Here is a 57,671-nt window from a genome sequence, read left to right on the forward strand (position 1 = left end):
TAATAATGAACGAATTTCTTTGAAAACAAAAGGCCTATCTCCGGTAGAATACCGAAAACAGGTCTTAACTAGTTAAAACTTATTTAAATGTCTAACTTTTTTGTTGCACTTCAGTGCTTAGGGCTTTTTTATTTTGTGTAAAAATATCTTTGACCTTGAAATTGACCCCGTTATTTAATTGTCAGCTCATATGTGCTCCGATACAAGGAAATGTGGTTAATATTGTTCCAGAAAGTGATCCACGATTTGGTCCGGAATTCAATACGATTTGCAACCATGGATATGGTGAACCAGTAGAGTGTTTTGGTATCAACTGCCAGCACATGCCATATCCTTACATCAAGGGAATTTCGCATAATTTCCAGAAACAGTATGATCCAGATGAAGCAGTTAAGCATGCCAACATTCAAGTTAAACAGTGCTACTACGAGCGCAATGTGCGAGCATTAAAAAAGAAGTTGGGTGTTTGCGACCGTCTTGGTGATGAAGAGCGTTAATTGCAGATTAAAGGCTCGATTCGTTCATATCAGGCTAAATTACGGCAGATTGTTAAAGAAAATGACTTTTTAGCGTGGGACTATTCGCGTGAGAGGGTTTATACTAAGGCTGGTAAGAAAGCGGTACTAAAGCCAAAAATACGTAGTCAAAGTCATGTTGAAGCAATGCTTAAATATGGTGATTGATCTACTAAAATTAACCCAGAAAAGCAGGTAGACCATATGGAGTCTATGAGAAAGCTGGGCAAAAGTTATTTTTATGACAATGTTAATCCACAAGATGTGGTTGATAAGTATGCTGATATGGTTGAATTAATCAAAACTTTTATACTAACAAAGAAAGAATAAAAGCTGATAGAGTAATTGGTGGTGATGTTTCTAAAGATGGAAGCGAAATACTCACACAATGGGCGAAAAAGCATTATTCTAAAAAAAGAACTCATATTGTGTCAATTTCAAAAAGGACTGATAAAAATGGAAAGAAAGATAAAGGATTATAGTAAGTACAATGGAAAGCGGATTAAAGTTATTGCCGTTAATAATCAAGTGTTTCATGGCTTTGTGAGTGGAGTAGATACGCCTGAAGATTCTGAAGATAATCAATTTTGGTTGGACCTTGAAGAAGTTGATAACCCAATGTTTGGTCCAGACGATATAATGACAATTGCAGAGTCAGAAATCAAAGAAATTACAATAATTGACAAGTAGTCTTGGTTACAACAATTAAAGTTTTTTTCTACGAAAATTTCCCTTTAATGCAAAAGTTCTAAAAAATATGGTATCTCAAGAAATGAAATTGAAGAAACTAATAAACAATTAAATGACTATTTGAAACAGTTAGCAAAATGGGAGGAAGCAAATGGTAAGAGATAAAATCATAGACCAATTTAAGATTGATAAATACACAGTATTTTGTCTTGAAAATGATTCTCATGTTTTGAAACTTAGTTATAAAAAATGTAGGATTAAAGATGTAGAGTATACTCCAGTTTCGGTAATGGATGCCCCAAATGCGATTGCTATTGTTGGAGATGTTAATAATTTAATTGGTCAGTTTGTTGAATATGTTTAAATAGTTGTAGCTAACAGCATTGATCATAACGGTTGATGCTTTTTTAGTGTGCCCGACATAGGCAGTAACTAGGCAGTGTAAGTCCGTTGTGAGCCATAGTGATTGGTATCACGAGTCGAACACAAGGGTGTCTATCGAGAGGTAGAATCTGTTACGGCAAATTGTTTAAGAAAACGACTTTTTAGCCCGAGACTATTCGCATGAGAGGATTTATAATAAAGTTAGTAGGAAAATGGCACCAAAGTTAAAAACAGATAGCCAAAAACATGTTAAGACCATGTTTGAAAATGGTGATTGGTCTACTAAAATTAACCCAGAAAAAAGCTATTTTTATGACAATTTTGATGTTCAAAAATTAGTTGATGATTATGTTGGAACTGGTTATTTAGAAAAAACATGTACTAAAAGTACACCAATAAAGAAGTTATTAAAATTGCTGAAAATATTGGAGTTGTTGTTTCAAATAAAAATGGGAAAATAACAGAGAAATAAATTATGCTAAGATTCATTATTCGGCTAAAAGAACGCATGTAGTTCCGCATTACAACAGGAGTGAAAATGATGAGGAAAAGTAATTTGGATTATATCAAGTATGTTGGTAAATGGGCTGAAATTGTGGATATTGATGATCAAGTTTTTCGTGGATATATTTTTGGTGCTGAGTCTGAGGAAGATTCAGAAGATGGGCAAGTATGGCTTGATATGAAAAAAATTGATAGTTTAGTTTTTAATTATGGTGATATATTAACAATTGCAGAATCAGAAATCAAAAAAATTACAATAATTGACAAGTAGCTTTGATTACAATAATTGATGCTTTTTTACTACGCAAATTCGACCGTTTTGTAAGAAAGTTATCATTTCCATCAATATATAAATCACGAATATGCCGATAAAGATGTTCAAATAGCAGTTACTTTGAAGGAAATAGATGTAAAACGGTATTTATTAAAAAATTCAAAAAATATGGTATTCCAAGAAATGAAGTTGAAGAAACTAAAGAAGATTTAGATAGCTATTTGAAGCAATTAGCAGAATGGAAGGAGATAACCCCAATGGATAAAGTAGTAGATCAATTTAATATTGGCAAATATACAATATTATATCTTAAAAAGAATGCTAGTTTAGTTCGAACTAGGTATACAAAATATAAGATTAGGGGTGTGGAATATGATCCAGTGCCAGTAACTGACGTGCAGGATGCTATTGCCATTAATAGAAATGATGAAGATTTAATTGGGGAGTTTGTTGAATATGTTTAAATAAGTTACATAAGTAGCATTGATCACAACAATTGATGCTTTTTTTGTACACAAAATTTGACCTGGATAAGTCATTAAACTGTCTATTTTTCTTGCAAAAAATTCTGGGTTGTCACCCAGTGAATAAATGGATGGAAGTTTTTGCGATGAAAAAAGAATTTTTAACTGAGTTGGGCATTGAAGAAATGGTGTCCAAACAAATCATGGTGGAACATGCTAAGGCTAAAACCCTAAGGCGGTTAAAGCGCTGCTTGATTTGGATAAGGTGGAACTCAAAGAGGGCTCGCTGACTAATTTCAAAGATCAGTTAGAAGCGGTTCAAAAGAGTGATGCTTATTTGTTTGATATCAATGAGGCTGCGAAACGAGCTGGTGGAATTCAAAATACACCTAAAGGTAATCCTGGAGCAATGAAGTTTCCAAAAAGAAATCCAGGTACGCAAGCACTTGAAATTAAAGAATTGAAGGCCATAGACAGGTCAGCAATTAAGTATTTAAAAAGTTAGCGTGTGTTAGTTAGCTATTTTAGTCCTTTTATGAAAATTTATGAAACATCGACTCCAATTTGTGGTATACTAACCCACAGTTTGAGAATTAAGTAATTTACTCAATTTGGATTTGATTTGAAGACATTTCGCGTGATCGGGCGCAGTCTTGGAGCTGTAACGGTATTATAGAGGCGGGATAGTACAAACGAAAAATAGAATTAGTCTCTTTGTGTAATAGAATTTGGAACGATTTAAATTTAATTTTTTCATTAGAGGGCGTCATGTTAACAGCATGGCGCTCTTGTCAATTAATCAAAAATAACGATGCTGATAGTTCACGAACTGAACTGAAAACATGGTAGAATGGAAACACACTTAGAAGAAAGTAGGCAAGTTAAACATGGAAATTAGGGGAATTCAACCGGCAGACCATGAAATGATAGATCAGCTGCTGGAAGAATTGGATACCACCAAGAAGCACATAGGAAAACGTGCGGCTAAGCTGAGACAAGAACTGAATTATCAACCAATGTTAGAAATTGTGGCAGAAGAAGATGGGCAGTTGTGTGGAACTGCAAGTTTACATGAAATTACGTTAAATGAGATCGTCTGTGTCGCGATGGGACCGATTGCTGAGAAACATGGTCGACTAGAACCATTGCTAGCTGAGTTAAAGCAACGAGCTTTAAGCTCTGGTTTTCGCTTTATCGTGTGGCAGCCGGTGGGGGAGATCGACCCGCAAGATTACGGTTTTGAACCAGCAGCTAGCCATGAATTATATTTGTTGGGACAAGAAAAAGGGCAAAGAAAAGTTTATGTTTTACAATTGATCGAGGATAGCTTAGCCGGGTTATCTGGCCAAATTAAGTTTAATTAAAAAAATCCAGCTGACTGTTATTCGTTTGAATAGCAAGTCAGCTGGATTTTTTAATAATTTTTTAAGCTTCTTGAGGTTTCTTGCGACCGATATACCACATAAAGAGTGGAAAAATAATCGCGATTGCAACGATATAGATGAAGCGAGCCGCTAAGTCGGTTCCGCCCAACCAAACCATTGCGACAACACCGATTAAGGTGGTTGCAATCATGATCGACCATTGTTTACGATCAAAGGCGATGCCGTATTCAATTTCACGTTTTCTGATCAGTGGTAAAATCGTTCCTAGACCAATTAAGATAATGATCGCAACGAAGTTAATGATCAGTTCGTACCACCATGTGCCGCTGTATGTTGCTACGTCTTGTGGAGCGATTCCGAACAGAGTAGCAGTTGCTGTGACAACTAATAGAAGCAAACCAACAGAATAAGCAAGTTTGTCATTTTTAATGAAGACATATTCTGAAGGATACTTCGCAGTGTTTTTACGGATCCGCATAAATGCGTAGAAGATCCAGCAAGTTACACCTGGTGAAATGATCCCGTTCAAGTTCAGTAACCAGTTGAAGATATCATTCATTTCTGGTAAGAACACACCCAGTAACATAATGAAACCTGATAAGGTACAGGTTAGAATATAACCGTTGACAGGTAAACCAGAATCATTAGTCTTACGTAAGAAAGCTGGCATATATTTTTTACCAGTATCAGAAATCAACATCCGTGTCATTGCGTCTAATAGGACCGCAAGAAGGGCACACATGTAAATCACTGACGTCCAAGCGTAGATATACATAAATAAGTTACCGACACCATATTGTTGACCTAAGTATTGGAAGGCGTAGTAGTCACCATTCATCTTTAAGTCATTTGGCAAATGATTGGCATCAAAGAAGATCCCTAATGAAAATGAACCAAAAATTGTCAAAAAGGTTGTCATAAATGCCAAGGTGATCATGGCTTTAGGGAAATCAGTTTTTGGCTTTTTCATTTGTGTGATAAATGGCGCCACAAGTTCTGCACCGTTAACCGCATAAATTAACAAGCCGATCGTTGTCAAATATTTTAAATCAAACTTAGGGAGTATCGTATGAATGTTCATTGGTTGTGTTGCCATGTGGCCGCCAGTTCTTAATAAACCAACAATTGACATGAAAACGAACAGAACTGTCATACCGAACATCGCAAAGCCACCAATAGTGGATAAGATTTCCATCGAGTTTGCTAAATGACGTTGAACAAAAATAAAGACGATAAAGACAATGAAGGTTAACAAGGTAAAGATGACGTTTGGCATCTTATCTTGAAATTCGCTGCTTCCAGTGAAAGCCCAACCGAAACCGACAATAACTGACTGAGCAGAATCGACCACGTAAGGAATTGAAGCGGCCCAATAAGTCCAAGCCGTAAAGTAGCCCAGAAATTCTCCGTTTGTCCCTCGAATCCAGGAACTTAAGCCGCCGCCTTCACTATTAAAGACGGATCCTAACTGTCCGACCATCAATGCATAAGGAATAACGTACAAGAACATCATAATGATCCATGATGTAATAACGCCCATTCCTTGGTTTTTAAAGTTGTACATGATATCTTCGAAACCAATCACGGTTACGAAAGCCATCATCGCCACAACTGGCCAACTAAGGTACTTTTTATTACTCTCTCCCATTAAATTCACTCCTTACAGTAAATAATTGAGTATTAAGAACGGATAAAAATGCGCAACAACTGCGTCTATCAATAATTTTCAGAAAATATAACAGATACTCTTAATAATCTACACTTAAATTGAGTTTGATGCAATGAAAATTTATGAAAAAGTTAAAAAAGTGTTTGTCATGTCGGAGGATAAATTCTTGCAGCAAATTTTCTTTTAACGTAAAATTAAGTTATTAAATTAATGTATGGAGGCCTGCAAATGGAGAATATGTTGATCGATTTTTTAAATGATTCTTATCAAGCTGATTTAGAAATAATTCATGATGTGGCGGGAAATCAACATCTAGCAGGGTATAGTACTTACCATCAAACTAACTTATTTGTCAAAATCTTTAAGGACCAAGCGATGTTTTATGCAGAACAACATGTAGATCAGGTCTACTGTCCAGATATTTTCATTGGAACAGTTATTTTTGGGGATAATTACGTGGTCGTGCTAAAAGATCGCCAGTTAACTGAAGTTGAGTTAAGTGAAATGAATGAGCAGCGTAGTTACCTATATGGGCGACTTTTAGCCAAGTTTCACCAAAAAGTAACGGGTAAAGTTGCTGTGCCCGTCAATTCCGATAGTTTGACACAACAAATTAAGTTTAAGCTGGCAGCATTAACTGATCCAGTTCATCAACAACAGGCCAAAGAGGTCTATTCCTTGCTCGAAGCTGATTTGCCTGCAGCACAGCGTGAATATCAAAAGTTGAAGAAGGTTGTTTTACATGGTGATTTTAGTTTGCGGAACATCATGCACCAACAGCAAGGCTATGTCTTATTAGACTTTGAAAGAGCACACCTTGGTTGTCAGTATGAAGATTTCATCAAGTTCTTTTTTACAGAGGTTACGGATAAAAAATTACGGCAAAGCTTTATTGCAGGTTATCAATCTTTATTAGAGTTTGAAATTCCACAAAAGGCCTGTCAACAAACTTTATTGTATTTAACAGCTCTCGACATTTATCTGTTTCATGAATCGCATACTGAGAAAAAGTTTGGGGAAATTGCTGATCAGATGCTGGCAACGATTAGTTCCGGAGTACCCGTTTTGGAAATTTAATTTTTTACCGGAATTTTGACCAAAAACCAGCTTTTTTTCGTATCTTCTTAGTAGAAAGCAAAAAATGGAGGTACAAGGATGACAGAATGTGGTTGGGCAATTGATGCAAATGAACAGATGCAACGTTATCATGCGACTGAATGGGGTAAAGAAACACATGACGAACGGTTATTATTTGAATTACTAAGCTTAGAGATGATGCAGGCGGGTCTAAGTTGGCAAACCGTGTTAAATAAAAGGGCGGCTTTTCAGGAAGACTTTTGCAACTTTGAACCACAACAAGTTGCAAGTCTAACGGCTGCTGATTTGGCAAAATTAACCACCGATGCACGGATCATTCGCAATCCACAAAAAATCAACGCCATTTACCACAATGCACAATTAGTGGTGAAACTTGAACAGCAAGGAAAAAGCCTAGATCAGATCTTGTGGGACTACGTTGATGGTAAACCAGTGGTCAATCATTGGCGTCATCCAGAAGAAGTGCCAGCACAAACGATTCTATCGCGACGGATGGCCAAAGACTTGAAACGATTGGGCTTTAAATTTGTCGGACCAACAATTATCTATTCGTTGTTACAGGCAACGGGGATCGTGAATGATCATTTGGAATCATGTGCACATAAATATCATTAATCAAAAACGACCAGTGTGCGGGATTAAGTTCTCGCACACTGGTCGTTTTGCCTAGTTATTCTTTTTCAAAGCCTTTACGTTGTTCTTTGCTTAAAGCTGGTTTGTTATCTAAATCAGTCCGAACAACTAAAACGTCGCATTTAGCGTTTCTAGTGACATATTCAGTAACAGAGCCAACTAAGATCCGTTCCACGGCGTTCAAACCTGTGGCACCGATCATAATTAAATCGATGTCGTTTTCCGCAGGGAGATCTTTAGCAATCACAACTTTAGGAGCACCATATTCAATCGAATAATCAATGTGCTTGATGCCTTCTTTTTTGGCATCTTCAAGATAGCCTTCAATTGTTTTTCTAGCGGTGGCAGTGACTTCTTCAACCATAGCAGTGTCAAAACTGGAAATATTTTGAAAAGCACGAGTATCAACGACATGAACTAAATGAATCGAACTGTCATCACCATTTCGTTTGGCAACATTAACAGCTTTTCTAAAAGCTAATTCTGCTTCATAAGAACCATCGACTGGAACTAAAATTTTTTGATATGTTTGCAGCATGATGCTCATCCTTTCTTGATCCTCACCTTAATTTTAACTATCTTTGTCCAAAAAATAAAGTAAAATCCTTTGATTTATGTGAAAACTCACAAAGTATATCCCCATAAAACGAAAGGTACGATAAAACTAGTCAATACATCTGAAGCAATGACTACAATTAGCAGCCAAGTTGGTGCATAAAAGAGTGTTAGCAGTGTTAAACAACCACAGAGTATCATTAACACTCCAAAAACAGTACAAAAAAGTCCTAGACCTCGTTCTGTTTCTGGGTGAAAAACTAGAAAGGGCCGGTGACGGTTTTTAAATAAATACGTACCGAGCACCAAAACAATAATGGCTAAAAAAATCAACAGGATATTAATTAATAGGTCCATGGAAAGCTCCTTTGTCAAAAAATATTGGTTTTTAGCTGGAGTCAGCTTTTAACGGCATAAAAAGAACGGCCTAGAAAACTAGACCGTCACAAAGATAAACTTTGTAATTCCGTCGGCACCGTTAATCACCTCGGTAGTTGAACCCGCGTTAAAGCAGGAGTGCCATTCTTTGTTTGGCTGTGGGACTCAAGTGATATGAGATGCCAGACCCCAGACATTTGAATGGCTCAAAGTAACGATAATTGTTCGGTCAACCTTACATTGTGAGGTAAGGCGTATGCCACAGAACTCGTAATTATAGTAACATAAAGCGCATTCTAATGCAATTCAGTATGTCTCTAAAAATTATCATAATGATTACTGAAAAATTAATAAATAAGCAAAACAAACGATTAGATTGACTTAATTTTTGCCTGATTCCGAACAAAGTTAACAGATCAAACTATAAAAATTAAGTGTTTCCACATCGTTTCTTTTGTGCAATAAAAATATTTTTCCGCAAAAAAAACTAAAAAGATTCTTTATTGCACAATTTGACCCAAAAATTGACCCAAATTTACGGATGGGGCTCAGAACTATTTTTGGGCATGTTTGAGTAACTCGTATTGTTTTTTAAATGCTTGTTCAATGCGTCCATTTTCTTTAGGCTGATAGTATTGCTTATTTTTTATTTTTTGCGGCAAATAAGTTTGTTTGACCCAATCGTGGGGAAAGTCATGAGGAAACTTATAGTCAGTTCCACGTCCGAGTTTAGCAGCCCCTTGATAATGTGCATCCTTTAAAGTGTCAGGAACATCACCATAATTACCGGCTCTGATATCTGCGATTGCGGCATCGATGGCTTGGATCGCTGAGTTGGATTTGGGAGATACACACAGCTCAATCACAGCATTAGCTAATGGAATTCGCGCTTCTGGCAGGCCAATTTTTTCCGCGGCAGTCACAGCGGAAACTGTCCGGGCAGCTGCGGCAGGATTGGCGAGCCCAATATCTTCATAAGCAATTGTGAGTAAGCGACGGTTGACAGAAATTAAATCACCAGCTTCTAACAAACGTGCCAGATAGTGCAGGGCAGCGTCAGCATCTGAACCGCGAATGGACTTTTGAAAAGCAGAAATCACATCATAATGTGCATCACCGTCTTTATCTTGAACCAGCGCTTTACGTTGCAAACATTCTTCAACAATGGGTAAATCAAGAATGATCTGACCTTCATCATTTGGCGGAGTCGATTTAGCAGCCAACTCCAAGGCATTTAAAGTACTGCGTAAGTCTCCATGGGTTGCTTGGCTCAAATGAGTCATGGCTTCAGGAGAGACTTCTAAGTCTAAATCTCCGAGGCCATTGGTCGTATCAGTTAAGGCACGATTAATTGCCTGAGTGATATCTGCTGCTGTTAATGGTTTGACTTCATAAATTTGTGTCCGACTTCGAATCGCAGGGTTAATGGATATATAGGGATTTTCTGTCGTTGCTCCAATTAAGATGATACTGCCATTTTCTAAGTGGGGCAGTAAGAAATCTTGTTTTGGTTTGGTTAAACGATGAATCTCATCCAGCATTAACACGACCGTTCCGCTCATTTTAGCTTCTGCCGCAATTGCTTCTAAATCCTTTTTTGAATCTGTGGCAGCATTTAAAGTTCGAAAAGCATATTTGGTTGAACCGGCAATGGCACTAGCAATACTAGTTTTCCCTGTGCCAGGAGGACCGTATAAAATCATCGATGAAAGCAAACGTGCTTTGACCATTCGCTCAATGATCTTTCCTGGGCCGACTAGGTGCTGTTGGCCGACAATATCTTCAATTTTTTTGGGACGCATCCGATACGCAAGTGGTTTCATTTTTTCCTCCTTCGTCCAAGTGTTTTTCATTTAGTTGTAATTAACAAATTCCTATATCAAAGCGATTATCGCTTATTTTACGGCGATTAAGCCAGAAAGATAATTGATAAGTACAAGAAGGCTTTAACTAGTTAATTTGAGGATAAAAAGTGTATAAAAAAAGCCCGCTAGGCGAGCTTTTTCGATAGCAATTTTAGCTAAGTTGGTTGTAGTATTCAACGATCAATGATTCGTCGATATTTGCATCAAGTTCTTCACGTTCTGGCAAACGAACGAGTGAACCTTCCATTTTGTTTTCATCAAATGAAACAAATGCTGGGCGACCAACAACAGCTTCCAAGGCATCCTTTACGACTTGTAAGTTCATTGAACGTTCACGTAAAGAAATAACTTGGCCAGGTTTTACTTCGTATGAAGGGATGTCAAGACGCTTGCCATCGACAGTAATGTGACCATGGTTAACTAATTGACGAGCCTGACGACGAGTAGTAGCCAAACCTAAACGGTAAACAACGTTGTCCAAACGACGTTCGAGCAAGATCATGAAGTTATCACCGTGCTTACCTTCGCGAATCTTACCAGCTTTCAAGAACAAGTTGTAAAATTGGCGTTCTGACAAACCGTATGTCATACGCAGCTTTTGCTTTTCTTGTAATTGAAGACCGTATTCTGAAAGTTTACGACGGTTGTTTTGACCGTGTTGACCTGGAGCATATGGACGACGAGCTAATTCTTTACCTGTACCTGAAAGTGAAATGCCTAAACGGCGAGAAACTTTCCATGATGGACCTGTATAACGCATAATAAAATTCCTCCAAATAATTTTTATGGAGTAAAATAATCCGTGTGGATTTAGTATTCGTGCAGTTTGTTCTAGGTTTTCGCTTTTGCAGCCGAAAAGTTACTGACTAAACCAAATTGGCAACAAACTGTTGACGTTCTTACCATCCACTGCTGCATTATTTTACACAATAACTAATCTAGCAGGTTTCGATTGGAAAGTCAATTGAAACCTGCCGAAAATGTTTTTAAAGTGGGTCTCAAATAGCTATTAGAGATGATTTATTAAGGCTGCAACAAATTTCATTAATAGTTCTTGGTCTTGACTGCTAAAACGGTCGAGCACAGGTGAATCGATATCTAGGACACCAATTTGTTGGTCACCCTTACTCAAGGGGAGGACAATTTCTGAGCGACTGGCTGAATCACAGGCGATATGTCCTGGAAATTGGTTAACATCAGCAACACGTAAAACTTGCTGCTCACTGAAAGCTCGTCCACAAACTCCCGCATCCAGGTTAATGTGCATACAGGCGACTTTGCCTTGGAAAGGACCGAGATTTAATACTTTAGTTTCAGTGTCATACAGATAAAAGCCAGCCCAGCTAATTTTGGGGAGCTCTTCGAATAAGAGGGCACTTGCATTGGACAAATTAGCGATGAAATTATGTTCATCTGCCAGTAAAGCATCAAGCTGCTGGACCAATAATGGTTGATTCATTTAATTTCCTCCATTAAAATCATATATTAACTTATTTTCTTATGGTATAATTATGGATAGATTTTAAACTGAATTGGTGTGGATAGCAACTATTAATTATGATTGTTCATGTGTTGATAGCTGGTCAGACACATAGTTTTATGAATACAAAATGAAAGAGATATAAAGGATGGGGTTTCATGGTAGTCTTGTTAATTGCGGTCATTGTGATCGCTATCGTTGCATATCTTGCAATACTGTATTTTCAACGGAGCTATAGCGAAGCAATCACCGTAGAAAAAAATAAAGTAGAAAAAATGGCGAATGAGTCATTAGAAGATCAGTTGGCTAAGATTAGTCAGCTTAATCTCTCAGGTGAAAGCTTGACAGAATTTGAGACCTTGGATAAGGGCTACCATTTTTTAAAGAATAGGGAATTACCTGAATTATCGGAACTGTTAAATGATCTCACAGATGCAGTGCATCATTACCAATTTATGCGAGTTTCACGAGAAATCAAGCTTGTGCAGCAAAAAACTGCTGGGGCTGAGCAACATGCAAGTGAAATTAAAGAGAAGTTAGACCTGATCCAGACTAGCACTAAGCAGCATGAGAATATTTTGAAAGAATTACAGGAAAAATATCAGTCATTACGGACTGTTTTACTAACTAAGAACTTTTCTTTTGGCCCTGGGATCGATGCTTTAGAAGAAAAATCCGCTGAAATTGAAGAAGACTTTGGCAAATATACTAAATATTCTGAAAGTGGCGATTTTGTTAGCTCCGAGGAACCGTTAAACAAGCTCAGGTCGGACATGGACGCCATTGAAGATGCTGTTGAACAAATTCCACCGATTTTTAAGAATTTACACAATGTCTTTCCTGAACAGTTAGAAGAATTAACTGCTGGAATAAAACAAATGAAAGACAACCATTGTATTTTTACGACTGATCTTTCAGCTAAAGTGGCAGAAATTACTAAAGAATGTCAAGAAAATGAACATAATTTGGCGGATTTGAACTTAGCGGCTGCTAGCGAATTAGATGAACAAATTGTGACAGAAATCGACCATGTCTATGCTGAAATCGAAAGCGAGTATGCAGCAGCAACGATTTTAGGAAATAAGTTCCAAGAATTAGGTCAGTTTTTAAACCACGCACAACAGCAACAAAAGGAATTGAAAATCGAACTTGATCGTTTGGGTCAAAATTATACTTTTAATAACCAAGAAGAAGAACGAGCTGCTCAATTAGACCAACAGCTAAATGAAATTCAGCAACACTATACTCAGCTAGAACAAACTAAAGAAAAGAAGCAAGATCTAGTTTGTTCAACCGCTGTGGCACAGTTAGATGATGACAAAGAACGTCTAACAAATGCAGAAAAAGAGCAGCAGGCAATTAATGCTGGAATTTCTGGTTTATGGAAAGAAGAAAAAGATGCTCTAGACGCGGTGGAAAATTTTGACACTGAGATCCACCGGATGAAGCGAGAAGTTGAAAAGTTAAACTTGCCTGGCTTACCAGAAGACTACTTAGAATACTTTTTCAAGGTTAGCGATGAAATCGAAGCTCTAGACGCTGAATTAAACAAAATGAAAATTGATATGGCTGAAATTACACGCAGCTTGATCAATACGCAGTCTGATTTAGACGTTTTAAATAATAAAACCATTGAAATTAAGGATAGTTCAATGTTGGCTGAACGGTTGCTACAATATTCCAATCGTTATCGGAATCGTTATCCAGAAGTGGAACAGGCTTACCAACAGTCACTAATTGCCTTTGAAAAAGAATTTGCATACGTAGAGGCTTTGGATAACATTTCGCAGGCAATCGATACGGTTGAACCTGGGGCTTTTAAACGAATCTCAGAACAGTTTGAAGCAGAAAAGGATTCATTGAATACTTTAGTTTAATGATATTAATTAAAATCAATGAGATGGTAAAGCGCTCGTAGCGATACGGCGCTTTATTTTATGGACTGGAAAATAGACTTGTAAACTTTCTATGAAATGTTTACAATTGGTAAGAAAAATAATTTGAGAAGGATGAATAATGATATATTTTGATAACAGTGCAACAACAAAAGTCGCTCCCCAAGTACTAGAAACATACCGAACTGTTAGCGACAAGATTTGGGGCAACCCTTCATCTTTGCACGCTTTAGGAGAAACAGCAGATAACTTATTAGAACAATCACGGCGGCAAATTGCGCAGCTATTAGGTTGCCAGCCACATGAAATCTTTTTTACGAGTGGTGGGACCGAAGGCGATAATTGGGTCATTAAGGGTACAGCTTTTGCTAAACGTGAATTTGGTAAACACATTATTACTTCATCAATCGAACATCCAGCTGTTTTAAATTCGATGGCGCAACTAGAAAAATTGGGCTTTGATGTGACTTATTTGCCAGTTGATCAGAATGGCCGAGTTCAAGCTAAAGATGTTAAAGAAGCGTTACGTCCTGACACAATTTTAGTCTCTGTCATGGCAATCAATAACGAAGTGGGTTCAATTCAACCTTTGGCAGAAATTGGTGAAATTTTACGTTCACATCCTAACGTTCACTTCCATGTTGATGCCGTGCAAGGAATTGGTAAGGGAATCGGTGAACTGCTGAAAAATGAACGAATTGATTTTTTGACTTTCTCTGGTCATAAATTTCACGCCCCACGAGGAATTGGATTTATTTATAAAAAGACTGGCCGAATGATTGAACCACTGATGGCTGGCGGTGGACAAGAAAAGAACCAGCGCAGTGGAACTGAAAATTTGCCTGCAATTGCAGGTATGGCCAAAGCATTACGTTTGCTGCTGGAAAATGAAACTGAGAATGTGCAAAAAGAACGTGCCATCAAGCAAAAAATTTACGACCATGTTGCTAATTTAGAAAATGTGACTGTCTTTTCAACAGTCGATGAGTTTTCTTCACCGCATATTTTGTGCTTTACCATCGACGGTGTTCGAGGGGAAACAATCGTACACGCCTTTGAACAGGAAGATATTTACATTTCAACGACCAGTGCATGTTCTTCTAAAAAGGGAACTGTTTCAGGGACTTTAAATGCGATGCATGTTCCGGAAAAAATTGCGACCTCAGCAGTTCGGGTCAGTTTAGATGAAAATAATACGTTAGCAGAAGCAACGACTTTCAATCAGGCATTTGATAAAATTTATGCACGTTTTGAAGAGGTTTTTGCAAAATAGAAAGGATCACAGATGCAATATACAGAAATTACAGTTCGCTACGGTGAATTGTCAACTAAAGGAAAAAATCGGCGTTCATTTATTGACCGCTTAGGTACGAATACGCGTAATGCTTTAGCTAGTTTTGACAAATTGGAAATTAAGGCTCACCGTGACCGGATGCATATTCGCTTAAACGGTGAAGATTACCATGAAGTTGTTAAACTAGTTAAGAAGATTTTTGGGATTCAGAACTTTTCGCCTGCAATTAAAGTCGGGCGTGATGTCGAGGAAGTTAAACGCACCGCGATTGAAATTTTTAATGAGATTGCGACAGATGGCATGACCTTTAAGATCAATACTCGGCGATCAGACCATAATTTCGAATATGATACCAACCAACTGAATGACATTTTGGGCGGAACCATTTTAGACAATTTTCCCCAGGTGAAAGTTCAAATGAAACAACCTGATATCACACTAAGAGTTGAGGTCCGTTCAGACGGAATTTATCTGTCATATGAACAGATCCCTGGTGCTGGCGGTTTGCCGGTTGGAACTGCAGGTAAGGGCCTGTTGATGTTATCCGGTGGGATCGATTCGCCGGTTGCCGGATATTTGGCATTAAAGCGTGGCGTCGATTTGGAAATGGTTCATTTCTACAGTCCGCCATATACGAGTGAGCAAGCCTTGAACAAGGCTAAGGAATTAACTGCCAAATTAGCACCATATGTTGGTAAGATCCGCTTTATTCAAGTCCCATTTGCTGAGATCCAAGAAACTGTCAAAAAAGACGTTCCAGCCGGCTACTTGATGACGATCCAACGGCGCTTTATGTTGAGATTGTGCGAAAAAATTGCTGAACAGCGCCATGCTTTAGCGATTTTTAACGGTGAATCATTGGGACAAGTTGCTTCACAAACGATGGAAAGTATGGCAGCAATCAATGATGTGACATCAATGCCGATTTTACGGCCAGTAGTTTCAATGGATAAAAACGATATCATTAAAGTTGCGGAAGAAATTGATACCTTTAATCTCTCCATTAAACCATATGAAGATTGCTGTACGGTCTTTGCTCCAACAGCACCAAAAACTAAGCCAAGAATTGATCGTTCACGGGAATATGAGAGTAAATTAGATGTTGATGGATTAATTGAACGTTCACTGGCTGGAATTAAAATTACAGAAATTACTAGTGCTGACCATTTCTTGAATGCACAAGAAGAGTCATTTGCTGAATTGCTGTAAAAATTACTGGTGCGACTGGATTTAGACTTGACGTTTATGAAACGCAAGGTTAGAATTATCTCATAAAGCTTTGACCAAGAGGGTCGTTCGGTACTCATTTGACAGAGAGAAATGGTTAGTGGAACATTTCAGTGAGCCGGGGATTGTAGCTTGTTAGCTGCCAACTTGAAACTAATTGTAGGGCTGGCCGGACTTCTATCCGTTAACAAAAGAAATTTAAGTGGGGGTTAAAGCCCCAATTTAGGTGGTACCACGGCACTGTCGTCCTAATTTTTAGGACGATGGTGTTTTTTTTAACGGTTAGTGACTGAAGAACTCTTTGTTTAAAGATAGATTTGAAACGTAGAAAGGATGAATTAAATGGCTAAAGAAATCGAAATGTCAACCAAATACGATCCAACCGCTGTTGAACGTGGACGTTACGAAAAATGGCTGGATCAAGATTTATTTAAACCAAGTAGAGACCAAAGTGCCAAACCATATTCCATCGTAATTCCACCACCAAATGTGACAGGAAAACTGCATTTGGGTCATGCTTGGGATACGACCTTGCAGGATATGCTGATCCGTCAAAAGAGAATGGAAGGTTACGACACTTTATGGCTGCCAGGAATGGATCATGCAGGGATCGCCACCCAAGCTAAAGTTGAAGCTCGTTTGGCCGAAAGCGGTATTTCCCGTTACGACCTTGGGCGCGAAAAGTTTGTGGAGAAGGTCTGGGAATGGAAAGACGAATACGCTAATATCATTAAGCAACAGTGGGCTAAATTAGGGCTCTCGCTTGATTATAGCCGTGAACGTTTCACCTTTGATGAGGGCTTATCTAAAGCCGTGCGTAAAGTCTTTGTTGCTTTGTACAAAAAAGGCCTGATCTATCGCGGCGAATACATTATTAACTGGGATCCAAAGGCTCGGACTGCATTGTCTGATATTGAAGTCATCCATCAAGATGACAAGGGTGCCTTCTATCATGTTAAGTACCCATTCGCTGATGATACTACTTTTAACGGCAAAGATTACATTGAAATTGCAACAACTCGTCCAGAAACGATGCTGGGTGATGTCGCCATTGCGGTCAACCCGAAAGATGAACGTTACAAAGATTTAGTTGGTAAAAAAGTGGTTCTGCCATTACATGGCCGTCTCTTGGAAATTATTGCTGACCAATACGTTGATCCTGAGTTTGGGACTGGGATGGTTAAGATCACACCAGCGCATGACCCTAATGACTTTGAGGTCGGTAACCGTCATAACTTGGAACGGATCAATACCATGAACGAAGATGCCAGCTTGAATGAAAAAGCTGGTAAGTATGCTGGAATGGATCGTTTCGATGCCAGAAAAGCCATTGTTGCTGATTTAAAGGAACAAGGCTACCTGTTATCTGAAGAACCAATCGTGCATAGTGTTGGTCACTCAGAGCGGACTGGTGTTCAAGTCGAAGCACGTTTGTCAACACAGTGGTTTGTGAAGATGAAGCCTCTTGCAGAAGCTGCTTTGAAAAATCAAGAATCAGACGACCGAGTAACTTTTGTACCAGACCGGTTTGAACATACCTTTACTCAGTGGATGGAAAACGTCCATGACTGGGTAATTTCAAGACAACTCTGGTGGGGACATCAGATCCCAGCTTGGTACCATAAAGAAACTGGGGAAACCTATGTTGGGGAAGAAGCACCTAGTGATCCAGAAAACTGGGAACAAGATTCAGATGTGCTAGATACGTGGTTCTCTAGTGCTTTATGGCCATTTTCAACGATGGGTTGGCCAGATGAAGAAGCACCGGACTTTAAACGTTACTTCCCAACTAATACCTTAGTTACTGGTTACGATATTATCTTCTTCTGGGTTTCACGGATGATTTTCCAAAGTAAAGAGTTTACCGGTCGGCGACCATTTGAACATGTCTTGATCCATGGCTTGATACGAGACGAAGAAGGCCGCAAGATGAGTAAATCACTTGGTAACGGGATCGATCCGATGGACGTGATTGAAAAATATGGTGCTGATGCCTTGCGGTGGTTCTTAGCAACTGGTTCAACACCGGGACAAGATATTCGCTTCTCATATAAGAAGATGGATTCTGCTTGGAACTTTATTAATAAGATTTGGAACGCTAGCCGCTTTGCCATCATGAACTTTGACGAAGATACAGAGGCCAAACTTCCTGATCGCAGTGAATGGCAGTTAGCAGATAAATGGATCTTGAGCCGCCTGAATACAACCATTCATGAAGTAACTCGTTTATTCGATGCTTTTGAATTTGGTGAAGCAGGACGTGCTTTATACAACTTTATCTGGAATGATCTATGTGACTGGTACATTGAAATGGCCAAAGAAGATTTCTATGGTAAAAATCAGGAATTGAAACATAATACACAAAATATTTTGTGCTATGTTTTAGACCAGACTTTACGCTTAATGCACCCAATTATGCCATTTGTTACCGAAGAAATTTGGTTAGCAATGCCACACACCGGGGATTCATTAGTGACAGCAGCTTATCCTACTGAGGATGATGCTTTGCATGACGAAGAAGCTGAAAAAGGGATGAGTAATTTGATCGAATTGATCAAGGCTGTCCGGAATATTCGTGCTGATGCCAATGCACCATTATCTTCACCAGTGGATATCCAAATTAAAACAGCGACAGCTGAAAATCAGGAGATCTTCGAGGCTAATCAAGAATATATTGAACGTTTCTGTCATCCACAGACATTGCAGATCTCTGCTGATTTACAAGCACCAACCTTAGCGATGACTGCTGTGATCAGTGGTGCAGAAGTCTATATCCCATTAGCTGGTTTGGTTGACCTGGGGCAAGAAGTTGCACGTTTGCAAAAAGAAATCGATAAGTTAAATAATGAAGTTACTCGTGGCGAAAAGAAATTAAGTAACCAAGGCTTCGTTAAAAATGCACCAGAAGCAGTTGTTGCTGAAGAACAAGAAAAATTAGCCGGCTACAAAGAAAAATTAGCTGCTACTGAAGCAAGAATTGCAGAAGTGAAAAAAGAAATGTAAGATTTAGGGCAGGGAAGACGAAGGTTTTCCTTGTCTTTTTTAGTTGTATCGCGTAAATGATCCAGTATAATAAAGACAAGTTTTAGATTAAAAATAAGGGGTCAGTTGATTGATGATAGATAAAATTACTAATTATGCTGAGGCGCTGTCCTTTATCCATGGCAGACATAAATTTGTTAAGTTTCCAACGTTAAAACGGATGTTGCGGTTAGCAAATTTATTAGGTGAGCCGCAAAAACAACTCAAATTTATCCACGTGACGGGAACAAATGGTAAGGGCTCAGTGACAGCGTACTTACGTGATTTATTAGTTAGTCAAGGATATGATGTTGGGACTTTTACCTCGCCATTTATTGAAAAATTTAACGAACGGATCGCGATTAATGGTCAAATGGTGAGCGATAATACAATCGTGTCCTTGGTTCAAAAAGTTTTGCCAGCTGTAAATCAGGTTGACAAAGAATATGTTGAAAATGGTGGCGGTCCGACTGAATTTGAAGTCTTGACTGCAATGATGTTAGTTTATTTTGCCCAAAGCCAGCCAGATTTTGTGATTGCTGAAGTTGGGATCGGTGGGACCTATGATTCAACTAATATCATTGAACCATTGATTTCAGTTATTACTTCGGTTGGAATGGATCACATGAAGGTTTTAGGAAATACGCTGGCAGAAATTGCTGCCAATAAGGCTGGAATTATTAAAAAAGAACGCCCAATCGTGTGTGGTGCTTTGCCGACAGAGGCACTGACAGTTGTTCAAGAACGGAGTCAAGCCATGCAGGCACCCTTGTATCAGTTAGGAAAACAATTTACTGTTACTCCTAAAAAAGTGGCGAATTACTGGGGTGAAACATTTGCTTATCACTTTTCAGATGTAACTTTGAAAAAGGTGCAGCTGCAAATGATCGGCGGTTATCAAATTGAGAACGCCGCGGTAGCGTTAACTACTTTTCTAGTGCTAATGCAACAGCTGTCTCAGCCTGTTCAGCCGCATGAGTTAACTAAATCTCTAAAGCACACAACTTGGCCAGGCAGGTTTGAAAAAATCAATGACGAGCCGCTGATCGTCTTAGACGGAGCACATAACGTTCCTGCCATGCAGGGGCTTAAACAAACATTACAACAAAAATTTAGCGGCCAGAAAGTTTATGTCTTACTAGCAGTCTTAGAAGATAAACAATTTAATGAAATGATTGCCGAATTGGAACAAGTTTCGAATTTGTCGTTATATCTGACGGATTTTGCTGGTCCACGACAAACCATGAAACAGAGTGAATTAGCGGCACAATGGCAAACATTCCCGCAATTTGACCACTGGCAGGAAGCATTAGGAGAAATTATTAGTCAGATGTCTGCGGATGATCTGCTGTTGATCACAGGTTCGTTATATTTTGTGTCGGAAGTTCGCCGTTACTTCAAGTAGAAAAAGGAGAATGAATGTGAAACCTGATTTAGTAATTTTTGATATGGATGGAGTCGTTTTTGATTCAGAAAAGGTCTATTACACTGCCAATAAACTAGCAGCTGATGAACTAGGAATGGACTATTCATTGGAATACTACCGTCGGTTTGTTGGTGCTGGCAACGATCAAATGATGGTCGAAATGGCTCAGGATTTTGGTGATGAGGAATTGATCAAAAACTTTATGCAACGTAGTTATAATTTGATCAACCCCTTGGTTTCAGCAGGAAAGATGGAATTAAAACCGGGCTTTTTAGAGTTAACGCAGCATTTACGTGCACAAAAGACCCCGTATGTCTTAGCCTCTAGTAATGACCGGCACCAAATTGATTTTTATTTAACAACCACCAAGATGGATTTGGGCTTTGATTTAATTGTTTCTGCCGATGATGTGACTGAAGCTAAACCGTCACCCGAGATTTTTATGCAGGCCTGGCAAAAAGCAGGGCAACCCGAAAAAAATAAAACTTTGGTGATCGAGGATTCGCATAATGGTATCTTGGCTGCCAACCGAGCGGGATTGCCGGTGGCGATGGTCCCTGATCTAATTTTACCGACAGCTTACGATACAACCAATACGATGGGAATTTTTAAAACTTTGCATGATTTACAAAAAAGTTTGGCTTAAAAAAACTAAATTCGGCTTTTTTTTCGTATATAGTAATCGGAGGGGTTAAAATGACATTGATAAATTCTTTTGACTTAGATTACTTAACGAAACAGATTCAGCATTATGGACCACAAGCATTAACTGACCGTGAATTGTTATTTTGCGTTTGTTGCAGTGCATTTCCTAAAAGAACTGCCAGCAAAATTACGGGAGAATTTTTTGATCAGTATGAGGATCTGGAGCAAATGCAGTATTTAACCAATACTGAAATCAGGGCCTTATTACCAACTGAACAAAAAGCCTGGTTCTTTGAAGTTTTAGGTGAATTTGCGAATCGCTATGAAAAGCGACCGGCTTTGGCTTTAGGAACGGTGTACTCTAGCCGGAAAATTGGCGAGTATATGACTAAAATGTACGGTGCAGCTAAACAAGAACTATTGGTTGGTATTTATTTAGATACTAAAAATCAAGTGATGCTGCAAAAAAATTTGTTTAAAGGGACCTTGAATTCAGCAACAGTTCACCCGCGTGAAATTTTTAGAGAGGCTGTTAAGTGTAGCGCTGCACGCTTTATGGTGGTTCATAATCATCCTAGTGGCAATGTGACTCCGTCTAAAAATGATTTAGCTTTAACAAAGCGTTTGGTCAGTTGCGGAGAGATGTTAGGTATTACGTTACTGGATCATATTATTGTTGGCGATAGTTCATATTTAAGCATGCGTGAAGAAGAAATTATTGCTTAACTGTTAAAAAAAGTCAAGTAGTTTAAATTAACGCTTGCAAACAATTTGTGGATAAACACAATTGTTTGCAGGCGTTTTTTGGATGATCGTTTAGTGTCGTTTTTCCGGTGATAACCAGTGGTGTTGTGTTGTAGAAGACTTTAAAATGTGGTAAACTTGCACAAGTACAAGTCTTGAAAGGAATTTAAAATGCTAACAGGTAAAGTGCGTTCTTTTAATAAAGATAAAGGTTTTGGTTTTATTATTCCAGATGAGGGCAAGGAAGATATTTTTGTCCATTTTTCTGCGATTTTAACACCTGGCTATAAGGTTTTAGAAGCAGGACAGCGAGTCAGCTATGTTTCTGTGACAGGAATTAGAGGTCCGCAAGCATGCGATGTCAGTATTTTGCATGAAGAAACACCAACTGAGGAACGTTAATTTGGTGATTTCTTAAAAAAATTAACGAAAGTTGATTTGATAGCTTGTGTTATAATTTTAGTATTATCTGAAAAATAAAACTTAATAGGCAACATTGAAGGGATGAAAAAAAGTGTTCGGAATGGGAACAAAAAATATCGGGATCGATCTCGGTACTGCAAATACAATAGTTTATGCTGAAGGTAAGGGAATTGTCTTACGCGAACCTTCAGTTGTTGCTAAAAATACTAAATCAGGAGAAATCGTTTCAGTTGGTTCTGAAGCCCGCGATATGATTGGACGGACTCCAGCAAGTATTGTTGCAATTCGACCAATGAAAGATGGCGTAATTGCTGATTATGATACAACTGCTTCGATGATGAAGTATTATATTGATAAAGCTCTTGGTAAACGCGGCGGCAAGCCATATGTCATGGTTTGTGTCCCAAGCGGAGTGACTGAAGTTGAAAAACGTGCAGTCGTTGATGCAACTCGAGTTGCGGGTGCTAAAGATGCTTATGTCATCGAAGAACCATTCGCTGCTGCCATTGGCGCAGGTTTGCCAGTGATGGATCCAACCGGTAGCATGGTCGTTGATATTGGTGGTGGGACTACTGATGTTGCAACGATTTCTTTAGGCGGGATCGTTTCTAGCCGTTCAATTAGAATGGCTGGCGACCGTTTGGACGAAGCAATCATTTCGTTTGTTCGAAAAAATTACAACTTGTTAATTGGTGAACGGACTGCTGAACAGTTGAAGATGGATACTGCATCTGCATCTGTTGAAGCTGCTAAGGAATTAGATAAGCAATCTATTCGCGGCCGTGATTTGGTAACTGGTTTACCAAAGACAATTGAGATCGAAGCAGAATCAGTTGCGATTGCGATCCAAGAAGTGATTCAAGAAATTATTACAGCAATCAAAGAAACTTTGGAAGAAACTTCACCTGAAATTGCTGCCGATGTGATCGACCACGGAATCGTTTTAACTGGTGGTGGTGCACTCTTGCGGCATTTACCTGAAGTAATCTCCGATGCAACTAAAGTGCCAGTTTTTGTTGCTTCTGAACCACTTGATTGTGTTGCGATCGGGACCGGGGAATCCTTGAAGAGCATTGATGTAATGAAAAAGAACTAATTACTAAAAAATTATGTGGGGGTTGGAGTTTTTTATCTCCAGCCTCTTAATTTTTTATGCGTTTGATACGAAAAAATTATGATCATGGAGCTGAACGGACCTTTAGTGCAATAACTAGTTGGTTTAGGTCACGGCATCATAATGTGAGGAGGTTTGAAGTGTGCAAAAGTTCTCATTCAATAAGAGATTAGTAGTCACAATGATTATTTTGATTGTCGGCTTTTTATTAATCGCTCTATCAATCAGCGTGAGAAATAATAAAAATGCACCATCATTCGTGCAACAAATTGGGAATGAAGCTGGTGGGATAGTTGATCGGGTAGTTGGAGTTCCAATGAATGGATTAGGGCATGCAACAGACTCAGTCAAGGATCTATATAACTCTTATACTGAAAATAAGAAGCTCAAGAAACAAGTCGATTCGATTGCAACACAAAAAGTGGAAAATCAAACTCTTAAAGAAGAAAATGAACACTTAAAACAACAGTTAAAATTAAACGAGACTCTGACATCTTATCAAAAAATCAGTGCGGTCGTTTTGAGCCGAACACCTTCATCTTGGCAGAATCAAATTATTATTAATAAAGGTTCTGTTGCTGGTGTGAAGAAAAATGATGCGGTAATGTCACGCCAGGGGTTAGCTGGTCGAGTCACTGAAGTGAATAAAACTACTAGTAAAGTAGAGCTATTGTCTACTGGTAATGATTCAGCCAATCGGTTTGCAGTTCGGGTCACGAGCAAGGATGGCACGGTGATCAATGGTTTGATCACTGGTTATAGTACAGCTAACAACCAGCTGATCATGGGTCAGGTAACTTCTAAGGCAAAAATTGCGAAAGGTGCCAAAATTATTACTTCTGGTATGGGTGGTATTACACCGCAAGGACTACTAGTCGGTCAAGTAATTCGTGTCGCAAATAATGACGAGGGCTTACCAACTAAAATCTATATTAAACCCGCAGCTGACTTTAACGATTTAGACGTAGTTACAGTAGCTAGAAGAGTGGATTAGGAGTTTTGCAAAATGAGAATTTCAAAAATGAGATATTTTTTTCCAATCGGTACCTTTTTGTTTCTCTTTTTGGATGGTTCGTTGAGCCATCTCCTGGCGCCGTTCTTTTTTACCACAAACGTTTCAGTTGAAAGCAGGTTGATTTTGCTGTGGCTGGTAATGGGGATCTGTTATGGAACTGTTGATCATTTGATTTGGTGGGCTGCAGCTGCAGGACTATTTTTTGATTTGTTCTTTACGGGGATCCTAGGGATTTTTACCCTGTTGTTACCATTTATGGTGTACCTGACCCAAAACGTGTTAACATTTTTTAATCGGTCATTTATTGTGGTATTATTAATATACTTAATTGATATTACCGTACTAACAACTTTGTTTTACTGGGCAAATGCCTTGATTGGCTTTACGTCTGTTTCAGCCGTGAACTTTATTGGTCGGACACTTGGTCCAACTTTATTGTTTAACTTAGTAGTGTATGTCATTTTATTTTGGCCATTAAAGGTATTTTTCGAAAAATTTGAGTAAGGATGTGTGGAAGAATGCAAGCAGTTGTTTTGAAAGGATACAAAAACGGGTATGAGATACTAATAGAGCCAACTGCAAGTTTCAGTGAAATTAAAGCAGAACTTAGTACTTTAATGGAGAAGTTGCATAATGATGAAACCTCAGACCGGACGAAGAAGTATTCCTTCAATCTCAATACTGGTATGATCCTCTACACGGCTGAGCAAAAGCAAGAATTGGAAAACATTTTTGCGGATTATCCGCGCTTTTCGATCCATAAAATTCAGAGTGCCGTTTTAGAGAAAAAAGAGGCACAAGAAATTGTTGATAGTACTACTGTTCATGTTAACGGCGATATCATTCGAAATGGACAAGATAAACTCATTCATGGTGATCTGTTGTTTTTGGGAACAGTTCATCAGGGAGGAATTTTACGAGCAACGGGCAGTATTTACATTTTAGGAACTGTAAATGGAATTGTCTGTGCCGGTCATGAGAATAACACCCGGGCCATTATCGCTGGTAATTTGCAGGGGGCACAACAATTAAGAATTGCGGATTTAGTAGACATAGTAAACGAAGATCAAAAAATTGCACAAGCTGATCAAACAAGTGCACTTTTTGTTAATGATCTGCATGCTTTAGCTGTGACACAAATTGAGCAGTTAAAAACAATCAGACCAAAACTTTTCATAAAGGCAGGGGGATTTTAAGATGGGAAAAGCAGTTGTGATCACTTCTGGTAAAGGCGGTGTCGGTAAGACGACGACGACGGCAAATCTAGGAACTGCACTTGCTTTAATGAATAAAAAAGTGTGTTTAGTTGATTTAGATATCGGCTTACGTAACCTTGATGTTGTACTTGGACTGGATAATCGCATTATTTATGATATCGTTGATGTTGTTGAAGGCCGGGCTAAATTGCCACAAGCTTTAATCAAGGATAAACGTTTTAATGATAAGCTCTTCTTATTGCCGGCTGCTCAGAATGCTGATAAAACGTCGGTTGAACCTGAACAGGTCGCAGAAATTGTGGATGAGCTGAAGAGTGAATTTGATTATGTTTTTCTTGATTGTCCTGCGGGAATCGAACAAGGCTTTATGAACGCAGTTACGGCTGCAGATGAGGCAATCGTCGTTTCAACTCCTGAAATTTCTGCCGTGCGTGATGCTGACCGTGTAGTTGGTTTATTGGAACAACAAGATTTGGATAAGCCGCCAATGTTAGTGATCAATCGGATCCGTAAGAATATGATGAATGCTGGTAATATGATGGATGTTGACGAAATTACTAGACATTTATCGATTGAACTGCTTGGAATTGTTTTTGATGAAGACCAAGTGATCGCAACCTCTAATAAAGGTGAACCAATCGTTCTTTATGAAAAAAATCCAGCAGCGCAGGGATATCGCGATATTGCTCGTCGAGTTGAAGGTGAAACAGTCCCGTTGATGTCACTGAAAGAAGACAAACAACCAGGATTCTTTCAACGGATCGGTGCCTGGTTTAAGAAAGATAAATAAGAATAAATTTTAACTTAAAAGGGCCAGAAATGGTCTTTTTTTATTGGCCTTTAACAGAGCAAAAAGTTGGTATATCTGATATTTGTATACTTTATAGCCTATCTTTGCTATAATCTTTTTGTATCTAATTTGGATGTGGATGGTGACTTTTGTGGATTTGATTTATAGTGTGGTCTCAGTTATTTTCTTTATTAATACCCTCTTAGCAATAGTAACTGTTTTTAAAGAAAAGCGGGATATCGCTGCGACATGGGCGTGGTTATTAGTGCTAAACCTGTTACCGGGGATCGGTTTTTTGATCTACTTGTTTGCGGGCAAAAAGATTTCTAAGGAGCGGATCTTTGATATTAAGGCTCAGGAAAAATTAGGAATCGATCAATTAGTAAACCTGCAAAAAGAACAATGGCATGAAAAAGAACTGTTACCATATGATTTGCTGACAAATGAAGCCCAACAAACCTCCCGGCTGTTTTTAGAAGCGGACCAAGCAATTTTTACGAATAATAACCAAGTCCAGGTTTTTACCGATGGTCATCAAAAGTTTACCCAGCTATTAGAAGACATTGAACATGCGAAAGATCACATTCATGTTGAGTATTATACTTTTTATAGTGATAAAATTGGTCACCAGATCTTGGCTGCTCTAGAACGAGCACAGCAACGGGGAGTTACTGTGCGGGTTATTTATGACAGCATGGGCTCACGTGGACAATCCAGACACTTCTTCAAGCACCTGGAAGAGTTGGGTGGTCAGGCTGAGCCTTTCTTTGGGTCTAAACGGGCTTATTACCATAGTCCGCGACTAAATTATCGAGACCATAGAAAAATTGTGGTAGTCGATGGCTTGATTGGTTATATTGGCGGATTTAATATCGGTGACCAGTATTTAGGCCGGCTAGAGAAATTCGGCTATTGGCGCGATACTCATTTGCGGATCATTGGGAATGCGGCAGTTGCTTTACAGTCGCAATTTTTTATGGACTGGAATGCTACAGTTAAAAATGTGCCTGAATCAAAACCGATTGAGTATGACGACCGTTATTTTCCTTTACAACGGGGGCAGGGCTCGACTGGAATTCAGATTGTTTCTTCCGGACCAGATAATGAAACTGAAGCAATTAAGTTAGGTTACTTGAAACTAATTGGAAATGCACATGATTATATTGATATTCAAACGCCTTACTTGATTCCAGATGATTCTGTGATGGAAGCACTCGGGGTAGCAGCCTTGTCCGGAGTGAAGGTCCGAATTATGATTCCTTCAATGCCAGACCACGCTTTTGTCTATCGTGCCACAGAGTACCATGCTAAGGAATTACTAGAAAAAGGCGTGGAGATCTACCGCTATAACAACGGATTTATGCATGCTAAAACTATGGCAGTTGATGGTCAGATGTGTTCGGTGGGTTCAGCCAATCTTGATTTCCGGAGCTTTAAACTGAACTTTGAAGTCAATGCCTTTTGTTATGACCGGCAGTTAACCATGCAATTGACAGATATCTATGACCAAGATATTGAACACTGTACACAATTAACACCAGAGTATTTTGAACAACAGTCAAGGTGGCTGAAATTTAAACAGTATTTTTCACGCTTACTTTCACCAATATTATAAAAAATTGGTTTGATTTAGCGATTTTGAGGTTAAAATTTTAGAAATGAGAGCTTATATTTTATGTCGAAAAAGAAGAAGATTTTATTTTCACTATTAACGGTTATTGTCCTAGCAATAGTCGGAGGGTTAGGATATGCTGGCAATTATTTAGTGACTTATGCTTTTGACAACTCACACCATTCTGCCAGTCCAGCAACTGGACAAAAACACTTAGACCAGGAGTGGCTGAAGCACCAGAAGTCATCAACACAAAAGTGGTCACTGCGGGCTGATAAGACTAAACAAAAATTAGTTGGTTTCTATTATCCGGCAGCAAAGTCGACGAAAAAAACGATCGTAGTTGCTCACGGCTATCAAGGGACTCATTATGAGATGGCTTCTTATATCCGGATGTTTCATCGTCAAGGTTATAATGTATTAGCGCCTGATGATCGCGGCAGTGGACAAAGTTCGGGCCGCTATACTACTTTTGGTTATCCCGATAGTCGAGACTATCTGGGGTGGGTCAAACAGGTCATCGCAAAGAATGGTTCAGATTCAAAAATTGGTTTGTTTGGCGTGAGCATGGGTGGCGCGACGGTCATGATGATGAGCGGTTTAAAGTTGCCGGCACAGGTTAAAGCAATCATTGAGGATTGTGGGTATGATAGTGTTGCAAATGAATTAGCATACCAGTTAAAGCAACAGTTCGATATGCCCAAAGAACCGTTGATTTCAGCCAGCTTATTGGTTGCTCAGTTCCGAGTAGGTTATAATTTTAGACAAGGCAATTCAGTTAAAGCATTGCAGAAAAATCATTTGCCAACGTTCTTTATTCATGGCCAAAAAGATACTTTTGTGCCAACTGAGATGGTTTATAAAAATTATGCAGCGACTCAGGGCAAAAAACAATTGTGGGTGACTGCTAATACTAAACATGCTGATTCACAAAAAAATTACCCAAACCAATATAATCAGAAAACAGCCAGTTTTTTCGCTAAATATTTGCAATAAAAAACAAGACCAGTTGTCAGGTCTTGTTCGCTAAAATTATTTTTAACCGATGAAAGGGCCAATTGATCCTAAAATCACCGCACCAAGGGTGAAAATGATCATGAGCCAAACAACAACTAAGGTTATTTTTTGAAAGGTTGAGCGTTTTTTCTTCTTTTGCAAGTGAAACCATCCTTTAACTTTTTTATCTATCTTACATTTTTAAATGAGTTAATGTCAATCATTACTATTATAATAGAGTTAGGTTAATTTGCAAAGAGCTCGTTTATGACTCTTGTTCGAAGAAATAATTTACCCGATGTAGAAAGGAAGTTTTGAAAATGGTTAACAACTGGTATTTTTGGTTAGCACTGGTGCTAATTTGGAATATGATTTTATTTGCTGCTAAAAAAATCATGGCTGAACGTTGGCCAGCGCGACTAAAGGTGCTGGATCTAAACTTACCATTATTGATTGTGGGACTTCATTTTCTATCTCAAACTTTAATGGGGTTGTCGATTTTGCCGTTTTTAATTTTTGCACTAGCGTTATTTGGGATCGCAATGACCTTGATGTATGCCTTATTAGAAGGAGACATTATCTACCGCGCTTTTTTTGTTAGGTATGTACGAGTCGCAGACATTGTTACACTCGCTGCATTTATGATTTTTCTAGCGGGTACCGTAATAATGTAGGTATATTTAAAAAAATATGATAGTTGAACTGATTCGCATGGCTGAAAAGTGCGGGTCAGTTTTTTTGTGTTCTGACTTAAAAATGGGAACGTTAGTTTGGATATACAATTTGCTGATACCGCGTGGGTTTTTTAGTGGTTTTTGGGGGCCAGATAGTGGTTAAAAGTGGGGAGATGTGGTAATATTTAAATTAACAGGTCATTCGGGAGGTGTAGCCAATGTTCATGGGAGAATATCGACATTCGATCGACACAAAAGGTCGTTTGATCATCCCAGCCAAGTTTAGAGAAGAACTAGCAGGAAAATGTGTGCTAACTCGAGGCTTGGACGGATGTTTATTTGGCTACCCGATGGACGAATGGCAACTTCTAGAACAAAAATTACAACAACTTCCTTTAACTAAGAAGGATGCCCGGGCCTTTGTACGGTTCTTTTATTCTGCAGCGACCGAGACTGAGTTTGATAAACAGGGGCGGATCAACTTACCCCAGTCACTGTTAGCTCATGCTGGTGTTGAGAAAAAATGTGTGATCGTGGGTGTTTCTAACCGTTTTGAAATTTGGTCAGAAGAACGTTGGCAAGATTTCTCAGATGAAGCAGAAGAGAATTTCGATGAGATTGCTGAAAATATGATTGATTTTGGTTTGTAAATAAATTAGGGAAAAATAAAAGTCAGAGAGATTTTTAGGTTGAGGAGTTAATATGGCAGAATTTAAACATGAAACAGTCCTGTTAAATGAAGCAGTTGAAAAATTAAATATTAAACAAAATGGGATCTATGTTGACTGTACCCTTGGTGGCGGGGGACATAGCCGGAAAATTTTAGGGGAACTTGATGCAACGGGAAAATTGTTTTCATTTGACCAGGATGAAACAGCAATCAAGTATAACCAACAAAATTTAGCTAAGTTCTTGGCCAATGGACAGTTAACCTTAATTCAGAATAACTTTCGTGAGATCAAGTCAGCATTGGCAGAACGAAACATTAGTGGTGTTGATGGAATCGTTTATGATTTAGGGGTTTCTTCTCCACAATTTGATGTAGCATCACGTGGTTTTAGTTATCGTGCAGATGCTCCATTGGACATGCGAATGAATCAGCAGCAGGAATTAACGGCTGAAAAAATTGTTAATGAATGGTCCTATCAAGATTTGGTGCGCATTTTCTTTCGCTATGGTGAAGAAAAGCATGCCAAATCAATTGCTAGAAAAATCGAAAAAAGTCGGCAAGAACAGCCAATCAAAACAACTGAGCAGTTGGTTGAATTAATTAAGCAAGGGATCCCAGCTAAAGATCGACGTCATGGCGGGCACCCAGCTAAAAAAACTTTCCAGGCGTTACGAATCGCTGTTAATGATGAATTGGGTGCGTTGGAAGAATCTTTGGAACAGGCATTAGACCTATTATTACCGGGTGGCCGAATCAGCGTGATTACTTTCCAATCTTTAGAAGATCGCTTGGTCAAAACTTTATTTAAAGAAAAATCAAGTTTACCGGAATTGCCCCCAGGTTTACCAGTGATTCCAACAGAAATGCAACCCGATTTTAAATTAGTGACAAGAAAGCCGTTGATACCAACTGCAGCAGAAATTGAAAGAAATCACCGCGCACATTCCGCTAAGCTGCGCGTCATTGAAAAAATTTAAAAAATAATTTAAGGATGTGATCACATGGCACAAAGTACAGCAAGACAAATTTTTACAGAGCCTGCTTCACCGGAAGTACATAAGACAAGGGAAAAAGCTGAGCGACAGTCTAAGCAGGCAACTTATTTAAAAACCGAAAAAATTATGGTAGTATTAATTGCTGCTTGGATCAGTGTGCTGGCTTGTTTTGTGATTGCGTCAACTATTAATCTTAATTCGGCGCAGGTTGAATTGCAAAAGGTGAATACCAGCATTACCGCGATCCAATCAAAGAATGCGAATACCAAACAAGAAGTTGGCGAATTAACTAGCCGCTCGCGCCTGGATGCATTTGCTAAGAAAGCTGGTTTATCAATGAAAGAACAAAATACAAGGAATGTTTCAAAATGAATAATAAACAAGAGCGATCGGTGAATAAAAAAGGCGTAAAATATAACCGCAAGTACTTTGGAAGACTCATTTTCTTTGTGGTCATTGCCATTTTTATCGTTTTCACTGGGCGCTTTTTTTATATCTCAGTGACTCACCGAGCCGACGGCAAAAACTTACAAGCGAAAGTTGCCAAATTATACGATGCAGAAACTAGACAACCCGCCAAGCGCGGCACGATCTATGATTCTAATTACCAGCCAATTGCTGAAGATACGACCACTTATTCGGTGTATATTGTTTTATCCAAAAAGGCAACTTACAATGGCAAAATCGATTACCTACCAGACAGTCAAAAAAGAAAAGCTGCCTCTTTGTTGAGTAAAAATTTGAATATGAGTTATCAAAAAGTCTGGACAGCTTTGAACCCGCAAAACAAAGAACTGTATCAAGTCGAACTGGGAAATGCAGGTAAGAATATTTCGTTAGAAACTAAAAAAACGATCGATCAAGCCAAAATTTCTGGGATCAAATTTATTCCCTCGCAATCGCGCTTATATCCCAATGGCTTGTTTGCGTCCCACCTGGTTGGCCTAGCTGAAAATACGGAAGGCCGCTTAGTTGGGGTAATGGGATTAGAAAAACAATTTGATAAAGAATTACGTGGTGAAGATGGAATTAAAAAATCGTCGTTTGACAGTCAAGGAACGGATATTCCTGGAACAAATAAGAAATCACGTAAAGTTGTGAATGGTGACGATGTCTATACAACACTTGACCAGCGACTGCAAAATTATCTTGAGAGCTTAACTACACAGGCCCAAGACCGTTATCATCCGGCAGGAATCCGCGTGATGTTAATGAATGCTAAGTCTGGCGAAATCCTAGCTGCGACACAGCGGCCAACGTTTAATCCACAAACGCGTGAAGGTATCAATGACATTTGGCGTAACAAACTGTTAGTTGATTCTTATGAACCAGGATCTACGATGAAGGTCTTCACTACGGCAGCAGCTATTAATAGCGGAAACTTTAATGAGAACGCGACCTATCATTCTGGTAGCTATCAAATTGATGATCAAAGAGTCTATGACTGGGATAAAGCCGGCTGGGGAACAATTAACTATCAACAAGCCTTTGTTCGTTCGTCTAACGTCGGAATGGCCCATTTGGAACAACAAATGGGAGCAGCCCTTTGGAAAAAGTACCTCAAGAAGTTTGGCTTTTTAAAGAGTACTAATGCTGGTTTAGGCGATGAGTCTCAGGGGTCGATCGCGTATAAATATCGGCTTGACCAAGCTAATACTTCCTATGGTCAAAGTATTGATGTCACAGCCTTTCAAATGATGCAGGCCCTGTCAGCTATTGCAAACGGTGGACAGATGATCAAACCACGCCTGATCGACCATGTTAAAGATCCAAATACAGGCAAAACAATTTATCGCTCTAAAACAACTACTGTGGGCCATCCAGTTACCAAGACAACTAGTCAACAAGTTCTGCGTTTAATGGAACAAGTTGTCACTGACGAAAATGGTACTGGTCAAGATTATCAGTTGAAAAATTATCCAGTCGCAGTTAAGACTGGGACGGCTCAAATTGCCAATGAAAATGGTGGAGGTTACATGACTGGCGATACTAATTATACTTTCTCTGTCGCTGGGATCGCACCTGCCAATGATCCTAAATATGTTTTATATGTGACCGTGGAACGGCCTAAAACTTTCGGCAGTGAAGGAACTGCTACTAAGATGATGGCGACGATCTTTAATCCTTTGCTGCAACGGACACTAGACGATGATGCAAATGATGCACAAGTGGCTACGCAGACTGTTAAGGATATGGAAGGCCAATCTACAAATAGTGCAGTAGCAGCTTTGCAAAAAGCAGGTTTGAAAGTTGAAGTGGTTGGTTCTGGTGCGACAGTTAAGAAACAGTCGCAAGAAGCGGGCGCAAAATTGATCAAAGGTGATCGCGTGATCCTGTTAACTAATGGGCCAGCTACTATGCCGAATGTGAATGGCTGGTCACAAGCTGATGTGGTCAAACTTAGTCAATTGCTGAACTTAAAGATCAAGGTACATGGCTTTGGTTATGTCATCCAGCAAAGTATTGAACCAGGCACAAACCTTAAGGGAAATATGCCGTTAGAAGTAGTGTTAAAGAGTCACTAATAATTGAGAAAATTTAAAAGGAGTTGCTCTGATGAATTTTTTACCGATGATAGGAACGGCAATTTTTAGTTTGGTGTTAACAATCATTTTTACACCGCTATTTATTAACTATGCCCATCAAAAAAATGTAGGACAGATGATCCGTGAAGAAGGACCTAAGTGGCATGAAAAGAAATCTGGGACCCCAACGATGGGCGGAATGGTTTTTGACCTTGCTATTGTCTTGACCGCAGTGATCGTACCGCTGATCATGCAAGATTTAGGACCACAGGTGTTGATCTTAGACTTTATCTTAGCTTTGTATGGTTTTTTGGGCTTCTTTGATGATTCAATTAAGCTTTTTAAAAAGCAAAATGAGGGCTTGAAGGCCTGGCAAAAGCTGCTCGGACAAATCGTTGGCGGGGTCATCTTCCTGGTTGTTTATCAGCATGAAAAACTGCCATTTAGTTTAAATGTGCTGGGCTTTCAACTGAATGTTGCCTGGATCTATGCATTGTTTGTGTTATTCTGGCTGATTGGATTTTCTAATGCAGTTAATCTAACAGATGGCATCGATGGGTTGGTAGCTGGTCAAGCTACAATTGCTTTTGGTGCTTACGGCATTATTGCTTATGTCCAAGCACAATACGATGTACTGATCTTTTGTTTGGCAGTGGTCGGAGCGTTGGTTGGTTTCTTCTTGTTTAACAAAAAACCAGCGAAGATCTTTATGGGTGACATGGGGTCGTTGGCCTTGGGTGGTGCGTTAGCGGCAGTTTCAATTTTATTGCACCATGAATTGTCATTACTGTTTATCGGTCTGATCTTTGTGGTTGAAACAGCTAGTGTGATTTTACAAGTTATCTCGTTTAAAACGACAGGAAAACGAATTTTCAAAATGAGTCCATTACACCACCACTTTGAATTGAGTGGTTGGAGTGAATGGAAGATCGACATCGTCTTTTGGACCATTGGTTTGGTCATGGCGGTAGTATCATTATGGGTTATTTTATAAAAGAAAGTTAAGTGTTGTTCGTTTATTAGCGATGAGGCACGGAAATTTGCTATAAATAAACGAAACAAGGGAGTTTGAGAAATGAAAAAGATTACGGATTATCAGAATAAAAACATTTTAGTTTTAGGTTTGGGGAAAAGTGGAGTCAATGCTGCTAAACTACTGCATAAATTGGCAGCAAATGTCACAGTTAATGATAAGAAAGTTCCGTCTGATCACAAATTGGTGGATGAATTAACAGAGATGGGCATTCAAGTTGTAACAGGAAGTCACCCGCTAGAATTACTAGACAATTGTAATTTAATGGTGAAAAATCCCGGAATTCCGTACGATAATCCTTTAGTGAAAGAAGCTCTTGCTCGTCAGATCAGTGTGATCACGGAACCTGAGTTAGCTTATGAAGTTTCCGAAGCACCAATGATCGGAGTCACAGGAACTAATGGTAAAACGACAACCACAACATTGATTTCATTGATGTTGGCAAAAACTCATTTTAACCATGTTTACACGGCGGGAAATATTGGAACGTCGGTTTCTATGGTTGCTCAAAAAGCGCAGGCCGATGATGTGATCGTGACTGAACTATCGAGTTTCCAGCTGAATGGAATTACTCAGCTGCACCCGCATATTGCAGTTTTGACTAACTTATATGAAGCACACACAGATTTTCATGGGACTCATGAAAAATATGTGCAAGCTAAATTGAAAATTACTCAAAATCAAACGGCTGCGGACTTTTTTGTCGTTAACTGGGATAATGCTGAGGTTCGCCAAGCCAGCGCAGTTTCGCAGGCACAATTAGTTCCGTTTTCGGCGCAAGATGCGATTGAAACAGGCGCTTACCTGCGCGATGGCGACTTGTATTATCAAAAGGAACGAATTATGGCTGCCAGTGAGATCAAACTCCCAGGGGAACATAATATTGAAAATGCCTTGGCTGCCATTGTCGTGGCAAAAATACTCGGACAAGACAATCATCATATCGTTGAGGTCTTGAAGACCTTCTCTGGTGTTAAGCACCGGACCCAATTTTTAACGACTTACCAAGGTCGAAGCTTCTACAATGATTCAAAGGCAACAAACTTAGAAGCTACGGAAAAAGCCCTGGAAGGATTTAAAAAGCCAGTGGTATTGTTGGCTGGTGGATTAGACCGAGGCTTATCCTTTGAAAAACTGCTACCAAGTTTAAAACAGCATGTTTCAGCGTTGATTGTTTTTGGTCAGACCGCTAAACAGCTGGCTGATTTGGGCCAGCGAGCAGGGATCAAGCAAATCGAATTTTCCCAAGATGCTGCGACTGCTGTACCGCAAGCCTTTGCTTTAAGTCAGCCCGGTGATGTGATCTTATTGTCACCAGCCTGTGCTAGCTGGGACCAGTGGCCAACTTTTGAGGTCCGTGGTGATAAGTTTATTGAAGCAGTCGATAAATTGATGAAAAAAACGGAGGAATAATTGATGAGGTTATTAATTTCTGGTGGCGGGACGGGTGGTCACATCTACCCAGCACTCGCACTGATCGAAGCATTGCAGCAAAAAGATCCAGCTGCAGAAATTTTGTACGTTGGTACAAAAAAGGGCCTTGAAAGTAAAATTGTTCCGGATGCGGGTATTCCGTTTAAAACCGTAGAAATTCAGGGCTTCCGGCGGTCTTTAAGTTTAGAAAACGTCAAGACTGTCTACTTATTTTTAAAGAGTGTGCGTGATTCTAAAAAAATTATTCGTGAATTTAAGCCAGACGTTGTTGTTGGAACTGGCGGATATGTCTGCGGTGCAGTGGTATATGCAGCGGCTAAGCTAAAAATTCCAACGTTGATTCATGAACAAAACAGTGTATCAGGTGTCACAAATAAGTTTTTGAGTCGCTATGTTAATAAAATTGGGATTTGTTTTCCCGATGTGAAAGCTGATTTTCCTGCTGAAAAAGTGGTCTTTACTGGTAATCCACGGGCTCAGCAAGTGGCGGGGATCAAGCCGAATAATACTTTGCAGAACTATGGGTTAAAAGCGGACCAACCGACATTGTTGATCTTTGGTGGTTCTCGCGGTGCAGAAAAAATCAATCAAACGGCGATAGCAACTGCGCAAATGTTTCGAGATAGTCCTTACCAGGTCTTATTTGTGACCGGACGAGTGCATTATGATAAACTAATGCAACAACCAGCGGCTAAAAACCTACCGGCTAATTTCTTTATTCAACCATATATTCCTGATATGCCGCAAATTTTGCCTGAAATATCAGCAATCGTTGGGCGAGCAGGAGCAACTAGTTTAGCAGAAATTACTGCACTAGGGATCCCTAGTATTTTGATTCCAAGTCCGTATGTTACTAACGACCACCAGACTAAAAATGCAATGAGTCTGGTGGATCAGCATGCAGCTAAGTTGATCAAGGAACAGGACTTGACTGCCGAGCGTCTGTTTGAAACGGCAAATGAATTAATGTCAGATGAAGATTTATGTCAGCAAATGGCACACAATGCTAAACAAGCCGGTGTTCCAGATGCAGCTGATAAATTATTAGACGTTTTAGAAAGTATTAGTCAAAAATAAGCTAGGGCTCTGCACCTTGTTATATCAAATAATCATGGACTTAGGAAGGGGGCAGAATCAACGTGGCATTTAAATGGCACAAGAAACGACCACAGCGTTCTTCTGCTCCATTAACACCTTGGGAGCAAGAACAGCAACGGCGCAAGCAACGATTAGAGTCTGAACAGAAGAAAACAGTGTTGCGTCCAACTTATGATAAAAACTTGCCCAAACTTAAAAAGAAACGGACTCAACGCCTAAAGAAGCATGAAAAAGTGCTCTTGACTGTTTTTACGACAATTGCTATGGTAACCTTGTATTTTATTTTACCAATTAGTCGGGTCACTTCGGTTAAAATCAACAGTACTTACGATGAAAGTAAGGATGAAATTTTATCTGCGACAGGCTTAAATTACTATGAATCTTTGTTTGTGGTTTGGCCTAAAACTGAGGCAATCAAAGAGCAGGTTAAGCAAAAAGTACCTTCAGTACAGGCGGTTCACGTATTATATAAAGGGAGTCATGTGACAGTTAATGTGCGTCAGTACCCGATGGTGGGTTATTTAAAAAAAGACGGTAACTACTACCGTGTAACTGCGAATGGGGCTGTTGCTGTACAAAAACTCTCTGGAATCACTGGTAAATATCCAGTTTTCAATAACTTTAAGTCTACACAGGTCTTGAAAACTGTAGCCCAGAAATATACGAGTTTACCGCCTGAGATCAAGCAAGGTATTTCAGAAATTCATGCGATCCCCAGTCGAGTGGATCCGGAAAAAATTAAGCTGTATATGAATGATGGCAATCAAGTGATTGCTAAGGCAACTACATTTGACCGAAAAATGAAGTATTATTCAAATATTGCTGCTAATATGGATCGTCCCGGAGTAGTCGACATTGAAGTCGGTGCGTACTCGTATCCATATCATAAAAAATAAAAAAATTATTGATTTGTTAGCACAATCATGGTAATCATAGCGGTTTCTATGGTAAAATTCTTTTATTAACCTTTTTGTAATCTAAAACATTAAAAATAACTAGGGGGCTGAAAAATGAATAATTCTGATATATTCGTCGGTTTAGACATTGGTACGACTTCTATCAAAGTCATCATCGCAGAGTATGTAAAAAATCAGCTCAACATTATCGGATATGGAAATACGGGCTCAGTTGGCCTAAATCGTGGCGTTATTGTTGATATTGACCAAGTGGTCTTATCAATCAAGGACGCAGTTAAACAAGCAGAGCAACGTGCAAACATTGATATTTCTGATGTAACTGTTGGGATTCCCGCAAATATGCTTCAAATTGAACAATGTCATGGGATGATTGCTGTCAGCGAGGAAGATGGTAGTGCTAAAGAGATTAACGAGAGCGACGTCCGTAAAGTCACTCAGGCGGCATTAGTCCAAAACTTACCACCAGAACGGACCGTGATCGACATTGTTCCGGATGAATTCATCGTCGATGGATTTGATGGCATCCAGGACCCACGTGGCATGGTTGGGGTCAGAATGGAAATGCAAGGCGTTATGTATACCGGGCCCAAAACAATTTTACATAACACAAAAAAATGTGTTGAACGTGCTGGCCTAAATGTGGCAGATATTGTTGTGGCACCAATTGCCTTATCGCAAGTTGCGTTAAATGATGGGGAACAAGACTTTGGTGCAATCGTCGTTGATTTAGGCGGCGGTAAAACAACTGCTGCAGTGGTCCACGACCATAAGTTGAAATATACTTATTTAGACCAAGAAGGCGGCGACTTTGTCACACGAGACATTTCGGTAGTATTGAATACTTCAATCGAAAATGCTGAAATGCTTAAGAGAAACTACGGGTACGCGATGTCTGCGTTAGCTTCTGATGAAGATTCGTTCCCGGTTCAAGTTGTCGGACGCCAGGAACCAGAAAAAGTCACTGAAGAATATTTATCGGAGATTATTGAAGCACGTTTACGGCAAATTTTTGACAAATTAGCCGGAGCTTTGGACCAAATTAACGCTTTTCAGTTGCCGGGCGGTGTTGTTTTAACTGGCGGAATGGCTGCTTTACCAGGAATTGCTGAATTGGCTGAAGAAATTTTTCAGGTTCAAGTCAAGGTCTTTATTCCACAAGAAATTAACTTACGGATCCCTTCATTTACACAGGTCATTGGGTTAGTCGAATACGCAACCAAACGCAGTGAAATTGAAATGATCGTTAAACAAACTTTAGGCTCTGTTAAAGCAAGCCGGCAGGTTGCTGCTACGCAATCAAACCGGGGAATGCAAGCTGAGCAAAAACCAACAAAAAAACAAAAGAAGAATAATCACGCTGGTCAGCCAAAAGAAAAGCAAGATTCCAACAATGAGGGTGGATTCGGTTATAAGTTCAAGCATATGTTTGACAACTTCTTTGACTAAACGACTTTAATAGGAGGAATTATAATGGAGTTTTCATTAGATGCAAGCGAAAATAATACTGGCGCTACAATCAAAGTAATTGGTGTCGGCGGTGCTGGTGGTAATGCAATCAACCGGATGATCGAAGACGACGTCAAAGGAGTCGAATTTATCGTTGCCAACACGGATGTTCAGGCATTACAAAATTCAAAAGCTGAAACAAAAATTCAACTTGGGCCGAAACTAACTAAAGGTCTAGGTGCTGGTGCTAATCCTGATGTTGGGAGTAAAGCCGGTCAAGAAAGTGAAGAATCAATTGCTGAAAGTTTGAGTGGAGCAGACATGGTCTTTGTGACTGCCGGAATGGGTGGCGGTACCGGAACAGGTGCAGCCCCAATTATTGCTAAAATCGCCAAAGAACAAGGTGCATTGACAGTTGGGGTTGTTACTCGTCCATTTACTTTTGAAGGTCCTAAGCGTGCTAGATTTGCCGCTGAAGGCGTTGCTAAGATGAAGGAACATGTTGACACCTTAGTTATTATTGCCAATAATCGTTTGTTAGAAATTGTTGACAAAAAGACACCAATGTTGGAAGCATTCCAAGAAGCAGATAATGTCTTGCGTCAGGGTGTGCAAGGAATTTCTGATTTGATTACTTCACCTGGTTATGTGAACTTGGATTTTGCCGATGTTAAAACTGTGATGCAAGACCAAGGTTCAGCCTTGATGGGAATTGGTTCAGCTAACGGCGAAAACAGGACAGAAGATGCAACTAAAAAAGCGATTTCTTCACCATTACTTGAAGTTTCAATCGATGGTGCTGAACAAGTCCTATTGAATATTACTGGTGGACCAGACTTGAGCTTGTTTGAAGCCCAAGCTGCTTCTGATATTGTGGCTCAGGCTGCAACTAGTGACGTAAACATTATCTTTGGGACATCTATTAATGAAAACCTCGATGATAGTGTGATCGTAACTGTGATCGCCACAGGGATCGATAAAAAGAAAGCTAAAAAAGAACAACGGCGTGTGAGTCGCGAAGAACGTCCTGCTGCTCCAGACAACGGAGATCAAGCGGCAGTCAGACGTGATCCATTAGGCGACTGGGATTTAAACCGAGAAATTAATGGTGACCGTCAAGCTGCGCAAGATTCACGTGAAAATGAATTTAAGAACATTGAAAAGAAAGATTTTAATGTCTTTGGCTCAGCTTCAGCTGAAAGCAATAGCGACAACAATCAGGATAATGATGAAGATGAAGGCTTAAACTTGCCACCATTCTTGCGTCACCGTCGCCGTTAAGAGAGGTTGCCTTTGAAACGAAGGAGGGTAACAAATGTCACTGACAGATAAAATAAACAGCTGGTTTGGTGATTATGAAGAACCAGTCGCCGACGAAAGCTATCAGGACTCGCGTGTGTCGGAAGAAGAACCGCGCATACAACGGTCTTCACGAGTGATGTCATTGCGTTCAAGCAAAGGTGAAGAAGTCATTAATAAAAAAATTATGTTGTTTGAACCTAGTATTTTTTCTGATGTTAAAGCAATTGCTTCACGACTTTTATCAGGCGAAGCAGCAGTGATTAATTTTCAAAAAATGGATGATCAGCAAGCGCATCGGGTCGTGGACTTTTTATCGGGAGTGATTTTTGCAATTGACGGCGAGATTTCACGGGTTGGTGACAAGATCTTTCTTTGCACACCGCGTGAATTTACGGTTGAAGGCGACATTCATGATAATAATGTGCGTCAGACTGATTTTTAAGGAGATTTTGGGTTGTTATTGATGATTATAAATGGCTTGTTTCAAGTCTATACCTTATTGATCGTGATTTTTGTGTTAATGTCATGGTTTCCAGGTGCATACGAAACTAAGCTGGGAGAAATCTTGGCTAAAGTTTGCCGGCCATATTTAAGTTTATTTGATTTTGTCCCACCTTTTTTTGGAATTAGTTTTGCACCATTAATCGCAATTATTGTCTTGGAATTTGTCCAAAGCGGGCTGATTTATTTGTTGGCAATGTTAGGTCTTGGAGGATTGTAGTTTTGAAAACTGTGAAAAAATCAATTTATCAGCATTTTCGTGCTGAAGAAGCACCATTGATCGACAGTTTAAACGACATGATCAATCAAGCAGCGAGTGAGTATCGACCAATTTTGTCCCATTTTTTAAATCCGCGTGAATTATACATTGCACGAACGCTTGTTAATATGCAAGACGAAGTGAAATTAAGTGCTAATGGCGGAGTTCCTGGGGCTGAACGACAAAGAGCGTTGTTTTATCCTGAATATTATGAGCCAGAAATTGCTGATTTTCAGATAACGTTAATGGAAGTTAGTTATCCCCATAAGTTTGCGGTCTTGCACCACGGCAGTATTTTAGGAACTCTGGTTAATAGTGGGGTGCAACGGGAAGTTTTAGGCGATATCATTACTGATGCACAACGGTGGCAATTTTTTGTAGAGGCCCCGATTGCTTCATTTTTGACGGGAGAAATTGACCGAATTTCACGAGTGAAAGTTCGACTGGAAGAACAGCCTTTAAGTCAAACGGTTGAGCAAATCAGCGAGTGGGAAGAAGTTGAAGAAACGGTTTCTTCCTTGCGTGCTGATGTCTTAATTTCACATTTTTATAATGTATCTCGTAAGCATGCCAAGGATTTATTTCATGCACACAAGATTCAGTTAAATTGGATGACTTTAGAAAAGCCAGACTATGAATTAGCTGATTTTGATATTTTATCTGTCCGTGGATATGGACGGATTCGATTAAATGAACAAAATGGTGTTTCTAAAAAAGGTAAGCTAAAAATTAGTGCAGCAGTTTTAAGAAAGTAGTATGGTAAAATCAATAGGAGGTGTTGGTCAATGACATTGACCCCGTTGGATATTCACAATAAAGAATTTAAAGTTAAATTGCGCGGCTATGATCAGGATGAAGTTAATGATTTTCTAGATCAAATTATTAAAGATTATGAAATGACCCTGCAAGAAAATGAAAGACTGAATTCTAGCTTAGAACAAAGTAATGAAAAGCTGAAGTACTTTAATGATTTGAAAGATTCTTTGAATCAATCGATCATTGTTGCGCAAGAAGCAGCGGATAAAGTTAAGGCAAATTCAACTAGAGAAGCTGATATTATTCAGCGTGAAGCCCAAAAAGAAGGGCAAGATGCCATTGATCAGGCCAATGAAAAGGCACGGCACATTATTGATCAGGCTTCCCATAAAGCAACACAGTTGGCATTAGAAACAGATGGTTTGCGTAAGCAAGCACGGATCTTCCGCCAAAAGCTTCAAGTCATGATGGAATCTCAGTTAGAAGTTGTCCGTGGCTCTGAATGGGACGATATTTTAAAGCAGGGTGAAACAAGCAGTTATGAAGAAATTCAAGACGCTTTACGTCATGAAGAAGAGCTTGACAAGGAACCGTTTGAGGAAGTAGAATCAAATGATGTAGTAGATGATGCTGTGGTAAATAATCAAGAAGAAGATCTTGATAATGATGACACAGTTGTCATTTTCCCAGATGCATCTGAAACAGACGAAGGACAACACTTCGCTGCAGAAGATGACGAAGCTAAAGCAGAAAACTAAAATTATTACGGAGAATGCGAATTTCAGCGAAAGTCCTAGCGAGTTGGTGGATGGTGGAAGACCAATGATGGTAACTGATAATTTATCCCCTCCTAAATGTCAGACTGAATAGTACATAAGTAGTTAGTAAGTTTGACCGGCTAATGACCGTTAACTCATTTTCAAGGAAATCTGACCGGTGATTTTTCAGCGTTGCAGATTTCGAATTTGGGTGGTACCACGAAGAATTTCGTCCCTAGCGGATGAGGTTCTTTTTTTGTATCCGGCCTAAATTCTTTGGCTGGGAATTGGACAAGATAGTTATGTAAATTTAAAAGAAAAGGGGCTAAATAATGCGAGTCAAAGATACGTTAAATTTGGGAAAAACTAAGTTCCCAATGCGCGGTAATTTACCTGTTCGTGAAGTAGAACGTCAAAATGAATGGGAAGAAAACAAGATTTATGAAAAGCGGCAAAAATTAAATGAGGGTAAACCATCATTTATTTTGCATGATGGCCCTCCATATGCCAACGGAAATATTCATATGGGTCATGCTTTAAACAAAATTTCTAAAGACTTCATCGTTCGGTCAAAATCAATGATGGGCTTTAGAGCACCTTATGTTCCTGGTTGGGATACTCATGGTTTACCAATTGAACAACAATTGAAGAAGGCCGGTGTGGACCGTAAGTCACTTTCTATTGCAGATTTCCGGGAAAAATGCCGTGAATATGCTTTAGAACAAGTTGAAAAACAAAAAAAGGACTTTAAACGTCTAGGTGTTGCCGGTGAATGGGACCACCCATATGTAACACTTGATCCTTCTTTTGAAGCACATGAAATTCGTGTCTTTGGTAAAATGGCAGAAAAGGGCTTAATTTACAAAGGTAAAAAACCGGTTTTCTGGTCATGGTCATCAGAATCTGCTCTAGCCGAAGCTGAAGTTGAATACCATGATGTAACTTCACCATCTGCTTTTTATGGTGAAAAAGTGGTTGATGGACGGGGAGTCTTAGAAGAAAACAATACTTATATGGTTGTTTGGACGACAACTCCCTGGACAATTCCTGGTTCGGAAGGAATTACAATTGATGGTGGTTTTGACTATGCTGTTGTTCAACCAGAAGGTGACGACAAAAAATATGTTTTGGCTGCTGAATTAGTTAACCAGAATGCTGAATTATTTGGTTGGAAAAACGTTAGGGTCTTAAAAACTGTCAAGGGTGCAGAATTAGAAAATGTCTTGGCTGAACATCCATTTTATCCTGAACGAAAATTAGTGACAATGCTGGGTGACTTTGTAACCTTGGATGCCGGAACTGGTTTAGTTCATACTGCACCAGGTTTTGGTGAAGATGACTTCAATGTTGGACAACAATATAATTTGGATGTTGTGGTACCGGTTGATGATAAAGGCTATATGACGGAAGAAGCCGGAGCGGATTTTGCTGGCGTTTTCTATGAAGATGCTAACCAAATTTCTTTGGATAAACTGGAAAAAGATGGCTTATTATTAAAAGAAATGGATTACGAACATTCTTATCCATTTGACTGGCGGACCAAAAAGCCAATCATCTTTAGAGCAACACCACAATGGTTTGCTTCGGTTGATAAGATCAGACAACAGATCTTGGATCAAATTTCTGGAGTTAAATTCTACCCTGAATGGGGACAAAAACGTCTGTACAATATGATTCGTGATCGCGGTGACTGGGTCATCTCTCGTCAACGTGTTTGGGGTGTTCCATTGCCAATTTTCTATGCAGAAGATGGCGAAGCAATTATGGAACCAGAAACAATCGAGCATGTTGCAGAATTGATTGCTGAACACGGTTCAAATATTTGGTTCGAAAAAGAAGCCAAAGACTTGTTGCCAGAAGGTTATACCAATGAACATTCACCACACGGCGAGTTTACTAAAGAAACTGATATCATGGATGTTTGGTTTGACTCAGGTTCATCACACCAAGGGGTCTTAGCTGACCGAGATTATCTCGAATATCCAGCAGATATGTACTTGGAAGGTTCAGACCAGTATCGCGGTTGGTTTAACTCAAGCTTGATCACTAGTGTGGCATTCTCAGGCCAAGCACCATACAAGCAGGTCCTTTCACAAGGATTTACTCTAGATGGCAAAGGTCGCAAGATGAGTAAGTCATTGGGGAATACAATTGTTCCTGAAAAAGTCATCAAGCAAATGGGTGCTGAAATCATTCGCTTATGGGTCGCTAGTGTTGATTCTTCAGCCGACGTCCGGGTTTCCATGGGAAGCTTCCAGCAGATTTCAGAAAGCTACCGTAAGATCCGGAATACCATTCGTTTCTTGTTAGCCAATACAACTGACTTTGATCCAGCAACTGACCGGGTGCCATTCGCTGAATTAGAATCAATTGATAAGTTTATGCAAGTTAAAATCAACCAGTTTACCAAGGACCTCTTGGATGACTACGCCAATTATGACTTCATGAACATCTACAAGAGTTTGATCAACTTCTTGACTGTTGATTTATCAGCTTTCTACTTGGATGTAGCCAAGGATGTGGTCTACATTGAAGCAGAAGATAGCCATAAGAGACGTTCAATGCAAACTGTCTTATATGATGTTGCAGTTCGTTTGACCAAGTTATTGACACCAATCATTCCTCATACGACCGAAGAAATTTGGAAATATTTGAAGGAACCAGAAGAATTTGCACAGTTAGCCGAAATGCCAAGTGTTGAACACTATGACAGTGAAGCTAAATTGTTGGCCAATTGGGATGCATTTATGCAGGTTCGTTCCCATGTCTTTAAGGCCTTGGAAGAAGCACGTGATCAGAAGTTGATTGGTAAATCATTCGAAGCACATGTTGACTTATATGTGACAGAGAGTGTGCGTGACTTGTTGACCGCATTGGATACCAATGTTCGTCAGGCTTTGATCGTGTCAGCTGTTGATATTAAAGACTTCGATGCTGCGCCAGAGTCAGCCTTGAAATTTGATAAGGTAGCTGTTGAAGTTAAACATGCTGCGGGTGAAGTTTGTCCACGTTGTCGGATGATTAAGGAAGATGTTGGCCAAGACCAACATTTCCCTCAATTATGCCAAAGCTGTGCTGCAATTGTGACAGCCAACTATCCTGAAGCAGTTGAAACAGGTTTAGATGAATAATTAGCTGAACTAAAGCTAAGATGAGAAAGTCAAGCAAGAGGATGAGCTTCTTGTTTGGCTTTTTTAGCTATTTTTTTCGCAGTTTGGGTCAAAATTTGCTATGATATTGGTATTAGGCAATAAAGAATACTTTAATTTAGGCCAAGGGTAGTTGCTTGACTGTTAAATATAAACTAAACTAGTGGTCGTTCAGCTGTGATCATAGACAACTTAAGTATGATCTTAATGAGTAGGAAAATACTAGAGATCTTATAACAAAACAATCTGAAAGTGATCTACCAAATTGGTGATTTAAGCAACTCATTAGTAGTTACAATGATTGGAGAGACACTAAAATGAATCTGGAAGAAAAAATCAAAGATGTTCAACGGTTATTTACCGGTCATATTATTAATTTAGACATAGAAACTGTGGAGTTGCCTGATGGTCGGGAAGCAAAAAGAGAAATAGTGCGGCATCATGGTGCGGTTGGTGTGGTTGCAATCACCGCTGAGGATAAAATGATTTTCATTCGGCAGTGGCGTGAACCATTAAGAAAAGTCACGTTAGAGATCCCCGCTGGTAAAATTGATCCAGGGGAAGAAAAAGATCCATTAAAAACAGCGAAACGTGAAATGAATGAAGAAACTAGGTACCAAGCGGAACAATATGAATTGTTAACTAGTTTTTACAGTTCACCGGGTTTTGCGGATGAGTTAATGTACCTGTATCATGCTAGCGGACTAACACCAGTGGCAAATGAACTGCCACAAGATCAAGATGAATTTTTACAAGTTGAGGAATTGTCTGCTCAAGAAGTAATGGCGGCGTTTGAAAGTGGAGAGATTTGTGACGCAAAGACGATCATGGCCGTGTTATACTGGCGATTAATGGGGTAGAAGATGGACGAACAAGAGAATTTGAGCCGTAGAAAAAAAACAAGTTCCAAAAACAATAAGACCAACTGGCTGCAAAAAATTTGGCAGAGCAGAAAAAAGCAGTCAGCCCAGCCAGAAGGTGAACAGGAAGCAGAAGTGAATTCTATTCCGACAGAACAAGAGCATTTGTCACGTAGTCAGACTAGACAGGCACGGACAGATAATAGTGAGGCAGATAAAAAAAATCGTTTAGGCCGGCGCTTAAATTTTGTGATTATTATTTTAGTGTTATTGATCATTGGCGTTTATTTGTTCATGCGTTTTGTGAACTTTTAAATTAAAATGGTTTAGAAGATCCGGTGAGTGGAGGAGTGAAAGAACATGAAGTATGGAATTATTTGTGCAATGGAAGAAGAAATTAAAGAACTGTTAGAACATTTAACGGAGAAAAAAGAACAACAAATTGGTGGAACTGAATTTTATACTGGGAAGATCAATCAGACTGAAGTGGTTTTAGTACGGTGTGGAATTGGAAAAGTTCAAGCAGCAATCACAACTGCCTTTTTGATCGTCAATTTTAAGGTCGATGCGGTGATTAATTCTGGTTCAGCTGGGGGAATCGGTGACGGCTTACATGTTGGTGAATTGGTATTATCGACTGGTGCAGCTTATCATGATGCGAATGCGACAGCTTTTGGGTACAAAATGGGACAATTGCCGCAACAACCGCAGATTTATCCTGCCGACCAACAGTTAGTTGACAAAATTGCTGTGGCTGCTCAGAAAACAGGCTTAGAAACGCGCCAAGGATTGGTCGTTTCAGGAGATCAGTTTATTGCTGATAGCCAAGAAATTGCACGAATTAAGCAAATTTATCCGGAAGCACTATGCTGTGAAATGGAAGGCGGGGCAGTTGCTCAGACCGCCTACCAGTTTAAAACACCATTTGCTATCATTCGGGCAATGTCAGATGTTGGCGATGAAGATGCGGGACAAAGTTTTGATGAATTTATTATTGATGCTGGCAAACGTTCAGCACAAATGATCTTGAACTTATTGGCCGCATAATTAATTTTAGAATTAATCTAAGAGATACAGCAGAATTAGAGGGTGCAAAATAGTGAAACATATTTATCTCGATAACGCAGGGACAACGCCAATGTCTGCTGCGGTGATCGACAAAATGACAGAAACAATGAAAGACGTCTTTGGTAATGCGTCAGCAACAAATTATTATGGCAGACAAGCACGAGCAATTTTAGACGCAAGTCGGCATTTGATTGCCCAGTCGATCAATGCAAAAAATGATAATGAAATTATCTTTACTACGGGTGGAACTGAAAGTGATAACACTGCTATTGTTGGCACGGCAATTGCTCGTCAAGAAGAAGGACATCACTTAATTACCACTAGTATTGAACATGAAGCGGTTTTAAAGCCAATGCGTTTTTTGGAAAAACAGGGCTTTGAAGTGACTTATTTACCAGTTGACCAAAATGGTGAAATTTCCTTGGATGATTTACGACAAGCGATTCGTCCAGACACAATTTTAGTGTCGATCATGACTGGTAACAATGAAGTTGGAGCAAAAATGCCCATTCATGAAATTGGCCAAATTGTGGCTGAGTCTAATGCTTGGTTCCATACCGATGCAGTTCAAGCTTATGGATTACTGGAAATTGATGTTCAAGCGGATCAAATTGACCTATTATCGACTTCTGCTCATAAGTTAAACGGACCTAAAATGAGCGGATTTTTGTATAACCGGACTGACCATAACTTGGAACCGTTGTTAAAGGGTGGAGACCAAGAGTTAAAGCGGCGTGCAGGAACAGAAAATATTCCGGCCATTGCAGGTTTTGCTAAAGCGGTGGAAACTAATCCAGCAGAAGTTAAAGCACAGCATCGTGAATTATACATGTCATTTAAGCATCAATTGCTGGATGGTTTACGGCAAAATCAGATCGATGTTGAAGTGAACGGTAAGCTAGATCAAGGCGAACTTCCGCATGTTTTAAATTTATGGTTTAAAGGCAAAAAGTCAGATGCTTTGTTGACTAACTTGGATTTGAAAGGAATCTCTGCTTCGGCAGGTTCTGCATGTACTGCAGGTTCACTGGAACCGTCACATGTTTTGACGGCTATGTATGGTGAAAATGATCCACGGATCAGTGAATCATTACGGTTTAGTTTTGGTGCATACAATACAGCAGCTGATATTGATGCAGCTGTTGCAGCTTTAACCGCGATTATTAATAAATAAAATTTAGGAGTGGGAAAAATGGCAGCAACTGAAAAATCACAGATCTTAGGGGACCAGCAAGCTTATCAATTGGCGGTAGGAATTAAAAAGTATGCTCTGCGAGATGCTGGGTTTGTCGAGAAAAAGTCAGGCAAGTTTCTTTTACAGCGTAACCTAGATCCTAACCTTGGCTTGAATGCAAGCTTAAAACTAAAAATAACGGTCGAAGCTGATTTAAAACGTTTTAAAATGACTACTACGACCGCTAATGGTTTGAAAGAGGTTAATATTTTTAAGACCGGTGATGTTAAAGTCCAAAGTGAACAACTGGGTTATTTGCTAAATGACTTGGTAGAGCGTGGAATCCTCAGTCAAGCGTAAGATAAATAAATTATGTCGAAAAGTCTATCGAGAGTGATAGACTTTTTTATAGAATGTTTAACTTAAAAATTAGCCGGGTGTGTCTTTAAAAATAAGCTGGTATGTGCTAAACTAAAAGTTACTGAATAAAACGACCTTCAAATCGTATAGATTCAGAATCTAAATGAATGATGGTGATTTAAATGGCTGATAATAGCCAAACTCGAGTTGTTGTCGGGATGAGTGGCGGAGTTGATTCGTCAGTCTGTGCTTATCTATTAAAGCAACAGGGTTATGATGTAGTAGGTGTCTTCATGAAAAACTGGGACGATACAAATGATAGTGGTGTTTGTACCGCAACAGAAGATTATCAAGACGTTGCAAAAGTTGCAAGTGAAATTGGGATCCCATATTATTCTGTCAACTTTGAAAAAGAATATTGGGACCGCGTCTTTACTTACTTCTTAGATGAATATAAAAATGGCCGGACTCCTAATCCGGATGTAATGTGTAATAAAGAGGTTAAGTTTAAGGCCTTCTTAGACTATGCTTTGGAAATTGATGCTGATTACGTTGCGATGGGGCATTATGCACAAATCGCTAAGGATGAAGATGGTACGATTCATTTGTTACGTGGAGCCGATGACAATAAGGATCAGACTTATTTCTTAAGTCAGCTAAGTCAAGCTCAATTGGAAAAAGTAATGTTTCCAATTGGCGGCATGCAGAAATCAGAAGTTAGACGAATTGCTGCAGAAGCTGGGTTAGCGACAGCCAAAAAGAAAGATTCAACTGGGGTTTGCTTTATTGGTGAAAGAAACTTTAGTAAGTTCTTAAATGAATTTTTACCAGCTCAGCCAGGGAAAATGGTAACCGTTGACGGTGAAGTTAAGGGTGATCATTTTGGTTTGATGAACTATACAATTGGTCAGCGTCGCGGACTTGGGATTGGCGGCAATGGTCAAAGCAATGATCCATGGTTTGTAATTGGTAAAAATTTAGCTAAAAATGAGCTGATCGTGGGTCAGGGCTATGAAAACGAACACTTATATGCTAATTCATTGGATGCAACTAAGTTAAACTTTATTGCACCAATCGACGATTATGGTGATGATTTTCAGTGTACTGCCAAGTTCAGATATCGGCAAAAAGATGAAGGTGTCACAGTTCATTTGAATCCGGAGCATACTAAAGTAGTCGTTGAATTTGACCGTCCTGTCCGTGCAATTACGCCTGGGCAAGAAGTTGTGTTCTATGATGGGGAAGTCTGCTTAGGCAGCGGAACAATTGATCATGCCTATCAGCAAGAACGTTTGTTACAGTACGTTTAAGGTAAAAAACAAGTAGAGAAACTTATCGCATTGAAGGATAGGTTTCTTTTTTTGGAATCAATGTTTAGAGTGCGATTGCGGTGTGATTCCTCTGGTTGAATAGTTTGCGCCGTCGGAAAATTATGAGATAATGGAGATACTATTTTCAGCAAAGGACGGTATAAGATGACTAAAATATTTTTTGTTAGACATGGACGGACAGAGTGGAACCTTGAAGGAAGATATCAAGGTGCCCATGGCGATTCGCCTTTACTACCCGAAAGTTTGCGTGAAATTGATGAGTTGGCTGGTTTTTTAGGTCAGTATCAATTCGCCAAAATTTATACCAGTCCGATTAAAAGGGCACGGGTGACGGCACAACGATTGGAATCACGGCTAGAACAAAACTTAAAAATAGTTGCCGATGCAGCTTTTGCGGAATTTAATTTGGGAAAAATGGAAGGTATGTTATTTAATGATGTGGAAGAGCAGTATCCGGCTGAGGTTGATACATTTCGGCATCATCCTGAGCAATATGATCCAACACCTATTGAAGCAGAATCCTTTGAGGAATTATTTGCACGAATGACTCCCAAAATTTTGGAAATTTGTCAAAGATACCCAGACCAAAACGTAATTATTGTTTCACACGGAGCTGCGCTGTGTGCTGAGATCCGGTATTTGCAAGGAGTCCCATTAGAAAGATTACGGAAGCGCGGCGGCTTAACCAATACCAGTACCACAATTTTGCAAACGCGTGATCAGGGGCAGCATTTCCGGTGTTTGGAATGGAATAAGACCGATTATTTATCGCGTTCGCTTACTAAGAATGATACGGTTTAGAGTTGAAAGAACTTAAGAGTGAGGGGAATAGAATTTGTCAGCTAAAGGAGAGTTAGCAAAAAAAGATCAGCAGCTTTTGCACCAATTGATCGCAGCTGTAGATGAAAATCCTTATGATGCGCATCGTTATTATGATTTAGGCAGTTTATTAGTTAGATTGCAGAATTATCCGCAGGCAGAAGAATTATTTTTGAAAGCACTAAATATTTTTATGGATGATGCTGGTGCACAAAGTTTATTGCACTATGGTTTAGGTAATGTTTACTATGCAGCGGGAATGTATGAAAAGGCAATCCCGGAATTTATGGCCGTTAAAGATCACAAATTACAGGCAGATGCTTTATTGATGACCGCACAAGGTTACTATGCTCAAGGTCAATATCAACAAGCGATGGTCTTTGCGCTGACAGCAAGTGAAAAAGCAGCGGATCAGAGTAGTGCATTGTCTTTATTGGCAGACTGCTTTTTAGCCAGTGGCGATTTTGAACAAGCCAAAAAATATTATGAGCAGGTCTTAAAACTGCTTCCAAGTGATGTGCATGCTAATTTTCAGCGTGGCCTAATTGCTGAAGTGCAGGGGCAAAGTAGTGCCAATTATTTTGCGAAAGTTAAGCAACAAGATCCGAAGTATTTAACTGAGCACCAGGAACGATTAAATGAAATCGCGGCCTTAATTAAGTCGAAACAAGGACAACAGGCGAAGGAGTAACAAAATGACACAGCAAAATATGGAATTATTTGACCCAAATACAATGCGGGAAGAAGCATATATTGTGGGTCATGTAACTCAAGTTTTTTTTCAGGCAACAGCAAGTTTCTATAAAGTTTTATTGGTTAAGGTCAAAGAACTCAATTTTGACTGGCCTGAAAAAACAATAACAGTCACGGGAAATTTTGCTGAGGTCAAAGAAGATACCCTCTATCGATTTACCGGTCGTTTAGTGAAACATCAAAAGTACGGGAAGCAGTTTCAAGCGGATCATTACCAAACTGAGTTGCCTACTTCAAAAGAAGGGGTCGTCAAATATTTATCGAGTAGTCATTTTCCAGGAATTGGTGAAAAAACGGCTGAAAAAATTGTCGAAAAATTAGGTGACGATGCAGTCAGTCTGATGTTGCAGGATTCTACTAAAATCGCACACCTTAATTTGACTGAGGCCCAGCAAAAAAGTTTACAGGATAATTTAGAAGCTGATCAGGGAATTGAACAAATTATTATTGGCTTGAATAGCTTGGGATTTTCAAGTAAGATGGCAGCCCGAATTTATAGTTTTTTTCAAGCAGATACTTTAAGTACGATCCATGACGATCCATATCAGTTATCGATTCATATTAATGGGATCGGTTTTTATCGTGCTGATCAAATTGCCCAGCAATTGGGAATTGAGGCGGACGATAGCGGTCGATTACGTGGAGCCATTTTCCAAGTTTTATATGAAGATAGCGCATCAGATGGAAATTTATATGTCCCAGGAGAAACACTCCTCAAAAATGTGCAAGAATTATTGCAAACCGGACGTAATGTCTCAATTTCAGTTGATAAAATTGCCGATGAATTAATTGATTTGGTGAAGAACCGAAAATTAGTCGTTGAGAACAATAATTTTTACTTAAAAAAATATTATTATGGAGAATGGAATATTGCAGCTGAATTAGCACGGGTAATGAAAAATAATGATGAAACTGATTTTGCTGATGCGGATCAATTGCAAGAAGATTTGAGTGAAATTGAAGCCCAAATGCAAATTGAGTACAACGATACACAAAAAGAAGCCATTGTTGAGGCACTTACATCCAAGGTTTTCCTATTGACTGGAGGCCCCGGAACAGGAAAAACAACGATCATCAATGGAATTGTTGCGTTGTATGCCTATGAAAACCAGATTGACTTAGAAGAACGACACCTGCCGATCTTGTTGGCGGCACCAACAGGTCGAGCTGCAAAAAGAATGAGTGAGACAACTGGTTTGCCGGCCAGCACCATTCATCGTTTGTTAAAAATTAATGGTCGTGATAGCGAATTACCAGAAGAAATAGACGAGTTGGATGGCAAGTTATTAATTATCGATGAAACTTCGATGGTCGATACAGATTTAATGAACGCCTTAGTGAAAAGCATTCCGGACCAGATGCAAGTTATTTTTGTAGGTGACCGCCATCAGCTGCCTTCGGTTGGACCAGGACAAGTCTTTGCCGATATGCTAATGAGCGATGTTTTGCCAAAAAAAGAATTAACGAAGATTTATCGTCAAGGAGAATATTCCTCAATTATTTCTTTGGCGCATGCAGTGAATGAAGGGCAATTGCCATCGGACTTTACTAAACAACAAAGTGACCGCTCTTTTATTGCTTGTCATGCTAATCTAGTACCTCAAGTGATTGCGAAGGTAGTTGAAGTCGCGATGCGTAAAGGGAATGCAAAAGGTGATATTCAATTACTAGCTCCAATGTATCGTGGTGCTGCTGGAATTGATAACTTAAATGATTTGTTACAACAGCTGATGAATCCAGTCCATGCTCGGCAAAAAGAAATTGAAGTCGGCCAACATCATTTGCGGATCGGAGACAGGGTCTTGCAACTGGTAAATGATCCTGAAAATAATATTTACAATGGTGATATTGGAGAAATCGTGGCAATCGATGCGGGAGAAAAGAAACGCAGAAATGGCCCCGATAGTGTCACGGTTTTATTTGAACAAAATGAAGTTGAAATTGAGAAAAAAGATTGGAATAATTTGACACTTGCGTATTGTTTGTCGATTCATAAATCGCAAGGAGGAGAATTTCCGATTGTTATTTTACCAATGGTTAGACAATTTTCCCGAATGTTTGCCAGAAATTTGTTGTATACTGCAATCACTCGTGCAAAATCTAAGTTAATTTTGGTTGGGGAGATCGAAGCTTTCCAACAAAGTATCTTAAAGGTTTCCCAAAATCGGTTAACAAGTTTAAAACAACGATTACAGGCTGAGTTGGGGGAAGAAAAAGCAGTTGAGCAGGCAAGTAGTGGGTCAGAGGAATCAGCTCAAGAAGGGACTCAGTCAACTATCCCAGTGAAAGCTGAAAAGAGCGAATTAGTTCAAACATCCACTCAGCCAGTCATGGTACAAGCAACTCGTGTCTCGACACCAGCTGTTGCAACACCTCGCTCAGAAACTAAGCAGTATCTGTTAACTGCAGAATTAATTGCAAGTCAGCAAATTGATCCGATGATTGGAATGGGTCAGTTGACACCATTTGATTTTATGCAGAAAAAGAGCTTCGGCTAACCAAATTCTTGTTTTATTATGAAATTTAACTCAAAAAAGGATGTCACCCATTATGAAGTGACACCCTTTTTTGATTAATGTCTTTCTTTAACTGGAATCGATTCAACGTCCAGCCAGAAAGGATATTTGATAACTTTTAAAAACAAATCAAAGTATTGATTAGGCAGTTCTTCACCATCAATTTGCCCGAATTCTACGGAGTTCACGAGCAGATGCATTTCTTTGCTCTTGTAATGATGAATTCCTGGAAAACGGAACTTCTTTCTAAAATAAACAGAAAAGCCTAGTAAAATGAATTTTAATAGATTCATATTATCTGCCACCACTAAATCAAGTTGCTGGTCAGTGGCACTTGCTTCCGGCGAAAGAACTAAACCCCCGGAAATAAAAGGTTGGTTGGAAACATTGACGATCGAACTATGTTTGAAAAATTCATATTGATCTTCTAAACGCAAGGTGACCGGAAATGATTCCTGATCTAAATATGCTTTGAATAACGCAAAAAAGAAACTGATAAAGCCCAAATGAAATTTTTCAAGTAGGCGAGATTCTTTTTGATGGTGCAGCATGCTAACAAGATAAGCATCTTGTCCAACACTAAAATCATTTAAAAAGTAACCTTGAGTGTTATGCGACATTTCTTGGTAGAACCCTACATCATAATAACAGGGCTCTTGAGCATTCAAAGTTTGTTGTAGGGCAGCTAGAGGGTCAGTTGCCAAACCAATTCCCCGGGCAAAACTATTATTATTACCAGAAGGAATAAAGCTGAGTGGAATATCACTGACTTTAGCATCTTTAATACCATTTAATGTATCGTTAAGAGTTCCATCGCCGCCTACAACTAGAATCACAGTTTTTTGGTAGTCTGCGGGAGTTAATTTGGTTACAAATTGGTGAGCAATTTGCCTCGCATCACCTGGACGATGCGTTAATTCAAAGGAGTAATTAACTGCTCTTTGATTTAGCTCAGCTTGAACGCTTGCCCAACTTACTTTTGATTTGCCATGATTGGCAAAGGTATTAACAATGACAAAATAGTTTTGCAAAGTTTTAGACCTCCTTTCAGTAGTAACAACTAGCAGCCTGTAAAAGGGTACATAGACCAAACAAAACCGGGAAAACCCAAACGGTATCCCGGTCTGTGTAAATAAATTTTTAAACTGTGACAAACATTGGTAAAATCATTGGATGTCTTTCAGTTTGGTCATATAAGAATGACTGTAAATCAGAAATTACAGCTTCACGAATCATTGCTTCCGTGACATTCTCATTTTTTAAAGTTCGTTTGATTGACCGATTAATCAAGCGCCGTCCTTTATTGATCAGTTCACCTGATTCACGCATGTAGATAAAGCCGCGTGAAAGAAGGTCTGGACCAGCGAGGACCATTTTTTTATTCATGTCGATGGTTGCAACGACAACCACGATCCCGTCTTTTGAAAGGATACGTCGGTCACGTAAAACAACATTACCGATATCTCCAACACCAGAACCATCAACATAGACATCACTAGCATCAAAATGACCAGCAATTCTAGCAGAGTCTTTAGTCAGTGCTAACACATCACCGTTGTCTAGAATAAAGGAGTTTTCCTTTGGAACATCACATTTTTGTGCTAATTCAGTATGAATCTTCAGCATCCGATATTCCCCATGGACAGGCATGAAATACTTAGGCTTCATTAAGCGCAACATTAATTTTTGTTCTTCTTGGCCACCGTGACCAGAAGCATGGATATTATTAACTTTACCATGAATTACTGTAGCACCAGCTTCTTCAAGTTCATTGATCACACGGTTAACGCTTAAAGTGTTACCAGGAATTGGTGAACTTGAAAAGACTACCGTATCATTTGGCTGAATTGAAACCTGGCGGTGAGTACCATTGGCGATCCGACTTAAAGCCGCCATGGGTTCACCCTGAGAGCCAGTACAAAGGATCATGACCTTATTTGCAGGTAGATGATTGATTTCA

At 39.4% G+C, this 57,671-nt stretch carries 60 protein-coding genes, 1 pseudogene and 1 other annotated feature (1 of these 62 running past the window's edge); of the genes and pseudogenes, 53 read left to right on the forward strand and 8 right to left on the reverse strand.

Annotation, left to right across the window (positions count from 1 at the left end; genetic code table 11):
* From LPAF129_RS11300 to LPAF129_RS07915, 11 genes and pseudogenes are all read left to right on the forward strand, one after another.
* Nucleotides 1-76: IS3 family transposase (locus LPAF129_RS11300; protein WP_373875042.1), on the forward strand; the 76-nt coding region annotated here is incomplete at its 5' end.
* A gap of 37 nt (nt 77-113) precedes the next feature.
* Nucleotides 114-497 carry a phage minor capsid protein gene (locus LPAF129_RS07875; RefSeq protein ID WP_265747430.1) on the forward strand — a complete coding sequence of 128 codons (384 nt, stop codon included), beginning with the start codon at nt 114-116 and terminating at the stop codon, nt 495-497.
* Nucleotides 498-683 carry a hypothetical protein gene (locus tag LPAF129_RS07880; RefSeq protein WP_244055814.1) on the forward strand — a complete coding sequence of 62 codons (186 nt, stop codon included), beginning with the start codon at nt 498-500 and terminating at the stop codon, nt 681-683. It begins immediately after the preceding gene.
* 9 nt (nt 684-692) lie between these two features.
* Complete coding sequence (locus LPAF129_RS11220; RefSeq protein ID WP_265747449.1) at nt 693-845, forward strand: polymorphic toxin type 50 domain-containing protein; 153 nt, start codon at nt 693-695, stop codon at nt 843-845.
* A 14-nt stretch (nt 846-859) separates the two neighbouring features.
* A complete protein-coding gene (locus LPAF129_RS11305) occupies nt 860-997 on the forward strand; it encodes a hypothetical protein (protein WP_373875043.1) in 138 nt (45 codons plus the stop codon).
* 359 nt (nt 998-1,356) lie between these two features.
* Nucleotides 1,357-1,569, forward strand: coding sequence for a hypothetical protein (locus tag LPAF129_RS07890; protein ID WP_244055816.1), 213 nt, complete (start codon nt 1,357-1,359; stop codon nt 1,567-1,569).
* A 232-nt stretch (nt 1,570-1,801) separates the two neighbouring features.
* A complete protein-coding gene (locus LPAF129_RS07895) occupies nt 1,802-2,050 on the forward strand; it encodes a polymorphic toxin type 50 domain-containing protein (RefSeq protein WP_244055817.1) in 249 nt (82 codons plus the stop codon).
* Between the two features lie 80 nt (nt 2,051-2,130).
* On the forward strand, nt 2,131-2,364 hold the full coding sequence (locus LPAF129_RS07900; protein WP_244055818.1) for a hypothetical protein: 234 nt from the start codon (nt 2,131-2,133) through the stop codon (nt 2,362-2,364).
* A 260-nt stretch (nt 2,365-2,624) separates the two neighbouring features.
* Nucleotides 2,625-2,831, forward strand: a complete 207-nt coding sequence (locus LPAF129_RS07905) for a hypothetical protein (RefSeq protein WP_244055819.1) — start codon at nt 2,625-2,627, stop codon at nt 2,829-2,831.
* A 238-nt stretch (nt 2,832-3,069) separates the two neighbouring features.
* Nucleotides 3,070-3,336 (forward strand): annotated as a pseudogene (locus LPAF129_RS07910) (phage scaffolding protein); the annotation flags it as partial.
* A gap of 382 nt (nt 3,337-3,718) precedes the next feature.
* Complete coding sequence (locus LPAF129_RS07915; protein WP_244055820.1) at nt 3,719-4,195, forward strand: GNAT family N-acetyltransferase; 477 nt, start codon at nt 3,719-3,721, stop codon at nt 4,193-4,195.
* A 61-nt stretch (nt 4,196-4,256) separates the two neighbouring features.
* Here LPAF129_RS07915 and LPAF129_RS07920 read toward each other — a convergent pair whose 3' ends face one another.
* Entirely contained in the window at nt 4,257-5,864 is a 1,608-nt protein-coding gene (locus tag LPAF129_RS07920) for an APC family permease (RefSeq protein ID WP_244055821.1), read from the reverse strand.
* A gap of 249 nt (nt 5,865-6,113) precedes the next feature.
* Between LPAF129_RS07920 and LPAF129_RS07925 the strand changes: the two genes are divergently transcribed.
* Nucleotides 6,114-6,962, forward strand: a complete 849-nt coding sequence (locus LPAF129_RS07925; protein ID WP_244055822.1) for an aminoglycoside phosphotransferase family protein — start codon at nt 6,114-6,116, stop codon at nt 6,960-6,962.
* A gap of 78 nt (nt 6,963-7,040) precedes the next feature.
* Nucleotides 7,041-7,598 (forward strand): DNA-3-methyladenine glycosylase I, encoded by a 558-nt coding sequence (locus LPAF129_RS07930; protein WP_244055823.1) that lies wholly within the window; start codon nt 7,041-7,043, stop codon nt 7,596-7,598.
* Nucleotides 7,599-7,653: 55 nt separating this feature from the next.
* On the opposite strand, the gene LPAF129_RS07935 is transcribed toward LPAF129_RS07930, so the two are convergent.
* From LPAF129_RS07935 to msrC, 4 genes are all read right to left on the reverse strand, one after another.
* Nucleotides 7,654-8,154 (reverse strand): universal stress protein, encoded by a 501-nt coding sequence (locus tag LPAF129_RS07935; RefSeq protein ID WP_244055824.1) that lies wholly within the window; start codon nt 8,152-8,154, stop codon nt 7,654-7,656.
* Between the two features lie 949 nt (nt 8,155-9,103).
* Complete coding sequence (locus LPAF129_RS07940) at nt 9,104-10,372, reverse strand: replication-associated recombination protein A (RefSeq protein ID WP_244055825.1); 1,269 nt, start codon at nt 10,370-10,372, stop codon at nt 9,104-9,106.
* A gap of 193 nt (nt 10,373-10,565) precedes the next feature.
* Nucleotides 10,566-11,174: a 30S ribosomal protein S4 gene (rpsD, locus tag LPAF129_RS07945; protein WP_373875040.1), complete on the reverse strand. Its 609-nt coding sequence runs from the start codon at nt 11,172-11,174 to the stop codon at nt 10,566-10,568.
* A 249-nt stretch (nt 11,175-11,423) separates the two neighbouring features.
* Nucleotides 11,424-11,873, reverse strand: a complete 450-nt coding sequence (gene msrC / locus LPAF129_RS07950; RefSeq protein WP_244055826.1) for a free L-methionine (R)-S-oxide reductase MsrC — start codon at nt 11,871-11,873, stop codon at nt 11,424-11,426.
* Nucleotides 11,874-12,052: 179 nt separating this feature from the next.
* On the opposite strand from msrC, the gene LPAF129_RS07955 reads away from it, so the two are divergent.
* The 15 genes from LPAF129_RS07955 (at nt 12,053) to LPAF129_RS08025 (ending at nt 29,313) form a co-directional block, all read left to right on the forward strand.
* Nucleotides 12,053-13,771, forward strand: coding sequence for a septation ring formation regulator EzrA (locus tag LPAF129_RS07955; protein WP_244055827.1), 1,719 nt, complete (start codon nt 12,053-12,055; stop codon nt 13,769-13,771).
* A gap of 139 nt (nt 13,772-13,910) precedes the next feature.
* The gene (locus LPAF129_RS07960) at nt 13,911-15,062 is read left to right on the forward strand and encodes a cysteine desulfurase family protein (protein WP_244055828.1); all 1,152 of its coding nucleotides are present in this window, start codon (nt 13,911-13,913) and stop codon (nt 15,060-15,062) included.
* 12 nt (nt 15,063-15,074) lie between these two features.
* Nucleotides 15,075-16,292 carry a tRNA uracil 4-sulfurtransferase ThiI gene (gene thiI, locus LPAF129_RS07965; protein WP_244055829.1) on the forward strand — a complete coding sequence of 406 codons (1,218 nt, stop codon included), beginning with the start codon at nt 15,075-15,077 and terminating at the stop codon, nt 16,290-16,292.
* A gap of 61 nt (nt 16,293-16,353) precedes the next feature.
* Nucleotides 16,354-16,564, forward strand: a binding site (T-box leader).
* Between the two features lie 88 nt (nt 16,565-16,652).
* On the forward strand, nt 16,653-19,313 hold the full coding sequence (locus LPAF129_RS07970; protein ID WP_244055830.1) for a valine--tRNA ligase: 2,661 nt from the start codon (nt 16,653-16,655) through the stop codon (nt 19,311-19,313).
* 112 nt (nt 19,314-19,425) lie between these two features.
* Nucleotides 19,426-20,736, forward strand: a complete 1,311-nt coding sequence (locus LPAF129_RS07975) for a bifunctional folylpolyglutamate synthase/dihydrofolate synthase (RefSeq protein ID WP_244055831.1) — start codon at nt 19,426-19,428, stop codon at nt 20,734-20,736.
* A 16-nt stretch (nt 20,737-20,752) separates the two neighbouring features.
* The gene (locus LPAF129_RS07980) at nt 20,753-21,403 is read left to right on the forward strand and encodes an HAD family hydrolase (RefSeq protein ID WP_373875041.1); all 651 of its coding nucleotides are present in this window, start codon (nt 20,753-20,755) and stop codon (nt 21,401-21,403) included.
* A gap of 50 nt (nt 21,404-21,453) precedes the next feature.
* Nucleotides 21,454-22,128 carry a JAB domain-containing protein gene (locus tag LPAF129_RS07985; protein ID WP_244055833.1) on the forward strand — a complete coding sequence of 225 codons (675 nt, stop codon included), beginning with the start codon at nt 21,454-21,456 and terminating at the stop codon, nt 22,126-22,128.
* A gap of 189 nt (nt 22,129-22,317) precedes the next feature.
* Nucleotides 22,318-22,548, forward strand: coding sequence for a cold-shock protein (locus tag LPAF129_RS07990; RefSeq protein ID WP_244055834.1), 231 nt, complete (start codon nt 22,318-22,320; stop codon nt 22,546-22,548).
* 112 nt (nt 22,549-22,660) lie between these two features.
* On the forward strand, nt 22,661-23,665 hold the full coding sequence (locus tag LPAF129_RS07995; protein WP_309296508.1) for a rod shape-determining protein: 1,005 nt from the start codon (nt 22,661-22,663) through the stop codon (nt 23,663-23,665).
* Between the two features lie 160 nt (nt 23,666-23,825).
* Nucleotides 23,826-24,677 carry a rod shape-determining protein MreC gene (gene mreC / locus LPAF129_RS08000; protein ID WP_244055836.1) on the forward strand — a complete coding sequence of 284 codons (852 nt, stop codon included), beginning with the start codon at nt 23,826-23,828 and terminating at the stop codon, nt 24,675-24,677.
* 12 nt (nt 24,678-24,689) lie between these two features.
* Nucleotides 24,690-25,202, forward strand: coding sequence for a rod shape-determining protein MreD (gene mreD, locus LPAF129_RS08005; protein ID WP_244055837.1), 513 nt, complete (start codon nt 24,690-24,692; stop codon nt 25,200-25,202).
* Nucleotides 25,203-25,216: 14 nt separating this feature from the next.
* Entirely contained in the window at nt 25,217-25,894 is a 678-nt protein-coding gene (locus LPAF129_RS08010) for a septum site-determining protein MinC (protein ID WP_244055838.1), read from the forward strand.
* A 1-nt stretch (nt 25,895) separates the two neighbouring features.
* Nucleotides 25,896-26,705, forward strand: a complete 810-nt coding sequence (gene minD, locus LPAF129_RS08015; protein ID WP_244055839.1) for a septum site-determining protein MinD — start codon at nt 25,896-25,898, stop codon at nt 26,703-26,705.
* A 139-nt stretch (nt 26,706-26,844) separates the two neighbouring features.
* Nucleotides 26,845-28,320: a cardiolipin synthase gene (cls, locus tag LPAF129_RS08020; RefSeq protein WP_244055840.1), complete on the forward strand. Its 1,476-nt coding sequence runs from the start codon at nt 26,845-26,847 to the stop codon at nt 28,318-28,320.
* Between the two features lie 60 nt (nt 28,321-28,380).
* Nucleotides 28,381-29,313, forward strand: a complete 933-nt coding sequence (locus tag LPAF129_RS08025; protein WP_244055841.1) for an alpha/beta hydrolase — start codon at nt 28,381-28,383, stop codon at nt 29,311-29,313.
* A gap of 42 nt (nt 29,314-29,355) precedes the next feature.
* Here LPAF129_RS08025 and LPAF129_RS08030 read toward each other — a convergent pair whose 3' ends face one another.
* Entirely contained in the window at nt 29,356-29,475 is a 120-nt protein-coding gene (locus LPAF129_RS08030) for a DUF4044 domain-containing protein (RefSeq protein ID WP_244055842.1), read from the reverse strand.
* 158 nt (nt 29,476-29,633) lie between these two features.
* Between LPAF129_RS08030 and LPAF129_RS08035 the strand changes: the two genes are divergently transcribed.
* The 25 genes from LPAF129_RS08035 to recD2 all read left to right on the forward strand — a co-directional run bounded on the left by LPAF129_RS08035 (nt 29,634) and on the right by recD2 (nt 55,693).
* Complete coding sequence (locus LPAF129_RS08035) at nt 29,634-29,987, forward strand: DUF3397 family protein (RefSeq protein WP_244055843.1); 354 nt, start codon at nt 29,634-29,636, stop codon at nt 29,985-29,987.
* Nucleotides 29,988-30,205: 218 nt separating this feature from the next.
* Nucleotides 30,206-30,637: a division/cell wall cluster transcriptional repressor MraZ gene (gene mraZ, locus LPAF129_RS08040; protein ID WP_244055844.1), complete on the forward strand. Its 432-nt coding sequence runs from the start codon at nt 30,206-30,208 to the stop codon at nt 30,635-30,637.
* A 52-nt stretch (nt 30,638-30,689) separates the two neighbouring features.
* A complete protein-coding gene (rsmH, locus tag LPAF129_RS08045) occupies nt 30,690-31,634 on the forward strand; it encodes a 16S rRNA (cytosine(1402)-N(4))-methyltransferase RsmH (protein WP_244055845.1) in 945 nt (314 codons plus the stop codon).
* Nucleotides 31,635-31,658: 24 nt separating this feature from the next.
* Entirely contained in the window at nt 31,659-32,024 is a 366-nt protein-coding gene (gene ftsL / locus LPAF129_RS08050; RefSeq protein ID WP_244055846.1) for a cell division protein FtsL, read from the forward strand.
* The gene (locus LPAF129_RS08055) at nt 32,021-34,177 is read left to right on the forward strand and encodes a penicillin-binding transpeptidase domain-containing protein (protein WP_244055847.1); all 2,157 of its coding nucleotides are present in this window, start codon (nt 32,021-32,023) and stop codon (nt 34,175-34,177) included. Before ftsL ends, LPAF129_RS08055 begins: the two co-directional genes overlap by 4 nt.
* A gap of 31 nt (nt 34,178-34,208) precedes the next feature.
* Entirely contained in the window at nt 34,209-35,171 is a 963-nt protein-coding gene (gene mraY, locus LPAF129_RS08060; protein WP_244055848.1) for a phospho-N-acetylmuramoyl-pentapeptide-transferase, read from the forward strand.
* Between the two features lie 81 nt (nt 35,172-35,252).
* Nucleotides 35,253-36,623, forward strand: coding sequence for a UDP-N-acetylmuramoyl-L-alanine--D-glutamate ligase (gene murD, locus LPAF129_RS08065; RefSeq protein WP_244055849.1), 1,371 nt, complete (start codon nt 35,253-35,255; stop codon nt 36,621-36,623).
* A 3-nt stretch (nt 36,624-36,626) separates the two neighbouring features.
* Nucleotides 36,627-37,721, forward strand: a complete 1,095-nt coding sequence (murG, locus tag LPAF129_RS08070) for an undecaprenyldiphospho-muramoylpentapeptide beta-N-acetylglucosaminyltransferase (RefSeq protein WP_244055850.1) — start codon at nt 36,627-36,629, stop codon at nt 37,719-37,721.
* Between the two features lie 62 nt (nt 37,722-37,783).
* On the forward strand, nt 37,784-38,638 hold the full coding sequence (locus tag LPAF129_RS08075; RefSeq protein ID WP_244055851.1) for a cell division protein FtsQ/DivIB: 855 nt from the start codon (nt 37,784-37,786) through the stop codon (nt 38,636-38,638).
* A 114-nt stretch (nt 38,639-38,752) separates the two neighbouring features.
* Nucleotides 38,753-40,105 carry a cell division protein FtsA gene (gene ftsA, locus LPAF129_RS08080; protein ID WP_244055852.1) on the forward strand — a complete coding sequence of 451 codons (1,353 nt, stop codon included), beginning with the start codon at nt 38,753-38,755 and terminating at the stop codon, nt 40,103-40,105.
* A gap of 24 nt (nt 40,106-40,129) precedes the next feature.
* Nucleotides 40,130-41,386 (forward strand): cell division protein FtsZ, encoded by a 1,257-nt coding sequence (gene ftsZ, locus LPAF129_RS08085; protein ID WP_244055853.1) that lies wholly within the window; start codon nt 40,130-40,132, stop codon nt 41,384-41,386.
* Nucleotides 41,387-41,420: 34 nt separating this feature from the next.
* Nucleotides 41,421-41,849: a cell division protein SepF gene (locus LPAF129_RS08090; protein ID WP_244055854.1), complete on the forward strand. Its 429-nt coding sequence runs from the start codon at nt 41,421-41,423 to the stop codon at nt 41,847-41,849.
* A 12-nt stretch (nt 41,850-41,861) separates the two neighbouring features.
* Nucleotides 41,862-42,128 (forward strand): YggT family protein, encoded by a 267-nt coding sequence (locus LPAF129_RS08095; RefSeq protein ID WP_244055857.1) that lies wholly within the window; start codon nt 41,862-41,864, stop codon nt 42,126-42,128.
* An 11-nt stretch (nt 42,129-42,139) separates the two neighbouring features.
* Entirely contained in the window at nt 42,140-42,922 is a 783-nt protein-coding gene (locus tag LPAF129_RS08100) for a YlmH family RNA-binding protein (RefSeq protein WP_244055927.1), read from the forward strand.
* 30 nt (nt 42,923-42,952) lie between these two features.
* The gene (locus LPAF129_RS08105; protein ID WP_244055858.1) at nt 42,953-43,681 is read left to right on the forward strand and encodes a DivIVA domain-containing protein; all 729 of its coding nucleotides are present in this window, start codon (nt 42,953-42,955) and stop codon (nt 43,679-43,681) included.
* Nucleotides 43,682-44,013: 332 nt separating this feature from the next.
* Nucleotides 44,014-46,812 carry an isoleucine--tRNA ligase gene (ileS, locus tag LPAF129_RS08110; RefSeq protein ID WP_244055869.1) on the forward strand — a complete coding sequence of 933 codons (2,799 nt, stop codon included), beginning with the start codon at nt 44,014-44,016 and terminating at the stop codon, nt 46,810-46,812.
* A 335-nt stretch (nt 46,813-47,147) separates the two neighbouring features.
* Nucleotides 47,148-47,690, forward strand: coding sequence for an NUDIX hydrolase (locus LPAF129_RS08115; RefSeq protein ID WP_244055871.1), 543 nt, complete (start codon nt 47,148-47,150; stop codon nt 47,688-47,690).
* A 3-nt stretch (nt 47,691-47,693) separates the two neighbouring features.
* Entirely contained in the window at nt 47,694-48,005 is a 312-nt protein-coding gene (locus tag LPAF129_RS08120; RefSeq protein ID WP_244055873.1) for a hypothetical protein, read from the forward strand.
* A 45-nt stretch (nt 48,006-48,050) separates the two neighbouring features.
* Nucleotides 48,051-48,737 (forward strand): 5'-methylthioadenosine/adenosylhomocysteine nucleosidase, encoded by a 687-nt coding sequence (locus LPAF129_RS08125; RefSeq protein ID WP_244055875.1) that lies wholly within the window; start codon nt 48,051-48,053, stop codon nt 48,735-48,737.
* A 52-nt stretch (nt 48,738-48,789) separates the two neighbouring features.
* Nucleotides 48,790-49,932: a cysteine desulfurase family protein gene (locus tag LPAF129_RS08130; RefSeq protein WP_244055877.1), complete on the forward strand. Its 1,143-nt coding sequence runs from the start codon at nt 48,790-48,792 to the stop codon at nt 49,930-49,932.
* Nucleotides 49,933-49,950: 18 nt separating this feature from the next.
* Nucleotides 49,951-50,292: a DUF1831 domain-containing protein gene (locus tag LPAF129_RS08135; RefSeq protein WP_244055878.1), complete on the forward strand. Its 342-nt coding sequence runs from the start codon at nt 49,951-49,953 to the stop codon at nt 50,290-50,292.
* 182 nt (nt 50,293-50,474) lie between these two features.
* Nucleotides 50,475-51,602, forward strand: coding sequence for a tRNA 2-thiouridine(34) synthase MnmA (mnmA, locus tag LPAF129_RS08140; RefSeq protein ID WP_244055888.1), 1,128 nt, complete (start codon nt 50,475-50,477; stop codon nt 51,600-51,602).
* Nucleotides 51,603-51,767: 165 nt separating this feature from the next.
* Nucleotides 51,768-52,424, forward strand: coding sequence for a histidine phosphatase family protein (locus LPAF129_RS08145; protein WP_244055890.1), 657 nt, complete (start codon nt 51,768-51,770; stop codon nt 52,422-52,424).
* A 34-nt stretch (nt 52,425-52,458) separates the two neighbouring features.
* Nucleotides 52,459-53,133 (forward strand): tetratricopeptide repeat protein, encoded by a 675-nt coding sequence (locus tag LPAF129_RS08150; protein ID WP_244055891.1) that lies wholly within the window; start codon nt 52,459-52,461, stop codon nt 53,131-53,133.
* A 4-nt stretch (nt 53,134-53,137) separates the two neighbouring features.
* Nucleotides 53,138-55,693, forward strand: coding sequence for an SF1B family DNA helicase RecD2 (gene recD2, locus LPAF129_RS08155; protein WP_244055893.1), 2,556 nt, complete (start codon nt 53,138-53,140; stop codon nt 55,691-55,693).
* Between the two features lie 74 nt (nt 55,694-55,767).
* Here recD2 and LPAF129_RS08160 read toward each other — a convergent pair whose 3' ends face one another.
* Nucleotides 55,768-56,742 (reverse strand): diacylglycerol/lipid kinase family protein, encoded by a 975-nt coding sequence (locus LPAF129_RS08160; protein ID WP_244055902.1) that lies wholly within the window; start codon nt 56,740-56,742, stop codon nt 55,768-55,770.
* A 109-nt stretch (nt 56,743-56,851) separates the two neighbouring features.
* A protein-coding gene (rnjA, locus tag LPAF129_RS08165) for a ribonuclease J1 (RefSeq protein ID WP_244055904.1) crosses the window boundary here: on the reverse strand, nt 56,852-57,671 show its 3' portion. 857 nt of this gene lie beyond the right edge of the window; the window shows 820 of its 1,677 coding nt (coding positions 858-1,677); its start codon lies beyond the right edge, outside the window; the stop codon is at nt 56,852-56,854.

The sequence above is a fragment of the Ligilactobacillus pabuli genome (genome assembly GCF_022836475.1).
Taxonomy (GTDB): Bacteria; Bacillota; Bacilli; order Lactobacillales; family Lactobacillaceae; genus Ligilactobacillus; species Ligilactobacillus pabuli.

What these genes read in the sequence shown, in the direction of transcription:
- LPAF129_RS07890 (WP_244055816.1), top strand. Translation starts at nt 1,357, where the DNA reads ATGGTAAGAGATAAAATCATAGACCAATTTAAGATTGATAAATACACA.
- LPAF129_RS07895 (WP_244055817.1), top strand. Translation starts at nt 1,802, where the DNA reads ATGGCACCAAAGTTAAAAACAGATAGCCAAAAACATGTTAAGACCATG.
- LPAF129_RS07900 (WP_244055818.1), top strand. Translation starts at nt 2,131, where the DNA reads ATGAGGAAAAGTAATTTGGATTATATCAAGTATGTTGGTAAATGGGCT.
- LPAF129_RS07905 (WP_244055819.1), top strand. Translation starts at nt 2,625, where the DNA reads ATGGATAAAGTAGTAGATCAATTTAATATTGGCAAATATACAATATTA.
- LPAF129_RS07915 (WP_244055820.1), top strand. Translation starts at nt 3,719, where the DNA reads ATGGAAATTAGGGGAATTCAACCGGCAGACCATGAAATGATAGATCAG.
- LPAF129_RS07920 (WP_244055821.1), bottom strand. Translation starts at nt 5,864, where the DNA reads ATGGGAGAGAGTAATAAAAAGTACCTTAGTTGGCCAGTTGTGGCGATG.
- LPAF129_RS07925 (WP_244055822.1), top strand. Translation starts at nt 6,114, where the DNA reads ATGGAGAATATGTTGATCGATTTTTTAAATGATTCTTATCAAGCTGAT.
- LPAF129_RS07930 (WP_244055823.1), top strand. Translation starts at nt 7,041, where the DNA reads ATGACAGAATGTGGTTGGGCAATTGATGCAAATGAACAGATGCAACGT.
- LPAF129_RS07935 (WP_244055824.1), bottom strand. Translation starts at nt 8,154, where the DNA reads ATGCTGCAAACATATCAAAAAATTTTAGTTCCAGTCGATGGTTCTTAT.
- LPAF129_RS07940 (WP_244055825.1), bottom strand. Translation starts at nt 10,372, where the DNA reads ATGAAACCACTTGCGTATCGGATGCGTCCCAAAAAAATTGAAGATATT.
- rpsD (WP_373875040.1), bottom strand. Translation starts at nt 11,174, where the DNA reads ATGCGTTATACAGGTCCATCATGGAAAGTTTCTCGCCGTTTAGGCATT.
- msrC (WP_244055826.1), bottom strand. Translation starts at nt 11,873, where the DNA reads ATGAATCAACCATTATTGGTCCAGCAGCTTGATGCTTTACTGGCAGAT.
- LPAF129_RS07955 (WP_244055827.1), top strand. Translation starts at nt 12,053, where the DNA reads ATGGTAGTCTTGTTAATTGCGGTCATTGTGATCGCTATCGTTGCATAT.
- LPAF129_RS07960 (WP_244055828.1), top strand. Translation starts at nt 13,911, where the DNA reads ATGATATATTTTGATAACAGTGCAACAACAAAAGTCGCTCCCCAAGTA.
- thiI (WP_244055829.1), top strand. Translation starts at nt 15,075, where the DNA reads ATGCAATATACAGAAATTACAGTTCGCTACGGTGAATTGTCAACTAAA.
- LPAF129_RS07970 (WP_244055830.1), top strand. Translation starts at nt 16,653, where the DNA reads ATGGCTAAAGAAATCGAAATGTCAACCAAATACGATCCAACCGCTGTT.
- LPAF129_RS07975 (WP_244055831.1), top strand. Translation starts at nt 19,426, where the DNA reads ATGATAGATAAAATTACTAATTATGCTGAGGCGCTGTCCTTTATCCAT.
- LPAF129_RS07985 (WP_244055833.1), top strand. Translation starts at nt 21,454, where the DNA reads ATGACATTGATAAATTCTTTTGACTTAGATTACTTAACGAAACAGATT.
- LPAF129_RS07990 (WP_244055834.1), top strand. Translation starts at nt 22,318, where the DNA reads ATGCTAACAGGTAAAGTGCGTTCTTTTAATAAAGATAAAGGTTTTGGT.
- mreD (WP_244055837.1), top strand. Translation starts at nt 24,690, where the DNA reads ATGAGAATTTCAAAAATGAGATATTTTTTTCCAATCGGTACCTTTTTG.
- LPAF129_RS08010 (WP_244055838.1), top strand. Translation starts at nt 25,217, where the DNA reads ATGCAAGCAGTTGTTTTGAAAGGATACAAAAACGGGTATGAGATACTA.
- minD (WP_244055839.1), top strand. Translation starts at nt 25,896, where the DNA reads ATGGGAAAAGCAGTTGTGATCACTTCTGGTAAAGGCGGTGTCGGTAAG.
- cls (WP_244055840.1), top strand. Translation starts at nt 26,845, where the DNA reads ATGGTGACTTTTGTGGATTTGATTTATAGTGTGGTCTCAGTTATTTTC.
- LPAF129_RS08025 (WP_244055841.1), top strand. Translation starts at nt 28,381, where the DNA reads ATGTCGAAAAAGAAGAAGATTTTATTTTCACTATTAACGGTTATTGTC.
- LPAF129_RS08035 (WP_244055843.1), top strand. Translation starts at nt 29,634, where the DNA reads ATGGTTAACAACTGGTATTTTTGGTTAGCACTGGTGCTAATTTGGAAT.
- mraZ (WP_244055844.1), top strand. Translation starts at nt 30,206, where the DNA reads ATGTTCATGGGAGAATATCGACATTCGATCGACACAAAAGGTCGTTTG.
- rsmH (WP_244055845.1), top strand. Translation starts at nt 30,690, where the DNA reads ATGGCAGAATTTAAACATGAAACAGTCCTGTTAAATGAAGCAGTTGAA.
- ftsL (WP_244055846.1), top strand. Translation starts at nt 31,659, where the DNA reads ATGGCACAAAGTACAGCAAGACAAATTTTTACAGAGCCTGCTTCACCG.
- LPAF129_RS08055 (WP_244055847.1), top strand. Translation starts at nt 32,021, where the DNA reads ATGAATAATAAACAAGAGCGATCGGTGAATAAAAAAGGCGTAAAATAT.
- mraY (WP_244055848.1), top strand. Translation starts at nt 34,209, where the DNA reads ATGAATTTTTTACCGATGATAGGAACGGCAATTTTTAGTTTGGTGTTA.
- murD (WP_244055849.1), top strand. Translation starts at nt 35,253, where the DNA reads ATGAAAAAGATTACGGATTATCAGAATAAAAACATTTTAGTTTTAGGT.
- murG (WP_244055850.1), top strand. Translation starts at nt 36,627, where the DNA reads ATGAGGTTATTAATTTCTGGTGGCGGGACGGGTGGTCACATCTACCCA.
- ftsA (WP_244055852.1), top strand. Translation starts at nt 38,753, where the DNA reads ATGAATAATTCTGATATATTCGTCGGTTTAGACATTGGTACGACTTCT.
- ftsZ (WP_244055853.1), top strand. Translation starts at nt 40,130, where the DNA reads ATGGAGTTTTCATTAGATGCAAGCGAAAATAATACTGGCGCTACAATC.
- LPAF129_RS08090 (WP_244055854.1), top strand. Translation starts at nt 41,421, where the DNA reads ATGTCACTGACAGATAAAATAAACAGCTGGTTTGGTGATTATGAAGAA.
- LPAF129_RS08105 (WP_244055858.1), top strand. Translation starts at nt 42,953, where the DNA reads ATGACATTGACCCCGTTGGATATTCACAATAAAGAATTTAAAGTTAAA.
- ileS (WP_244055869.1), top strand. Translation starts at nt 44,014, where the DNA reads ATGCGAGTCAAAGATACGTTAAATTTGGGAAAAACTAAGTTCCCAATG.
- LPAF129_RS08115 (WP_244055871.1), top strand. Translation starts at nt 47,148, where the DNA reads ATGAATCTGGAAGAAAAAATCAAAGATGTTCAACGGTTATTTACCGGT.
- LPAF129_RS08120 (WP_244055873.1), top strand. Translation starts at nt 47,694, where the DNA reads ATGGACGAACAAGAGAATTTGAGCCGTAGAAAAAAAACAAGTTCCAAA.
- LPAF129_RS08125 (WP_244055875.1), top strand. Translation starts at nt 48,051, where the DNA reads ATGAAGTATGGAATTATTTGTGCAATGGAAGAAGAAATTAAAGAACTG.
- LPAF129_RS08135 (WP_244055878.1), top strand. Translation starts at nt 49,951, where the DNA reads ATGGCAGCAACTGAAAAATCACAGATCTTAGGGGACCAGCAAGCTTAT.
- mnmA (WP_244055888.1), top strand. Translation starts at nt 50,475, where the DNA reads ATGGCTGATAATAGCCAAACTCGAGTTGTTGTCGGGATGAGTGGCGGA.
- LPAF129_RS08145 (WP_244055890.1), top strand. Translation starts at nt 51,768, where the DNA reads ATGACTAAAATATTTTTTGTTAGACATGGACGGACAGAGTGGAACCTT.
- recD2 (WP_244055893.1), top strand. Translation starts at nt 53,138, where the DNA reads ATGACACAGCAAAATATGGAATTATTTGACCCAAATACAATGCGGGAA.